49 protein-coding genes (1 of these 49 only partly in view) are annotated in these 56,616 nt (G+C 68.5%); 24 read left to right on the top strand and 25 right to left on the bottom strand.

What is annotated here, in order from left to right:
- Window positions 1-631 carry the 5' portion of a hypothetical protein gene (locus tag EJP67_RS31695; RefSeq protein WP_126025684.1) on the bottom strand. 26 nt of this gene lie to the left of the window's left edge, so 631 of the gene's 657 nt are visible here — the first part of the coding sequence; its start codon is at window positions 629-631; its stop codon lies beyond the left edge, outside the window.
- A 50-nt stretch (window positions 632-681) separates the two neighbouring features.
- Between EJP67_RS31695 and gspG the strand changes: the two genes are divergently transcribed.
- The 14 genes from gspG to EJP67_RS31625 all read left to right on the top strand — a co-directional run bounded on the left by gspG (window position 682) and on the right by EJP67_RS31625 (window position 15,986).
- Window positions 682-1,122 (top strand): type II secretion system major pseudopilin GspG, encoded by a 441-nt coding sequence (gene gspG / locus EJP67_RS31690; protein WP_126025683.1) that lies wholly within the window; start codon window positions 682-684, stop codon window positions 1,120-1,122.
- The gene (locus tag EJP67_RS31685; protein ID WP_126025682.1) at window positions 1,097-1,612 is read left to right on the top strand and encodes a prepilin-type N-terminal cleavage/methylation domain-containing protein; all 516 of its coding nucleotides are present in this window, start codon (window positions 1,097-1,099) and stop codon (window positions 1,610-1,612) included. The genes gspG and EJP67_RS31685 overlap by 26 nt, the downstream gene beginning before the upstream one ends.
- Window positions 1,609-1,998: a type II secretion system minor pseudopilin GspI gene (gene gspI / locus EJP67_RS31680; protein ID WP_126025681.1), complete on the top strand. Its 390-nt coding sequence runs from the start codon at window positions 1,609-1,611 to the stop codon at window positions 1,996-1,998. Before EJP67_RS31685 ends, gspI begins: the two co-directional genes overlap by 4 nt.
- A gap of 3 nt (window positions 1,999-2,001) precedes the next feature.
- Complete coding sequence (locus EJP67_RS31675) at window positions 2,002-2,697, top strand: PulJ/GspJ family protein (RefSeq protein WP_126025680.1); 696 nt, start codon at window positions 2,002-2,004, stop codon at window positions 2,695-2,697.
- Window positions 2,694-3,710 (top strand): type II secretion system minor pseudopilin GspK, encoded by a 1,017-nt coding sequence (gspK, locus tag EJP67_RS31670; RefSeq protein ID WP_126025679.1) that lies wholly within the window; start codon window positions 2,694-2,696, stop codon window positions 3,708-3,710. The genes EJP67_RS31675 and gspK overlap by 4 nt, the downstream gene beginning before the upstream one ends.
- A 126-nt stretch (window positions 3,711-3,836) precedes the next feature.
- Entirely contained in the window at window positions 3,837-5,048 is a 1,212-nt protein-coding gene (gene gspL, locus EJP67_RS31665; RefSeq protein ID WP_126025678.1) for a type II secretion system protein GspL, read from the top strand.
- On the top strand, window positions 5,045-5,593 hold the full coding sequence (gspM, locus tag EJP67_RS31660; RefSeq protein ID WP_126025677.1) for a type II secretion system protein GspM: 549 nt from the start codon (window positions 5,045-5,047) through the stop codon (window positions 5,591-5,593). The genes gspL and gspM overlap by 4 nt, the downstream gene beginning before the upstream one ends.
- Window positions 5,594-5,615: 22 nt before the next feature.
- Entirely contained in the window at window positions 5,616-6,416 is an 801-nt protein-coding gene (gene gspN, locus EJP67_RS31655; protein WP_126025676.1) for a type II secretion system protein N, read from the top strand.
- A gap of 5 nt (window positions 6,417-6,421) precedes the next feature.
- Window positions 6,422-8,758 (top strand): type II secretion system secretin GspD, encoded by a 2,337-nt coding sequence (gene gspD / locus EJP67_RS31650; RefSeq protein WP_126025675.1) that lies wholly within the window; start codon window positions 6,422-6,424, stop codon window positions 8,756-8,758.
- Between the two features lie 11 nt (window positions 8,759-8,769).
- Window positions 8,770-10,167 carry a GspE/PulE family protein gene (locus EJP67_RS31645; protein ID WP_126025674.1) on the top strand — a complete coding sequence of 466 codons (1,398 nt, stop codon included), beginning with the start codon at window positions 8,770-8,772 and terminating at the stop codon, window positions 10,165-10,167.
- A gap of 18 nt (window positions 10,168-10,185) precedes the next feature.
- Window positions 10,186-11,424: a type II secretion system inner membrane protein GspF gene (gene gspF / locus EJP67_RS31640; protein ID WP_126025673.1), complete on the top strand. Its 1,239-nt coding sequence runs from the start codon at window positions 10,186-10,188 to the stop codon at window positions 11,422-11,424.
- A gap of 34 nt (window positions 11,425-11,458) precedes the next feature.
- Entirely contained in the window at window positions 11,459-12,358 is a 900-nt protein-coding gene (locus EJP67_RS31635) for a 5'-nucleotidase (RefSeq protein WP_126025672.1), read from the top strand.
- A gap of 56 nt (window positions 12,359-12,414) precedes the next feature.
- Entirely contained in the window at window positions 12,415-13,806 is a 1,392-nt protein-coding gene (locus EJP67_RS31630) for an 8-oxoguanine deaminase (protein WP_126025671.1), read from the top strand.
- Window positions 13,807-13,976: 170 nt separating this feature from the next.
- The gene (locus EJP67_RS31625) at window positions 13,977-15,986 is read left to right on the top strand and encodes a lipoxygenase family protein (RefSeq protein WP_126025670.1); all 2,010 of its coding nucleotides are present in this window, start codon (window positions 13,977-13,979) and stop codon (window positions 15,984-15,986) included.
- 24 nt (window positions 15,987-16,010) lie between these two features.
- Here EJP67_RS31625 and EJP67_RS31620 read toward each other — a convergent pair whose 3' ends face one another.
- The 3 genes from EJP67_RS31620 to EJP67_RS31610 are packed head-to-tail and all read right to left on the bottom strand — an operon-like array spanning window position 16,011 to window position 18,218.
- On the bottom strand, window positions 16,011-17,300 hold the full coding sequence (locus EJP67_RS31620; RefSeq protein ID WP_126025669.1) for a c-type cytochrome: 1,290 nt from the start codon (window positions 17,298-17,300) through the stop codon (window positions 16,011-16,013).
- 13 nt (window positions 17,301-17,313) lie between these two features.
- Window positions 17,314-18,033 (bottom strand): c-type cytochrome, encoded by a 720-nt coding sequence (locus EJP67_RS31615; protein ID WP_126025668.1) that lies wholly within the window; start codon window positions 18,031-18,033, stop codon window positions 17,314-17,316.
- A complete protein-coding gene (locus EJP67_RS31610; RefSeq protein ID WP_126025667.1) occupies window positions 18,030-18,218 on the bottom strand; it encodes a DUF2970 domain-containing protein in 189 nt (62 codons plus the stop codon). Before EJP67_RS31610 ends, EJP67_RS31615 begins: the two co-directional genes overlap by 4 nt.
- A gap of 104 nt (window positions 18,219-18,322) precedes the next feature.
- Here EJP67_RS31610 and EJP67_RS31605 point away from each other — a divergent pair, with 104 nt between their 5' ends.
- A complete protein-coding gene (locus EJP67_RS31605) occupies window positions 18,323-19,741 on the top strand; it encodes an aminotransferase-like domain-containing protein (RefSeq protein ID WP_126025666.1) in 1,419 nt (472 codons plus the stop codon).
- Here the strand turns inward: EJP67_RS31605 and EJP67_RS31600 are convergent.
- From EJP67_RS31600 to EJP67_RS31575, 7 genes are all read right to left on the bottom strand, one after another.
- Entirely contained in the window at window positions 19,689-20,960 is a 1,272-nt protein-coding gene (locus EJP67_RS31600; protein WP_126025665.1) for an MFS transporter, read from the bottom strand. The two genes, EJP67_RS31605 and EJP67_RS31600, sit on opposite strands and share 53 nt — an antisense overlap.
- Window positions 20,961-21,055: 95 nt before the next feature.
- Window positions 21,056-21,193, bottom strand: a complete 138-nt coding sequence (locus EJP67_RS33770; RefSeq protein ID WP_165909762.1) for a hypothetical protein — start codon at window positions 21,191-21,193, stop codon at window positions 21,056-21,058.
- A gap of 64 nt (window positions 21,194-21,257) precedes the next feature.
- Window positions 21,258-22,100, bottom strand: coding sequence for a phosphonoacetaldehyde hydrolase (gene phnX, locus EJP67_RS31595; protein WP_126025664.1), 843 nt, complete (start codon window positions 22,098-22,100; stop codon window positions 21,258-21,260).
- 62 nt (window positions 22,101-22,162) lie between these two features.
- Window positions 22,163-23,308: a TIGR03364 family FAD-dependent oxidoreductase gene (locus EJP67_RS31590; protein ID WP_240650842.1), complete on the bottom strand. Its 1,146-nt coding sequence runs from the start codon at window positions 23,306-23,308 to the stop codon at window positions 22,163-22,165.
- A complete protein-coding gene (locus EJP67_RS31585; RefSeq protein ID WP_126025663.1) occupies window positions 23,305-25,020 on the bottom strand; it encodes a putative 2-aminoethylphosphonate ABC transporter permease subunit in 1,716 nt (571 codons plus the stop codon). Before EJP67_RS31585 ends, EJP67_RS31590 begins: the two co-directional genes overlap by 4 nt.
- A gap of 2 nt (window positions 25,021-25,022) precedes the next feature.
- A complete protein-coding gene (locus tag EJP67_RS31580; protein ID WP_126025662.1) occupies window positions 25,023-26,093 on the bottom strand; it encodes an ABC transporter ATP-binding protein in 1,071 nt (356 codons plus the stop codon).
- 163 nt (window positions 26,094-26,256) lie between these two features.
- Complete coding sequence (locus tag EJP67_RS31575; protein WP_126025661.1) at window positions 26,257-27,291, bottom strand: putative 2-aminoethylphosphonate ABC transporter substrate-binding protein; 1,035 nt, start codon at window positions 27,289-27,291, stop codon at window positions 26,257-26,259.
- Between the two features lie 302 nt (window positions 27,292-27,593).
- Between EJP67_RS31575 and EJP67_RS31570 the strand changes: the two genes are divergently transcribed.
- Together EJP67_RS31570 and EJP67_RS31565 are read left to right on the top strand one after the other, a co-directional pair.
- On the top strand, window positions 27,594-28,154 hold the full coding sequence (locus EJP67_RS31570; protein WP_126025660.1) for a phosphonate degradation HD-domain oxygenase: 561 nt from the start codon (window positions 27,594-27,596) through the stop codon (window positions 28,152-28,154).
- A 107-nt stretch (window positions 28,155-28,261) separates the two neighbouring features.
- Window positions 28,262-30,055 (top strand): ABC transporter ATP-binding protein/permease, encoded by a 1,794-nt coding sequence (locus tag EJP67_RS31565; protein ID WP_126025659.1) that lies wholly within the window; start codon window positions 28,262-28,264, stop codon window positions 30,053-30,055.
- On the opposite strand, the gene queC is transcribed toward EJP67_RS31565, so the two are convergent.
- The 3 genes from queC to EJP67_RS31550 all read right to left on the bottom strand — a co-directional run bounded on the left by queC (window position 30,004) and on the right by EJP67_RS31550 (window position 33,594).
- Window positions 30,004-30,741, bottom strand: a complete 738-nt coding sequence (queC, locus tag EJP67_RS31560) for a 7-cyano-7-deazaguanine synthase QueC (protein ID WP_126025658.1) — start codon at window positions 30,739-30,741, stop codon at window positions 30,004-30,006. The genes EJP67_RS31565 and queC overlap by 52 nt on opposite strands.
- An 85-nt stretch (window positions 30,742-30,826) precedes the next feature.
- Entirely contained in the window at window positions 30,827-31,306 is a 480-nt protein-coding gene (locus EJP67_RS31555; protein WP_126025657.1) for a cyanophycin metabolism-associated DUF1854 family protein, read from the bottom strand.
- A complete protein-coding gene (locus EJP67_RS31550) occupies window positions 31,303-33,594 on the bottom strand; it encodes a cyanophycin metabolism-associated ABC transporter (RefSeq protein WP_126025656.1) in 2,292 nt (763 codons plus the stop codon). Before EJP67_RS31550 ends, EJP67_RS31555 begins: the two co-directional genes overlap by 4 nt.
- Window positions 33,595-33,733: 139 nt before the next feature.
- On the opposite strand from EJP67_RS31550, the gene EJP67_RS31545 reads away from it, so the two are divergent.
- The 5 genes from EJP67_RS31545 to EJP67_RS31525 all read left to right on the top strand — a co-directional run bounded on the left by EJP67_RS31545 (window position 33,734) and on the right by EJP67_RS31525 (window position 40,128).
- Window positions 33,734-35,971 carry a cyanophycin synthetase gene (locus tag EJP67_RS31545; RefSeq protein WP_240650841.1) on the top strand — a complete coding sequence of 746 codons (2,238 nt, stop codon included), beginning with the start codon at window positions 33,734-33,736 and terminating at the stop codon, window positions 35,969-35,971.
- Window positions 35,972-36,011: 40 nt separating this feature from the next.
- Entirely contained in the window at window positions 36,012-38,579 is a 2,568-nt protein-coding gene (gene cphA / locus EJP67_RS31540; protein ID WP_126025654.1) for a cyanophycin synthetase, read from the top strand.
- Between the two features lie 153 nt (window positions 38,580-38,732).
- Complete coding sequence (locus EJP67_RS31535; protein ID WP_126025653.1) at window positions 38,733-39,143, top strand: hypothetical protein; 411 nt, start codon at window positions 38,733-38,735, stop codon at window positions 39,141-39,143.
- A gap of 72 nt (window positions 39,144-39,215) precedes the next feature.
- Window positions 39,216-39,701 carry a hypothetical protein gene (locus EJP67_RS31530; protein ID WP_126025652.1) on the top strand — a complete coding sequence of 162 codons (486 nt, stop codon included), beginning with the start codon at window positions 39,216-39,218 and terminating at the stop codon, window positions 39,699-39,701.
- A gap of 136 nt (window positions 39,702-39,837) precedes the next feature.
- Entirely contained in the window at window positions 39,838-40,128 is a 291-nt protein-coding gene (locus EJP67_RS31525) for a hypothetical protein (RefSeq protein ID WP_126025651.1), read from the top strand.
- A 40-nt stretch (window positions 40,129-40,168) separates the two neighbouring features.
- On the opposite strand, the gene EJP67_RS31520 is transcribed toward EJP67_RS31525, so the two are convergent.
- The 10 genes from EJP67_RS31520 to EJP67_RS31475 all read right to left on the bottom strand — a co-directional run bounded on the left by EJP67_RS31520 (window position 40,169) and on the right by EJP67_RS31475 (window position 53,102).
- Complete coding sequence (locus tag EJP67_RS31520; RefSeq protein WP_126025650.1) at window positions 40,169-41,086, bottom strand: dihydrodipicolinate synthase family protein; 918 nt, start codon at window positions 41,084-41,086, stop codon at window positions 40,169-40,171.
- A 9-nt stretch (window positions 41,087-41,095) separates the two neighbouring features.
- The gene (locus EJP67_RS31515) at window positions 41,096-42,844 is read right to left on the bottom strand and encodes an IlvD/Edd family dehydratase (RefSeq protein WP_126025649.1); all 1,749 of its coding nucleotides are present in this window, start codon (window positions 42,842-42,844) and stop codon (window positions 41,096-41,098) included.
- Between the two features lie 42 nt (window positions 42,845-42,886).
- Window positions 42,887-43,915: a galactofuranose ABC transporter, permease protein YjfF gene (yjfF, locus tag EJP67_RS31510; RefSeq protein ID WP_126025648.1), complete on the bottom strand. Its 1,029-nt coding sequence runs from the start codon at window positions 43,913-43,915 to the stop codon at window positions 42,887-42,889.
- A complete protein-coding gene (locus EJP67_RS31505; protein ID WP_126025647.1) occupies window positions 43,912-44,946 on the bottom strand; it encodes an ABC transporter permease in 1,035 nt (344 codons plus the stop codon). Before EJP67_RS31505 ends, yjfF begins: the two co-directional genes overlap by 4 nt.
- Window positions 44,947-45,085: 139 nt before the next feature.
- Window positions 45,086-46,609, bottom strand: coding sequence for a sugar ABC transporter ATP-binding protein (locus EJP67_RS31500; RefSeq protein ID WP_126025646.1), 1,524 nt, complete (start codon window positions 46,607-46,609; stop codon window positions 45,086-45,088).
- A 10-nt stretch (window positions 46,610-46,619) separates the two neighbouring features.
- Entirely contained in the window at window positions 46,620-47,837 is a 1,218-nt protein-coding gene (gene mmsB, locus EJP67_RS31495) for a multiple monosaccharide ABC transporter permease (RefSeq protein WP_126025645.1), read from the bottom strand.
- Window positions 47,824-49,392 (bottom strand): multiple monosaccharide ABC transporter ATP-binding protein, encoded by a 1,569-nt coding sequence (mmsA, locus tag EJP67_RS31490; RefSeq protein ID WP_126025706.1) that lies wholly within the window; start codon window positions 49,390-49,392, stop codon window positions 47,824-47,826. Before mmsA ends, mmsB begins: the two co-directional genes overlap by 14 nt.
- A 2-nt stretch (window positions 49,393-49,394) precedes the next feature.
- On the bottom strand, window positions 49,395-50,465 hold the full coding sequence (gene chvE, locus EJP67_RS31485) for a multiple monosaccharide ABC transporter substrate-binding protein (RefSeq protein ID WP_126025644.1): 1,071 nt from the start codon (window positions 50,463-50,465) through the stop codon (window positions 49,395-49,397).
- A gap of 135 nt (window positions 50,466-50,600) precedes the next feature.
- Window positions 50,601-51,566: an ABC transporter substrate-binding protein gene (locus tag EJP67_RS31480; protein WP_126025643.1), complete on the bottom strand. Its 966-nt coding sequence runs from the start codon at window positions 51,564-51,566 to the stop codon at window positions 50,601-50,603.
- An 81-nt stretch (window positions 51,567-51,647) separates the two neighbouring features.
- Window positions 51,648-53,102 (bottom strand): aldehyde dehydrogenase family protein, encoded by a 1,455-nt coding sequence (locus tag EJP67_RS31475; RefSeq protein WP_126025642.1) that lies wholly within the window; start codon window positions 53,100-53,102, stop codon window positions 51,648-51,650.
- A 148-nt stretch (window positions 53,103-53,250) separates the two neighbouring features.
- On the opposite strand from EJP67_RS31475, the gene EJP67_RS31470 reads away from it, so the two are divergent.
- On the top strand, window positions 53,251-54,216 hold the full coding sequence (locus EJP67_RS31470) for a LysR family transcriptional regulator (protein ID WP_126025641.1): 966 nt from the start codon (window positions 53,251-53,253) through the stop codon (window positions 54,214-54,216).
- A 140-nt stretch (window positions 54,217-54,356) separates the two neighbouring features.
- Here EJP67_RS31470 and EJP67_RS31465 read toward each other — a convergent pair whose 3' ends face one another.
- The gene (locus EJP67_RS31465; RefSeq protein ID WP_126025640.1) at window positions 54,357-55,157 is read right to left on the bottom strand and encodes an SDR family NAD(P)-dependent oxidoreductase; all 801 of its coding nucleotides are present in this window, start codon (window positions 55,155-55,157) and stop codon (window positions 54,357-54,359) included.
- A 116-nt stretch (window positions 55,158-55,273) separates the two neighbouring features.
- Between EJP67_RS31465 and EJP67_RS31460 the strand changes: the two genes are divergently transcribed.
- Complete coding sequence (locus EJP67_RS31460; RefSeq protein WP_126025639.1) at window positions 55,274-56,206, top strand: SMP-30/gluconolactonase/LRE family protein; 933 nt, start codon at window positions 55,274-55,276, stop codon at window positions 56,204-56,206.
- Window positions 56,207-56,616: the final 410 nt, after the last annotated feature.

Below are 56,616 nucleotides of genomic sequence, written 5' to 3'. Positions count from 1 at the left end.
GCGGTGGCGCTGCCATGGCGGCCGGTTGCTGCTGTTGCTGAAGCAGCGAGCCACCCGGCGGCGGCGGCGGAGGCTGCATCTGCTGCTGATGCATCTGCGGCGGAGCCGCCACGGCGGGCATGGCCGGGGGCGGCACAGCCACCATCGGTACCGCCGCCAGCGCGGGAGTGGAAACGCTGATCGGCGCACGCACCGGCAGCTGCAACGTGAATGCCGCCGGGCCATCGGCACGCAATCCGATCGTCGCCGAGCGCAGACCTACCGACTGCAGCACGTAGCTCTCGCCGACCGTCGAGCCGACGCGGAACGGCCGCGGCGGCTTGCCATCGATGGAAATCAGCGCCGCTCCCTGCCTGGAAGGATCGGCCACCACACCGGACAACGCGAAGCGGCTGGCGGCTTCCGGGGCCACAGGCGCCGTGCGGGACTCGGGCAGCACGCCCAGCAGACGCGCCACCGAGTCGGAGTCCGCCGCCACCGAGGGCCGGGGCATGGTCGCGGCAGCGGCGACGGCATCGGTCGGCGACGCCAGCCGCAGCGCCCAGAACACCGCGGCACCGGCCGCCAGCGCCCAAAGCCCCGTCGTTGCAAGTGGGGCATGCCAGCGGGCGGCGGAGTAAGGACTTGTCATGGCCGCGGATTATCATGCAGCGCGCCTTCCGAATCATGTCTGCCCAAGCTATGAACAAATTCATCCGTGCCGCTACCCGTGCCGCCCAACGCGGCTTCACGCTGATCGAGCTGATGGTCGTGCTGGTCATCATCGGCGTGCTGGCGGCACTCATCGTCCCGAACGTGATCGAGCGCGCCGACGACGCCCGCGTGACTGCCGCCCGGACCGACATCAACAACCTGATGCAGGCGCTCAAGCTCTACCGCCTGGACAACCAGCGCTACCCCACCGCCGAGCAGGGCTTGCAGGCGCTGCTCACCCGCCCGACCACCGGTCCGGCCGCCCCCAACTGGAAGCCCTACGTCGAGAAGCTGCCCAACGATCCCTGGGGCCACCCCTACCAGTACCTGAACCCGGGCATCAAGGGCGAGATCGACGTGCTCTCGTTCGGCGCCGACGGCCAGAGCGGCGGCGAGGGCAAGAATGCCGACATCGGCAGCTGGCAGTAGCGGCGGCGGCTCGGACGCGCCGCTCCGCACTCCCCATTCACGCCGCCTGCGCCGGCCAGGCGGCTTCACGCTGCTGGAGCTGATCGTGGTGATCGCCATCATCGCGATCGCCACCGCCGCCGTGAGCTTCGCCATCCGCGACACCAGCGCCGCCAACCTCGACCGCGAAGCCGACCGCCTGGCCGCCCTGCTCGAATCGGCTCGCGCCCAGTCGCGCGCCAGCGGCATCGTGGTGCGTTGGCGGCCGGTGGAGGGCAGTTTCAGGTTCGACGGCCTGCTGCCCGGCTCGCTGCCCGACGGCTGGGCCGCCGACGGCATCACCGCCCAGGTGTCGCTCGCCAACGGCACGCTGATTCCGGCACTGCAGCTCGGGCCCGACCCGATCATCGCGGCGCAGCAGGTCATGCTCTATTCCGCCGGCCCGCCCGCGCGCGCCCTGCGCATCTCGACCGACGGGGTGCGCCCCTTCACCGTCTCGGCGGTTCAATGAGAAATACGCGGCGCCCGCTTGCTTCGCGCTCCCGCATCGGCGGCTTCACGCTGATTGAGGTGCTGATCGCGCTCGGCATCGTCGCGATCGCGCTGGCCGCGGGCTCGCAGGCCACCATGTCGCTCACACGCAATGCGCAGCGCCAGTCCGACCTCGTGCTGGCCGACCTGTGCGCCGAGAACGAGCTGGCCAAGGCCCGCCTCTCGCGCCAGATGCCGGCGGTGGGCGATTCGGGGTCGATCTGCCTGCAGGCCGGCATTTCGTTCAACGTGACCACCTCGACCATCCCGACGCTGAACCCGAACTTCCGGCGCGTCGACGTGCAGGTGCGCGACCAGGCCGACTCGCCCATCCTGCGCATCTCCACCGTGGTGGGGAGGTACTGAGCGATGCAGCGACACCCTGGCGCTCGCACCGCGCGCGGCTTCACGCTGATCGAGCTGCTTGTCGCCATCGCGGTGATGGCACTGCTCTCGCTGGTGAGCTGGCGCGGGCTCGACAGCATGTCGCGCGCCACCACCCAGAACCAGCAGCGCGCCGACGCCGTGCTCACGCTGCAGGCCACGCTGGCGCAATGGGGAGCCGACCTCGACGCCGTGACCACGCTCGCCCAGACCCGCCCCATCGACTGGGACGGCCGGGTGCTGCGGCTCACGCGCCGCGGCAGCGACGACACCGCGCCGTCGGTGCAGGTGGTGGCGTGGACGCTGAAGTCCGGCCCCGACGGCGTGCGCTGGCGGCGCTGGCAATCGCTGCCCTTCACCACGCGCGGCGAATGGCAGCAGGCCTGGAACCTGGCGGCCGCCTGGGCGCAGGACGGCGGCGCCGGCTCGAACGGCGGCTACAGCGACGTGGCGCTGGTGCCGGCCAACAGCTGGCAGATCTTCTTCTTCCGCGACAACAGCTGGGTGCCGGCCAGCCAGCTGCCCGTCACCCAGCCCAACCCCAACAACCCCTCGGGCCCCGTCGTCGCCATGCCGGACGGCGTACGCCTCGTCATCACGCTGCCGCCCGGCGAAGGCCTCTCGGGCACGCTCGCGCGCGACTGGGTCAAGCCGACCGTCGGAGCGCCGAAAACCTCATGACGCAGACGCCCGCAAGGACCAACGAAAGCAGCAAGCAATCGCGCCAGCGCGGCGCCGCCCTGCTCGCCGCGATGCTGACCGTGATGCTGGTGGCGACCTTCGCCGCCGCGGCGCTGTGGCAGCAGTGGCGCTCGGCCGAGGTCGAAGGCGCCGAGCGGGCGCGCGTGCAGGCGGCCTGGGTGCTGATCGGCGCGCTCGACTGGTCGCGCCTCATCCTCGGCGAAGACGGCCGCGCCGGCGGCCCCGACCACCTGGGCGAGCCCTGGGCCGTTCCGCTGGAAGAGGCTCGGCTCACCAGTTTCCTCTCGGCCGAGAAGAACGTGGCGAGCGACAACCTCGAAGGGCTGCCCGACGCATTTCTCTCTGGCCGCATCGTCGATGCGCAGTCCAAGCTCAACGTGCTTTCGCTGGTCGACAACGGCAAGCCGGTGCCGGCGGCCGTCGCCACCTTCACGCGGCTGTTCAACCTGCTGGGCCTGCCCGTGTCGGAGCTCAGCCTGATGACCACTGGCCTCGCTGCCGCGCTTGCCACGGGCACTGCGACCGACGGCAGCAGCAGCGGTGTCGATTCCAGCGCCGCGCCGCTCATGCCGCAGCAGGTCTCGCAGTTGGTGTGGCTGGGTCTGTCGGCCTCGACGGCCGCGGCGCTCGAGCCCTACGTGACGATCCTGCCGGTGAAGACCACGCTCAACCTCAATACGGCGAGCGCCGAGGCGATCAGCGCCAGCATGGAATCGCTCAACATCGCCAGCGCGCGCCAGCTGGTGGACCGCCGCTCGCGCGCCTTCTTCAAGGACATCGCCGCCGCCAACGCCGCCCTGCCCAGCGGCAGCGCGCCCTTCAACGCGGCCCAGCACGGCGTGGGCACCCAGTTCTTCGAGGTCTACGGCAAGCTGCGGCTCGATCGCACCTACGTGGAGGAACGCTCGTTGCTACAGCGAAGCGGTGTCACGGTGACGACGATCTGGCGCACGCGCGGCGCCGGCGCAACGCTCACTCCGGTCAAACCCTGATTTCGATGCATTATTTGTAGCCAAAAAGCCTTCCAGAGCGCGTCACATCAGCGTGATACGCTATGAAAAACAGAGCGCCATCGTGTCGGACGCGCACCTACAATCACCGGCTTTTCCAAGATCCACATGACTCCCCTGCTGCTCATTGCCCCCCTCCCTCCGGCCGATGCCGCGGGCGAGTACGACTGGGCCCAGGCAGGCGACGACGGCATTGCATTGCGCAACCAGGGCCGGGCGTTGCTGGCGCTGCTGCCCTCGAGCCCGGAGGTCATGCTGGGCATTCCTTCCGCCGCGCTCTCCTGGCACCGCATCACGCTGCCCAAGGGCAGCATGGGCAGCGCCTCGAAGCTGCGCGCCGTGCTCGACGGCCTTCTCGAAGAACACCTGCTCGACGAACCCGAGGCCCTGCACTTCGCGCTCGAGCCCGACGCCAAGGCCGGCGCGCCCGTTTGGGTCGCGGCCTGCAACCGCATCTGGCTGCGCAGCATCGTGCACGGGCTCGAAGCGGCCGGCCGGCGCGTGGTGCGCATCGTTCCCGAATTCACGCCGCAGCCGGCCGACGGTCCGCCGCTGCTGCTGGTCACCGGCGAACCCGAGGCGCCGCGGCTCACGGTGTGCGACGCCGACGGCGTGGTCTCGCTGCCGCTGGCCGGCGCGGGGCTGGCGCTGTCGGACGGCCTGCCGCTGGACACCGCCGTCATCTCCACCGAGCCCGCCGTGGCCGAGGCCGCCGAATCGCTGCTGCAGCGCCGCGTGCCCATCGTGCAGTCGCCGCAGCGCTGGCTGCAGGCCGCGCGCACGCCCTGGGAGCTCGCTCAGTTCGACCTCGCGGTCACCGGCCGCGCACGTGCCGGCAAGAAGTTCGCCTCGGTGATTCAAACATTGCGCTATGCGCCCGAATGGCGCGCCGCGCGCTGGGGCGTGGTCGCGCTGCTGCTGACCCAGCTGATCGGCCTGAACGCCTGGGCCTGGAAGGAGCGCAACGCGCTCGAATCGAAGCGCCAGGCCGCCAAGGCGATGCTGACGCAGACCTTCCCCTCCGTGAAGATCGTGGTCGACGCGCCGGTGCAGATGCAACGCGAGGTCGCATCGCTGCAGCAGGCCGTGGGCGACGTGGCGAACAGCGACTTCGAACCCATGGTCGGCGCTCTTGCCGGCGTCCTGCCGCCCGGCAAGGTACCGAGCGCCGTCGACTACAGCGCCGGCCAGCTGCGCCTGCGCGGCCTCGGGCTGCAGCCGTCGGAGGTCTCGCAGATCACCAATGCGATGGCGCCGCGCGGCTACAACGTGCGCACCGAAGGCGACCTCCTGCTGGTACAGGCCGAGGCCAACCGATGAACTTCAGCGAACAGCTCAAGGCCCGCTGGGCCACCCTGGAAGTGCGCGAGCGCCGCATGGTCTATGCCGCCGCGGCCCTCGTGGCGCTGGCCCTGCTCTGGTGGATCGCGCTCGCTCCCGCGCTGCGCACACTGTCCGCGGCGCCGGCCGAACACGCTCAGCTCGATGCGCAGTTGCAGCAGATGGCCACCCTGCAGGCCCGCGCCAAGGCCCTGCAGTCGCAGCCCCGCCTGAACCGCGACGACGCGATGCGCGCGCTCGAAACCTCCGTGCGCGAGAGCCTGGGCACGAGCAACGCGCAGCTCATGGCATCGGGAGGTGACGGCGCCGCCACCGTCTCGCTGCGCGCGGCGCCCGCCGCCACCGTCGCCCAGTGGCTCGGCCAGGCCCGCGGCAATGCGCACGCGGTGCCGCGCGAAGTCCACCTGACCCGCGCGCCGGCCTCGACGCCGCCGCCATCTTCGCCCGCCGCCAAGGACGCTCCCAGGACACCGCAGGTCCGCTGGGACGGCACCGTCGTCATGGCGCTGCCCGCGGCGCGCTGAGAAAGAACGGCAGACGACCCGCATGCTGAGCCGCCCTCCGATCCCCGAACCCCGACCCCGCCGCGGCTGGCGCTGGGCCCTGCTCGGCGCCGTCACCGGCGTGCTGCTGGCGGTGGTGCTGTTCGCGCCGGCCCGCTGGCTGTCGGCGGCGCTGTCGAGCTGGAGCCAGGGCCGCCTCGTGCTGACCAACCCGCGCGGCACCGTATGGAACGGCACGGCCGCCGTGGTCCTCGCCAGCGGCGCGGGCGGCATGCAGGCGGTGTCGCTGCCCGGCCTGCTGCACTGGCGCATGCGCCCGAGCTGGAACGGCATCGCCGCCAGCCTCGATCTGCCGTGCTGCGCCGCGCAGCCGATCGAACTCAAGGCCAGTCCGCGCGCCGGCGGCATGCAACTCGCCTGGCAGGACAGCCGCTCGCGCTGGCCCGCCACCCTGCTCATGGGGCTGGGCGCGCCGTGGAACACGCTCAAGCTCGAAGGCGCGCTCGACCTGAACACCAAGGCGTTCTCGATGCAGTGGGACGGCCCCGCGCTGCGCATCGCCGGCCAGGCGACGCTCGACGCCACCGATGTTTCCTCCAGCCTGTCGACCCTGCGGCCGATGGGCAGCTACCGGCTCACGCTCGAAGGCGGCAGCCGCCCCACGCTGCTGCTGAGCACGCGCGAGGGCAGCCTCGAGCTCAACGGCAGCGGCAGCTGGACCGGCACTTCCTTTCGCTTCAACGGCGAAGCCAGTGCCGCGCCCGGCCGCGAAGACGCTCTTTCCAATTTGTTGAACATCATCGGACGGCGCGACAACGCGCGTTCGATCATCACCCTGGGTTGATCCTCATGATGAAGCCACTGTTTTCGACCGGCACCGTCGCGCTCGCCGTGCGCGTGCTGATCGCCGCCACGTTCCTGCAGGCCGCGCCCGCCGCGTTCGCGCAGACCGGCGACGCGCCGCGCCGCGGCGAGCCGATCACGCTGAACTTCTCCAACGCCGACATCGAGGCCGTGGCCCGCACCATGGCCGTGGTCACCGGCCGCGACGTGGTGGTCGACCCGCGCGTGAAGGGCACGATGAACCTGGTCACCGACCGCGCGATCCAGCCGGCCGCGGCCTTCAACCAGTTCGCCTCGGCGCTGCGCCTGCAGGGCTTCGCGGTGGTGGAAGCCGACGGCCTCTACAAAGTGGTGCCCGAGGCCGACGCCAAGCTGCAAAGCAGCACCGTCAACACCTCCATCAGCGCCACGGCGTCCAGCGGCAGCAACCAGATCGTCACGCAGATCTTCAGGCTCAACTACGAGTCGCCGAACAACCTGCTGCCGGTGCTGCGCCCGCTGATTCCGCCGAACAACACCATCAACGTGAACCCGGGCAACAACTCGCTCGTGATCACCGACTACGCCGACAACATGCGCCGCCTGGCGCGCATCATCGCGTCGCTGGACGTGCCGAACGCCTCCGACATCGAGATCATCCAGCTCAAGCACTCGGTGGCCACCGACATGGTGCCGCTGGTGCAGCGGCTGGTGGACGGCGGCGGCTCGGGCGCACCGGGTGCGCCGGCGGCTCCCGGCGCGGCCGACGCGTCGTTCCGCACCACGCTCATGGCCGATCCGCGCAGCAACTCGCTGATCATCCGCGCGGCCAACCCTGCGCGCGTGGCGCTGATCCGCACGCTGGTGGACAAGCTCGACCGCCCCGCCGTCGAGGGCAGCAACGGCGCGGCCGGCAACATCTACGTGGTGTACCTGAAGAACGCCGACGCGGTGCGCCTCGCGGCCACGCTGCGCGCGGCGATGGCCGCCAACCAGCTGAACACCACGCCGGGCACGCCGGGCGCCACTGCCAGCGCCGTGCCGCAGCAGAGCGCGCCGCAGGCCATGCAGGTCAACCTGAACAACAGCAGCCAGTCGGGGGCATCTGCGGCCGCCAGCGCGCCGCTCAACAACGCCAACCAGCCGTCCACCGGCGGCCAGATCCAGGCCGACCCGTCGACCAACTCGCTGATCATCACCGCGCCCGAGCCGCAATACAGGCAGATGCGCGCGGTGATCGACAGGCTGGACGGACGGCGAGCGCAGGTCATGATCGAGGCGCTGATCGTCGAGGTGAGCGACACGGCCGCCGCGAAGTTCGGCGTGCAGTGGCAGAGCGCGCTGGGCAACAACGCGGTGATCGGCACCAACTCCTCGGTGGCCGGAGCCAACCTGCTGACGCTGACCCAGGCGCTGGCCACGCGCAACGCCGCCGGCCTGGCCGGCGCGATCACGCCGGGCGCGAACCTCGGCATCGCCGGCAAGGTCGGCGGCCAGTACATCCTGGGCGCGATCGCCAGCTTCTTCGACAGCGACAAGGACGCCAACGTGCTGTCCAAGCCCAACCTGCTGACGCTGGACAACGAGGAAGCCAAGATCGTCATCGGCCAGAACGTGCCCTTCGTGACCGGCCAGTACGCCAGCACCTCGGGCTCGGTCGGCGTCAATCCGTTCACCACCGTCGAGCGCAAGGACGTGGGCCTCACGCTGCGCGTGCGCCCGACCATCAACGAGAACGGCACGGTGAAGCTGACGATCTTCCAGGAGACCTCCACGGTCGACGGAAACACCGTCAACAACCAGAACGGCCCCACCACCAACAAGCGCTCCATCGAATCGAGCGTGCTGGTGGAAGACGGCGGCCTCGTGATGCTCGGCGGCCTGTTGTCCGACAGCTACGGCAACACGGTCGAGAAGGTGCCGCTCGCAGGCGACATTCCCGTGCTCGGCAACCTGTTCAAGAGCCAGGCCCGCACGCGCGAGAAGATCAACCTCATGATGTTCCTGCGCCCGGCGGTGATGCGCGATGCCAGCGCCACCGAAGCCTTCGCGTACGACCGCTACGACGAGATCCGCGGCATGCAGCAGCGCACGCAGCCCGACACCTCCAACGTGATGCTGCGCGGCGTGAGCGGCTCGAACATCCTGCCCGAACTGGCGCCCCCCTCGCGTGCCCTGGCACCGACTTCGGCGGCTCCGGCGCCCTCGGCCTCCACCGCCGCGCGCGGCGGCTCGCGCCTCGAAGGCACCCAGCTGATCCCGCCATCGCAACCTGCCGCGGACAGCCGCAAACTGGCGCCCAGCCCCCTGCGTGGCGCACTGCCCCCCACCGGCGACCCGGTGAGCGCGCGGGAACTGCCCTGATACTGTTTCCGATGTCCAACCGCTATCCCCTGCCCTACGCCTTCGCACGCAGCCAGCAATTGCTGCTGGAGGAGACCGACGACGGCCGCTACACGCTGTGGATGTCGAGCACCCCGGCGCGCAGCGCGGTCGGCGAGGTCTCGCGCAAATACGGCGTGCAGGCATTCGAGGTGCTGGCCGACGGTCCGCTGGCGCAGCGCATCAGCGCGGCCTATGCACAGGGCGAATCGAGCGCCGCCGCGGTGGTCAGCGAGGTGCAGAGCGACGCCGACCTCTCGCGCATGATGCAGGAGCTGCCGGCGGTGGAAGACCTGCTGGAAAGCGCCGGCGACGCGCCCATCATCCGCATGCTGAACGCCCTGCTCACGCAGGCCGCGCGCGACGGCGCCAGCGACATCCACATCGAGCCCTACGAGCGCACGTCTTCCGTGCGCTTTCGCATCGACGGCACGCTGCGCGAGGTGGTGCAGCCCAACCGCGCGCTGCACGCGGCGCTGATCTCGCGCCTGAAGATCATGGCCGACCTCGACATCTCCGAGAAGCGGCTGCCGCAGGACGGGCGCATCTCGCTGCGCATCGGCACGCGCGCGGTCGACGTGCGGGTGTCGACGCTGCCCAGCGCGCACGGCGAGCGCGCGGTGCTGCGCCTGCTGGACAAGAGCGAATCGAAGCTCACGCTCGAATCGGTGGGCATGCAGGGCGACACGCTGGAGCGCTTCGAGAAGCTCATCGCGCAGCCGCACGGCATCATCCTCGTGACCGGCCCCACGGGCTCGGGCAAGACCACCACGCTGTACGCAGCGCTGGCCCGGCTCGACGCCACCCGCAGCAACATCATGACGGTGGAAGACCCCATCGAGTACGAGCTGCCGGGGGTGGGCCAGACGCAGATCAACGCAAAGATCGAACTCACCTTCGCCAAGGCCCTGCGCGCCATCCTTCGGCAGGACCCGGACGTGATCATGATCGGCGAGATCCGCGACTTCGAAACCGCGCAGATCGCCATCCAGGCCTCGCTGACCGGCCACCTCGTGCTGGCCACGCTGCACACCAACGACTCGGTCAGCGCCGTCACGCGCCTCACCGACATGGGCGTGGAGCCCTTCCTGCTGAGCTCGTCGCTGCTGGGCGTGCTCGCCCAGCGCCTCGTGCGCAAGGTCTGCACCTCGTGCGGCGGCGCGGGCTGCGAAGCCTGCGGCCAGACCGGCTACCAGGGCCGCACCGGCATCTTCGAGCTGCTGGTGGCGGACGACGAAGTGCAGGCGCTTATCCACGGCAAGGCGGCCGAGAGCCAGCTCTTCGAGGCCGGCGAACGCGGCGGCCTGCGCTCGATGCGCGAGGACGGCGAGCGGCTGGTGCAGGCCGGCATCACCTCGCGCGCCGAGTTGCTGCGCGTCACGCGCGAGTAGCGAGCAAGAAGAGAAGAGATGCCCGCCTACGCATTCGAAGCCATCGACGCCAGCGGCCAGTCGCGCGAAGGCGTTCTCGAGGCCGACACCGCCCGCAGCGCGCGCAGCCTGCTGCGGGCTCAGGCGCTCATTCCGCTGTCGGTCAAGCCGGTCGGCAGCGAGCATGCCGGCGGTGGTGGCCAGCGCAGCGGACTCGGGCGCTGGCTGGGCGGCGGCAAGCGCGTGTTCAACTCCACCGGGCTCGCCGTGTGGACGCGGCAGCTCGCGGGCCTCGTCTCGTCGGGCCTGCCGCTGGAACGCGCGCTCACGGCGCTGACCGACGAGGCCGAGTCCGACCAGCAACGCAATCTTGTCGCGTCGCTGCGCGCCGAGGTCAACGCGGGCTCGCCGTTCGCGCGGGCGCTGTCGGCGCATCCGCGCGAGTTCTCGCCCATCTACACGGCCGTGATCGGCGCCGGCGAGCAGAGCGGCAACCTCGGCCTCGTGCTCGACCGCCTCGCCGACGACCTCGAGGAGCGCCAGGCGCTGCAGCAGAAGCTGATCGGCGCGGCGCTGTACCCGGCCATCGTCACGCTGGTGGCGATCGTGATCGTGATCTTCCTCGTGAGCTACGTGGTGCCGCAGGTGGCGCAGGTGTTCGCAGGCACCAAGCGCTCGCTGCCGTTCCTCACCACGGTGATGCTCTCGCTGAGCTCCGGCGTGCGCAACTACGGCTGGTGGATGCTGGCGGGCGTGGTGCTCGCCGCCATCGGCACGCGGCTCGCGCTGGCGCAGGAAGCGCTGCGCCTGAAGTTCGATTCGGCCTGGCTCAAGCTGCCGCTGGTGGGCAAGCTCGCGCGCGGCTACAACGCGGCGCGCTTCGCGAGCACGCTCGCCATGCTGGCCACGGCCGGCGTGCCGATCCTGCGCGCGCTGCAGGCAGCTTCCGAGACTTTGAGCAACCGGGCGATGCGCGCCGACGCGCTCGACGCGCTGGTGCTGGTGCGCGAAGGCGCGCCGCTGGCCTCCGCGCTGGCGCAGAAGAAACGCTTTCCGGGCCTGGTGTCGATGTTCGCGCGACTGGGGGAGCAGACCGGCACCCTGCCGCTGATGCTGCAGCGCGCCGCCAACCAGCTCGGCGCCGAAGTGCAGCGCCGCGCGATGCACCTCGCCACCATCCTGGAGCCGCTGCTGATCGTGGCGATGGGCGGGGTGGTGATGCTGATCGTGCTGGCTGTGATGCTGCCGATCATCCAGCTGAATCAATTCGTCAAGTGACGACGGCCGGCCCGCAGCGCAGGACGCACGCAACATGCCCGTAACCCTCGAAGACAAGCTCGTGGTCGCGATCTCCTCGCGCGCCCTGTTCAACCTCGAAGAAGAAAACAAGGTCTTCGAGGCCGGCGACAACGAGGGCTACATGAAGCTGCAGCTCGACCGCATCGACGTGCCGGCCGCGCCTGGCATTGCCTATTCGCTCATCCGCAAGCTGCTGCGCTTCAACGACGACGGCGTGCAGCGCGTGGAAGTTGTGATCCTCTCGCGCAACGACCCGGTCTCGGGCATGCGCATCTTCAGGTCGAGCGCGGCGGCCGACATCAAGCTGCAGCGCGGCGTGTTCACCCAGGGTCGCCCGCCCTTCGGCTACCTGCGCCCGCTGCGCGCGCACCTGTTCCTGTCGGTCAATGCGCAGGACGTGCGCGAGGCGCTCAATGCCGGCTTTCCGGCCGCGCGCGTGCTGGTCGAATCGGTAAAGGCGAGCGACGCCTGGCCGAACGAAGTGCGCATCGCCTTCGACGGCGACGCCGTGCTGTTCTCCGACGAGGCCGAGCGCGTGTACCAGAAGGAAGGCCTCGACGCCTTCCAGGCCCACGAACTCAGCAAGGCCGACCTGCCCCTGCCCGAAGGGCCCTTCAAGCCGCTGCTGAGCGCACTGCACCGCCTGCAGCTGGCCGGCAACGCGAAGATGCGCATCCGCACCGCGCTGGTCACCGCGCGCAGCGCACCGGCACACGAACGCGCCATCCGCACGCTGATGAAGTGGAACATCCGCGTCGACGAGGCCATGTTCCTCGGCGGCCTGCCCAAGGGCGAGTTCCTGCGCGAGTTCGAGCCCGACTTCTTCTTCGACGACCAGACGGGGCATGTGGATGCGGCCTCGCGGCACGTGCCGGCGGGGCATGTGAGCAGCGGGATCAGCAACGAGTCCTGAGCGGCGGCCTCGCGGCGCGCTTGCCTCGCGCCCAGCCCGGGGGCAAGAATGCCGGCATGCTGATCCTCCGACATGCCGACACTCTCGTCACCATGGACGCCACCCGGCGCGAGATCGCCGACGGCGCCGTGGTGTGTGACGGCCCCGCGATCGCCTGGGCCGGCCCCACGGCCGAGCTGCCCATCGCCTACCTCGAAGCCCTGCGCGACGGCAAGGCCGAAGCCATCGACATGCGCGGTCACGTGGTGATGCCCGGCCTGGTCAACACGCACCACCACATGTACCAGAGCCTCACGCGCGCGGTGCCCGAGGCGCAGGACGCCGAGCTCTTCGGCTGGCTCACCAGCCTGTACCTGCTGTGGGCGCGCATCACGCCCGAGATGATCCGGGTGTCCACGCAGACGGCGATGGCCGAGCTGATGCTCTCGGGCTGCACCACCACCAGCGACCATCTCTACCTGTTTCCCAACGGCTCGCGGCTCGACGATTCGATCGAGGCGGCCGACGCGATGGGCATGCGCTTCCACGCGGCGCGCGGCAGCATGAGCGTGGGCCGCAGCGCCGGCGGACTGCCGCCCGACGAGGTGGTCGAGACCGAGGAAGCGATCCTGCGCGACAGCGAGCGGCTCATCGGCCGCTGGCACGATGCCTCGCGCCACTCGATGCGCCGCATCGTGCTCGCGCCCTGCTCGCCTTTCTCGGTGTCGCGCGACCTGATGCGCCTGTCGGCCGAACTGGCGCGCGAGCGCGGCGTATCGCTGCACACGCACCTGGCCGAGAACGACAACGACGTCGCCTACTCGCGCGAGAAGTTCGGCATGACGCCGGCCGAGTACGCCGAGGACCTGGGCTGGGTGGGCCGTGACGTGTGGCACGCGCACTGCGTGAAGCTCGACGAGGCCGGCATCGCGCTCTTCGGCCGCACCGGCACGGGCGTGGCGCACTGCCCGTGCTCCAACATGCGCCTGGCCTCGGGCATCGCGCCCATCGGTGCGATGCGCCGCGCGGGCGTGCCGGTAGGGCTGGGCGTGGACGGCAGCGCGTCGAACGATGGTGCGCACATGCTGGGCGAGGCGCGGCAGGCGATGCTGTTGCAGCGCGTGGGCTACGGACCGGCAGCGATGACGGCGCGCGAGGCGCTGGAGATCGCCACGCTCGGCGGCGCGCAGGTGCTGGGCCGCGACGACATCGGTGCCATCGCGCCCGGCATGTCGGCCGACATCGTGGCCTTCGACATGCGCGGCGTCGCGCACGCTGGCGCGGGGCACGACCCGGTGGCAGCGCTCGTGTTCTGCACGCCGGCATCGGTGTCGCTGAGCGTGATCGGCGGCGCGGTGCGGATCCGCGGCGGTGCATTCACCGGGCTCGAACTGGCGCCGCTGCTGGCCAGACATCGCGACCTGGCGCGCACGCTGTACGAAGCGGCACGGCACCCGCATACGGCCTGACGACGCCCTGACCAGACGTTGCAGGGAACGCGCCTCGGAGTAGGCAGCAACCCTGATTGCCAACGCCCAAGCCCCTCCGCAGAATCCGCCCACCAAATAGAACGAGCGTTCGATTTGGTGGCCGAGCCTTCCGTCGGCCTCCCGAGATTCACAACAACAGGGACTCCCCGATGAAGCGCAGAGACATCCTCAAATGGTCCGCCTCGGCGGGCGGCCTGAGCCTGCTGGCCGGCAAGACATCCACGGCATCGGCGGCCCTGCCGGTGCCGAAGCCCACGCTGCCGCAGAAGATCGACCCGATCAGCGCCACGCTGCGGCGGCTGGAACTGGTGGGACGGCAGGCGACCTATCTCTGGACCGAATCGCACATCAACCTGGCTGGCGTGCCGATGGCCGCGGTGGTGCCGGCCACCGAACTGCCGGCGCTGGAGCACCAGCTCAAGACGATCTCGAAAGCACTGGAGGCTGTCACCAACTTCGCGGCCTCGTTCGCCACCAGCGCACTGGCCTCGGGCAGCCTGCAGTCACTGGACAACCTGCGCACGCGGCTTGCGAGCCTGCAGGCCAGCTTCGACCAGTTGCTGGCCGCCAACAGCGGACTGACCACCTTGCCGGCCGCGGTGCTGACGCTGCTCGGCACGCTCACCGGCACGGCGGGCGACATCTCCACGCAGCTCAAGCAGATCCACCAGGACCTGCTCTCGCAAGGCCCGCTGGGCGCGCTGAACGGACCGAAGACGGTGGCGCAGTACGACGCACTGTTCATCACCATCGAGAAGCCCGCCATCGCGCAGCTGCTGCACGACAACGACCTGTTCGCCGCCATGCGCGTAGCCGGGCCCAACCCGATGCTGATCCAGCGCGCGACCGCGCTGCCGGCCAAGTTCCCGCTCGGCAATGCGCAGTACCAGCAGGTGATGGGCGCGGGCGACAGCCTTGCCGAGGCTGCCTCGTCGGGCCGGCTCTACATCCTCGACTACGAAGGCCTCGCAGACATGGCACCGGCCGGAGCGCAGGTCAAGCCGCTCACGGGCACCGGCTACATCCAGGCGCCCATTGCGCTGTTCGCGCGGCCGAAGACCGGCCGCTCGCTGGTGCCGGTCGCCATCCAGTGCGGCCAGGACCCGGCCGCGAGCGCCATCTTCCTGCGCGTGGACGACACCGCCAACGCCGAGGCCTACTGGGCCTGGCAGTCGGCCAAGACCGTGGTGCAGGTGGCCGACTTCAACTACCACGAGATGTTCGTGCACCTGGGCCGCACGCACCTGATGTCGGAAGCCTTCGCGATGGCCACGCAGCGCCAGCTCGCGACCGCGCATCCGCTGAGCCGGCTGCTGTCGCCGCACCTGGAAGGCGCGATGTTCATCAACGAGGCGGCCACGCTGATCATCATGGCGCCGCTGACCACGGGCGACGTGATCCTCGCCGCGCCCATCGAGACGCTGCAGCAGCAGTGCGGACGCGACCGGCTGGCCTACGACTTCTACGACCGCATGATGCTGCCCAGCGACCTGCGCACGCGCGGCGTGGACGACGCAGCGGCACTGCCCGACTACCCCTACCGCGACGACGCGCTGCTGGTGTGGAACGCGATCGCGCAGTGGGTGGGCGACTACGTGGCCACCTACTACCTGAGCGACGCCGACGTGACCGGCGACTACGAGCTCAAGGCCTGGGCCTCCGAGCTGGCGACCAGCGGCAAGGTGCACGGCTTCCGCGCGATCACCACGCGCGCGCAGCTGGCCGACGTGCTCACCGCCATCATCTTCAACGCCAGCGCGCAGCACGCGGCGGTGAACTTCCCGCAGTATTCGGTGATGACCTATGCGCCCTTCAGCGCGGGTGCCGAAGGGATGCCGGCGCCGACGAGCGGCGCTGGCCAGAACGAGGCGAGCTGGTCGCAGATGCTGCCCTCGCGGCTGGCGGCGCAGGAGCAGATCCTGCTGTTCCACATCCTCGGCGGCGTGTACTACCGGCCGCTGGGCGAATACAAGGACAACGTCTTTCCGCACCTGCCGGTGCTTCTGGACCCGGCCATCGTCGGGCAAGGCGGGCCGCTGGAGCGCTTCCGCAATGCGCTTGCGGGCATCGAAGCGACCATCGGCCAGCGCAACGCGACGCGCGCGCGGCCTTACGAATATCTGCTGCCGAGCCGGATTCCCTCCAGCACGAACATCTGACCGATCGGTCGATCGGTCGATCGATCAGCGCCGCATGGTGTCGAGCTGCGTGACCGGCGGGCTGTCGTTGCCCCACGAGCCGCGCACGTAGGTGAGCACCGCCGCGACCTCGGCCGCATCCAGCGTCTGGCCGAAGGGAGGCATGCCGTAGGGGCGCGGGTTGCCAGCCGTCGAGGGCAGGAAGCCGCCGTGCGCGATCACCTGGATCAGGTTGGTGGGCCGCGCCATGTTCACTGCGCGGTTGCCCGCCAGCGGCGGATAGGCGCCCGCCGCACCCTGGCCCTGGTCGCCGTGGCAGTAGGCGCAGCGCTGGTCGTAGATCTTCGCGCCGCGCGCCATGGTGCCGGCATCGCGGCGGATCGGGGCCTTGGCCGTGGCGGCGGCCGGGGCTTCGGCCTTGGGCGCATCGGGCAGGTCCTTGAGGTAGCTCGCCATGGCCGCCAGGTCGGCCTCGCTCAGGTACTGCGTGCTGCGGAACACCACGTCGGCCATCGGCCCCATCACCGAGCCGCGCGGCGCCACGCCGTTCTTGAGCAGTGCCACCACGTCGGCTGCGGACCAGTCGGCCACGCCCGCCTCGTGCGGATCGGTGAGCGAAGGCGCGTACCAGTTCTCGACGGCAATCAGGCCGCCCGAAAGCCCCAGCTTCGTCTCGGTGGCGCCCAGCGAATTGCGGCTGCCATGGCAGGCGATGCAATGGCCCAGGCCGTTGACGAGGTAGGCGCCCCGGTTCCATTCGGCGGGCTTGCCTGCATTGGCGACGAAGGGCTCGGGCTTGAACGAGAGCGCGCGCCACACGGCGAGCGCGGCCTGCGTGTCGTAGGGGAAGCGCAGGCGATGCTCGCGGTTGGGTACCGCCGAGGGCGGCACGCTGCGCAGGTAGGCGTAGATGGCGTCCGAATCCTCGCGCGTCACCTGCGTGAAGCTCGGGTACGGGAACGCGGGGTACAGCAGCCGGCCCTCCTTGCTGCGGCCGTTGTGCATCGCACGCCAGAAGTGCGCGCTGCTCCAGCCGCCGATGCCGGCCTTGTCGTCGGGCGTGAGGTTGCTCGAATAGACGGTGCCGAAGGGTGTCTCGATGGGCATTCCGCCCGCATAGGGCTCGCCGCCGCGCGTGGTGTGGCAGCCGGCGCAGTTGCCGGCCAGCGCGAGGTAGCGCCCGCGCTCGACGAGTTGCGGCGTGGACTGGAAGGCTTCGGCCTGCGCGGGCAGCGGGTCTTCGCCGCGCAGGTTCATCGCCACGATGGTGCCGGCGGCCACGGCGCCGAGCACGACGAGCGCAAGCAGCAGCCAGGCGAGGTGTCGCAGTTTCATGGGCGCTGCTCCCTCACTTCGCAGGCATGCCGCCGCACTTCACCGGCAGCGGTGCGGGCAGCGAGGCGGCGGGCTTCGTGTCGACGGGCATCGGCTGCACGGCGAGCCAACTCGCGACGGCATTGATGTCGGCGGTGCTCATGCGCCGGCCGATATCGGCCATGCAGTCGGGCGCCATCGCATGCCGCTCGTTGGTGAGCCAGGCGCCGAGCTGCGACGACACGTACAGCCGCGGGAGCCCCAGCAGCCCCGGAATGGCCGGCTGCACGCCCGTGAGCGCCGCGCCGTGGCACTGCACGCAGGCCGGAATGCCGCGCGCCGCATCGCCCTCGCGCACGAGTTGGCGGCCGCGCTGCAACTGCTCGGGCGTCGCATCGCTCACGGGGGAAACGGGCGGGTAAGGCAGCTGCAGCCCGGCGAAGTATTCGGCCATCTCGCGCAGGTAGGCGTCCGACAGGTGCTGCACCATGTAGGCCATGTCGGTGTTGAAGCGGCGCCCATCGCGAAAACTCACGAGCTGGTTGAACAGGTAGCCGGCCGGCTTGCCCGCCAGGCGCGGAAAGTAGCCGGCGTTGGTGGTCGCGCCCTCGCGACCGTGGCAGGCGATGCAGGCGGCTACGCGCTGCTCGATGGTGTCGGGCACGGTGGCCGGAGTGCTGGGCGTTGCCGCGCCCGCCATGCCCTGCACGGCGAGCAGCAGCCCGAGCGCGAGGAGCCTGAGCGCGCGCCTCATGTGCCGGCGGCGAGATGCGCCAGCGTGACCAGCCCCGCGATCAGCAGCAGCACCATCACCAGCGCCACGCCGATGAGCGGCAGGATGCCGACCTGCGAGGTGCGGCTTTCGGCGTCGGCGCGTCGGCCACCCAGCCCGATGAAACTCCAGAGAACGGCGCGCAACGCGCGCAAGAGATTCGACATGGGGTTGAGTGTGGACCAGCCCGGCCAGAAAAAACAGATGCAGATTCGCTCCAATTGACCGGTGCAGATAAAGTGCCCCGAACAACGAATCCTGCAATGAGCCGATGAAAAGGTACGAAGCCCTGGCCGCCGACATCGAGGCCTCGATCCGCAACGGCACCCTGAAAACCGGCGACCGCCTGCCCTCGGTGCGCCACACCGGCCAGAGCCGGGGGGTGAGTGCGTCGACCGTGTTCGAGGCCTATTACCTGCTCGAGGCGCGCGGCCTGGTGCGGGCGCGCGACCGCTCGGGCTACTACGTCGCCGGCGGCGGGCTGCGAGACGCACCGCCCGAATCCACCCTCACCTCGCGCCCCGCCGGCGGGCCGAAGTCGCTGGACGTGAGCGACCAGGTGTTCGACATCCTCGAGGCCAGCATGTCGCGCAAGGTCGTGCCCTTCGGCTCGGCCTTTCCGAGCCCGCTGCTGTTTCCGCTGGCGCGGCTGGGACAGTTCATGGCCGCCAGTGCCAGGTCGCTCGACCCGTGGAGCACGGTGGACGACCTCACGCCCGGCAGCGCGGCGCTGCGCCGGCAGATCGCGCTGCGCTACCTGGCCGACGGCATGCAGGTGCCGGCCGACGAGATCGTCATCACCAACGGCGCGCTGGAGGCGCTCAACCTCTGCCTCTCGGCGGTGACGCGGCCGGGCGATGCGGTGATCGTCGAATCGCCCACCTTCTACGCGGCATTGCAGGCGCTGGAACGCATGGGCCTGCGCGCCGTCGAGGTGCCGACGCATCCGGGCGACGGCATCGACCTGGAGGCGCTGGAGCAGGCCATCGCGGCACACAAGCCGGCCGCCTGCTGGCTCATGACCACCTTCCAGAACCCGCTGGGCAGCCTGATGCCCGACGCGAAGAAGAAGGCACTGGTGGAACTGCTCGCGCGTCATGGCCTGCCGCTGATCGAGGACGACGTGTACGCCGAGCTGTACTTCGGCGAACGCCGCCCACCGCCGGCCAAGGCCTTCGACACGCAGGGGCTGGTGCTGCACTGCTCGTCGTTCTCGAAATGCCTGGCTCCGGGCTATCGCATCGGCTGGACCTCGGCCGGACGCTTCGCACGCAAGGTCGCACGGCAGAAGCTGTCGAGCACGCTGAGCACCTCGGCGCCGGCACAGCTGGCGCTCGCGGGCTACCTGGAGAAAGGCGGGCTCGACAGGCACCTGCGCAAGCTGCGCCAGACGCTGGCGATGCAGCAGGCCACCTTCGCGCAGGCCGTGGGGCACTACTTTCCGGAAGGCACGCGCGCGACGCGGCCGCTGGGCGGGTACTTCCTCTGGGTAGAACTACCGGCGGGTGCGAACGCGCTGGAGATCCACCGCAAGGCGCTGGAACTCGGCATCAGCGTCGCGCCGGGTCCGATCTTCTCGGCCACGCGCGCCTTCGCCAACTGCCTGCGGCTCAACTACGGCCACCCGTGGGACACGGTCAGCGAGCAGGCAATGCGAACACTCGGCCGCCTGATCGCCGAAGCGTCCTGAACAGCAGGAAGCTCGCGATGCTCACGTTCACCAGGTTCCAGCCGATGCCGTTGATGAAGGCCGCGTGGTAGCTGCCGGTGAGGTCGAACACCTTGCCCGACATCCATCCGCCCAGCGCCATGCCGAAGAGCGTGAACATCAGCACCGTGCCCACCCGCCCGCCCGCTTCCTTCGGCGGAAAGTGCTCGCGCACGATGATCGCGTACGACGGCACGATGCCTCCCTGGAAGAGGCCGAAGAGCGCCGAGATCACGTAGAGCGGCATCAGCCCGTCGAAGGGCAGGAACAGCAGCAGCGCCACGCACTGCAGCACGCCGCCCAGCAGCAGCGTGCGCAGCCCGCCGATGCGGTCGCAGATGGCACCCGACACCAGCCGGCTCACGATGCCGAAGCCCAGCATCAGCGACAGCATGATCGCGCCCTGCGCGGGGCCGTAGCCCAGGTCGCCGCAGTAGGCCACGATGTGCACCTGCGGCATCGCCATCGCCACGCAGCAGGCCACGCCGGCAATGCACAGCAGGCTCTGCGCCGCGCCCATGCTCAGGCCGAAGGGGCGGGTCATGTCGCGCACCGGCGCCGTGATGCCCGAGGCGGAATTCACGGAAACGGCTTCTGCCAGCGCGGGCGGCCGCGCGCGGAAGAACATGGCCAGCAGCGCCATCGTCACGCCGCAGAAGATGCCCATGCCGATGTAGGTCTGGCGCCAGCCGACGGTTTCCACGAAGTGCTGCGCGATCGGCGGCCACACCGCGCCCGCCAGGTAATTGCCGCTGGCGCACACCGCCACCGCGATGCCGCGCCGCTTGACGAACCACAGCGAGGTGTCTGCCACCAGAGGCGCGAAGGCCACCGAGCTGCCGAGCAGGCCGACCAGCAGCGCCTGCGCCATCGTGAAGCTGACGATGCCACCGGAGAAACCCGTGGCGACGTAGCCCGCCCCCAGGAAGACCGCGCCCATCAGCAGCGGCTTCATCACGCCGATGCGGTCGGCCAGCTTGCCCATCAGCACGCCGCCGAAACCGAAGCCCAGCATCAGCAGCGTGTAGGGCAGAGAGGCGTCGGCGCGCGCGATGCCGAACTCGGCCTGCACGGCGGGCAGCATCACCGACACCACGTACATGCCGCTGCTGCCGACGGTCATGATCAGCAGCGTGAGGCCCAGGCGGACCATGGCGTAGCGGGAGTCGGGCTGGTGGATGTTTGTCTCGCTTGTCTTCATTCTTCTCTCCGCGGCGAGGATACCCCGCGGTGCGAAAACCCAAGACACGCGCGGAACCAGGTGGCGCAGTGAGCCACCTCGGGCGCGGCTTTACCTCAGTGCGCGTAGGCCGCCGGAGCGACAAGGCTCGCCAAAGCCTTCGGCGTGGGCACGCCCGGCTTCGTCGGCTTTTCGTCGCACGCGGCCGTCAGCAGGCCGAGGCAGAAGAGAAGGACAAAGGCTGTGCTTCGCATGCGGGCCATGCTAGGCCCGCGCCGCGGCGCGTCAAGTCGGACGCTGCCGCTTTCTCTCCAGCGCTCAGGCGGCAGTGGCCGCGGCGGCTGCTGGCCGCTCGCCGCGCTGCAGGCGGCGCTCGATGTCTTCCAGTACCTGCGGCAGGTCGGCCACGCTGTCGATCACATAGTGCGCACCGGTGGCTTCGAGGTCGGCAGTGGCGCGGGCGCGGCGCTCCTGCTGCTGCGCTTCGTCGAGCGCCTGCCATTCGGCCAGCGTGAGGCCGTTGGCGTTGCCGCTGACCGCGAGGCCCACGGCCCAGGTGCCGGCGTTGAGGCCTTCCTGCAGGCCGACGCCGGTGTCGTCGACCTTCACCACGGTGTGCGGCGGCCACACGCCGAGGTCGGCGAAGCAGCGGTACATCATGAGCGGCGACGGGCGGCCCTCTGCGAGGTCGCCGGCGCATACGAGGTTGTCGGGCGAGTAGCCACCGGCCGCGGCGATGGGCACGACCACCTCCATGATCGGGCGGTTGTAGCCCGTGGTGGAGCCGATCTTCAGGCCCCGGTCGCGCGCCGCCTTCACGGCTTCGAGCGCGCCGGGAATGAAATCGGCATGGTCGCGTGCGCTGGCCGCGTTCATCGGCGTGAACACTTCATAGAGCCTGTCGACATCTGCGTCGCTGAAGGCGTGGCCGTGCTTCGCTTCCCATTGCGCGGCGATGCGCGGCAGCGTGCCCAGCGCCTTGATGTGGTCCCACTTGGCCATGCCCATCGGGCCGCGCGCCTCGGCGATGGTGATGTCGACGCCGAACTGCTCGAACAGCTTCACGAAGGCGCCCATGGGCGCGCAGGAGCCGAAGTCGAGGATGGTGCCGGCCCAGTCGAAGACGACGGCCTTGAGTTGGGAGTGGTTGTGGGCGTTCATGGCGGCGGGTGTGTGTGTCTCTGGAAGAAGGATAGCGAACGGTGATGGCCTTTTTGCCGGTCTCACCAGGCGTTGAAGACGTCGTGCGCGATGCCGAAGCCCGTGCTCGCGCCGCTGCCGCTGGTGACCACCACCAGCCGCGTGGCGTCGTCGGGCGCGTCGATCACGCAGGGCGTGGTCTTCGACGACGGGTACACGCCGGTCCAGCGCTCGGTGATCTGCGCGGCCTCGAGGTTCAGCGTGCTGCGCAGGTGGCGCAGGATGAGCTGGTCGACCTCTTCCATCGCAAAGGGCTCCGGCGCGTCGGCGTAGTGGTGCGAGTCGCCGACCACCAGCGAGCCGTCGGCGCTCTGCACCACGATCAGGTGGATGCCGTGCGCGAGCGACGCGGCCTCTTCCTGCTGCAGGCGCTCGCGCAGCGCGGCGGCTTCGGACAGCGTGCTGTAGCCCTCGTAGCGCACGAGGCTGAGGTCCATCATCACCGAACCCGGCAGGCGGAAACCCGCCTCCGGCTTCACGCGCAGCATCTGCAGCCGGCACAGCGTGAGCTTCTGCTCGGCGATGCGTTCGGCGAAGAGGCCATGCAGATCTGTGTTGGTGCAGACCACCACGCGCTCGGCGTGCAGCGTGCCGCGCGAGGTGCGCACGCGCGGGGTTTCCACCTCGTGCACGGCTTCGCCGAAGCGGAAGGTCACGCCGTGCGCCTCGGCCAGCCACTTCGTGAGCAGGCCGATGGCGGTGCGCGATTCGACGCGCAGCTCGTGCGGGCTGAAGAGCACCGAGCGCGCATCGGCAAGACTCAGCGCAGGCGCCCTGGCCTGCGCGTCGGCGGCATCGAGCAGCTCACAGCCCTTGCCCATCGGCGTGCGCATGAAGGCTTCGAGCACGTCGTGCGCCTCGGGGCGATAGGCCGCGAGCCAGAGGTTGCGGTGCACGACATCGATGCCGGCCTGCGGTGCGACCTCGTTCCACACGCCACGGGCATGCATGGCGCGGCGCCACATGTCGCCCGGCGCCTGGCCGGTGATGGTGATGAAGCCGAAGTTGCGGATCGACGCGCCGATGGCGGCGGTGTCGCGCTCGATCACGCAGACCTTGAGGCCGCGCTGCACGGCGGTGTAGGCATGGGCCAGTCCGACGATGCCGGCGCCGACCACGATGAGGTCGAAGCTGTCGGGGTTCTTTGCTTGCGGGATTGCGCTTGTCAACGATGTCTCCAGGTCTGGGTGCGCTTGAGTGCCCATTGCCCCGCCAGCGCGAACAGGCCCCGGCCGATGGCGGCGGTGAGCATGATCAGCGAGGCCATGGCGGCGGCGGGCGCCACGTCGCCGGCGTCGTCCATGTTGAGCACGGCGATGGCGGCGAGCGTGGTTTGCGGCGAATAGAGGAACACGACGGCCGACACGGTGGTCATCGCGTTCACGAAGAAATAGCCGCCCACGTTGAGCACGGTGGGCAGCGCCACCGGCAGGTGCACGCGCCACAGCGTGCGCCAGAACGGCACGCCCATCGACTCCGACACCAGCTCGTATTCGCGGTCGAGCTGGCGCAGCGCGGTGAGCGAGGTGAGGTGCGCCACCGAGAAGAAATGCGCCACCGTGCAGACCACGAGGATGGTCATGCTGCCGTAGATGGCACGCAGCGGGTTCGACGGCGAGATGAAGAAGAAGATGTAGCCCACGCCCAGTACCAGCCCCGGCACCGCGAGCGGCAGGTTGGCCAGCAGGTTGAGCAGCTCGCGCAGCAGGCCGAAGTGGCGCGGCTTCTCGACGAAGTAGGCCGACACGAAGGTGACGAGCGCGCCCGCCACCGCCGCGCAGATGGCCATGCGCAGCGAGTTGAAGTAGCTGCCCCAGCCGCCGCCGTCCATGTTGCCGAAGTCGTAGTTTTTGAAAGACGGCACGAGGTTGTAGGGCCAGTAGGTGGCGAGCGACGCGAACACCGCCATGCCGATCATCACTAGGATGGCGCCGGCCGTGAGCACACAGAACGCCAGCAGCGCGCGGTCGCGCGACTTCACGGGCTCCGGCTGGTAGGGCGTGGCGCGCGCCGACAGCGCCGCGGCCTGCTTGCCGCGCACATGCCGCTCGACGAGGAAGGACAGCACCGCGGGAATCAGCAGCACCAGGCCGACCACCGCGCCCATCTGGAAGTTCTGCTGGCCGACCACCTGCTTGTAGATGTCGGTGGCGAGCACGCCCGTCTGGCCGCCCACCACCTTCGGCACGCCGAAGTCGGTGACGACCAGCACGAACACCACCATCGCGGCCACGATGAGGCCGTAGCGCGAGGAAGGTAGGGTCACCGTGCGGAAGATTCGCCAGCGCGAGGCGCCCAGCGTCTGCGCGGCCTCGTAGAGCCGGCCGTCGGAGGTGGCCATGGCGGTGGTGAGGATCAGCAGCGCGTGCGGGAGCGTCCAGAACACCGAGCCGAGCACGATGCCCAGCGGGCCGTAGATGGAGAGGTCGCCCAGCAGCCCCTTGAAGAGGCCCTGGTTGCCGAACAGGTAGACGAGGCTGATCGCGGGCAGCAGCGAAGGCGCGAGCAGCGGCATCAGCGCCACGGCGCGCAGCAAGCCCTTGGCCGGCATGCACGACAGCGTCAGCCCGTAGGCATACACGTAGGCGATGGCGGTGCAGATCACCGCGCTGATCGCCGCGAGCCCCACGCTGTTGAATGCCGACTGCACCAGCGCCGGGTTCTCGAAGTAGCGCGCGAAATTGGCGAGGCCGACGAAGGCTCCCTCGCGGTCGAAGAAGCTCTGGCCGACCAGCGCACCGACCGGCAGCGCGACGATCACCACCAGCAGCAGCACGACCAGCAGCACGGCAACGCCGGTCAGCCAGCGCTCGCGGTCGAACGCGCTGCGGCGCGTCGCCACCACCGGCGCGACGGCGATGGCGTCGGGAGAACTGCTCATGCTCAATGCGCCAGGACGGACAGCGCGTTCAATGGCAGCTGGATGTGCACCATGCTGCTGGGCACCAGCGGCTCATCGCCGCCGCTGCGGGCGTCGGCGGGCAGTTCGGCCTCGATCTCGATGCCCAGCGGCTCGCAGGCCAGGCGGGCGGAGGTGCGGTTGCCGAAGAACTCGGTGTCGAGCAGGCGCGCCGCGAAGCTGTTGGCGCCGAGCTCGGTGCCGAAGCGCTTCACCACCACGTGTTCGGGACGGATGCCCACGGTCGCCTGTGAACCGATGCTGAGGTTGCCGGGCGCGCACAGCAGTTCGCTGTCGCGCACACGCACCTTGCCGTCGGCCAGCACGGTGGCGGGCAGCATGTTCATGCGGCCCACGAAGCCGGCCACGAAGCAGGTGCGCGGTTGGCGATAGAGCTCGTCGGGCGTGCCGGCCTGCTCGATGCGGCCGTTGTGCATGAGCACCACCCGGTCGGCCATCGAGAGGGCTTCTTCCTGGTCGTGCGTGACCATGATGGTGACGATGCCCAGGCGCTTCTGCAGCGCGCGGATTTCGCTGCGCAGCGTGGCGCGCACCTGCGCGTCGAGCGCGGAGAGCGGCTCGTCGAGCAGCAGCAGGCGCGGGTTGGGCGCGAGCGCGCGTGCCAGCGCGATGCGCTGCTGCTGGCCGCCGGAGAGCTGCACCGGGTACCTGTCGGCATGCGCGGCCAGCCCGACCAGGTCGAGCATCTCGCGCGAGCGCTTGGCCATCTCGCGGGCCAGCGCGCCCGTGGGATGCAGGCCGTAGGCGATGTTCTGCGCGGCCGTCAGGTTGGGAAACAGCGCGTACGACTGGAACACCACGCCGAAGCCGCGCGCCGCGGGCGGCAGGCCCGCGATGTCCTGGCCGCCGAGCAGGATCTGGCCGCTGTCGGCACGCTCGATGCCGCAGACGATGCGCAGCAGTGTGGTCTTGCCGCAACCCGAAGGGCCGAGCAGGCACACGAACTCGCCGGGCTCGATGTCGAGGTCGATGCCGTCGAGCACGCGGGTCGCGCCGAAGGATTTCTGGATGCCGCGCAGGGAAAGGAAGCTCATATCAATGTCGAACGGGGTGGAATGCGGGTACAGAACGCAGAGGACGCGAAGGTTTCGCGAAGGTCACAGAAGTCTTCAAAAGGGAATAGCCAGCCAATGGGCTTCCTTCTGCGACCTTTGCGCTCTTTTGTCTTCCTTCTGCGTTCGGCTGTCCGTATTCAAGTCACATCGGCTTCTTTTCCGACTTCGATTCGTAGCGCTTCGACCACTCCGTCAGGATGCGCTCGCGGTTGGCGGCGGCCCAGTTGAAGTCGTTCTTGGCCAGCAGCTTCTCGACGTCGCCCGGCACGAATTCGAGCTTCTCCTGGATGCCCGGCAGCGCGAGCACGGCGAAGTTCTTGGCGTAGAGCTCGTTGGCCTGCTTCGTCACGGCCCAGTCGGCCAGCGCCTTGGCGGCTTCCTGCTTCTTGCTGGTCTTGATGATGCCGGTGGCTTCCATGTCCCAGCCCAGGCCTTCCTTGGGCAGCACGATGTCGATGGGTGCGCCGTCGCGCTTGGTCTTGTTGGCGCGGTATTCGAAGGACATGCCCAGCGCGAACTCGCCGGCGCCGGCCTGGCGGCAGGGCTTGCTGCCCGACTGGCTGTAGATGCCGATGTTCTGGTGCAGCGCGTCCATGTACTTCCACGCTTTTTCTTCACCCATCATCTGGATCCAGCCCGACACCATCAGGTAGCCCGTGCCAGAGGCGGCCGGGTTGGGCATGGTGATCTGGCCCTTGTAGACCGGATTGGTCAGGTCGGCCCAGCTGGTGGGCTTGGGCAGGTTCTTCTTCTGCGCTTCGGCGGTGTTGAAGCAGATGGCCGAGGACCACACGTCCATGCCGACCCACTTGGGCGGGTTGGCCGGATCGCGCATGTTGGACTTGACGGCGTCCAGGCCCTTGGGCGCGTAGGGCTGGAGCATGCCTTCCTTGTCGAGCAGCATCAGCGAGGTGGCGGCCAGGCCCCAGACCACGTCGGCCTGCGGGTTGGCCTTTTCGGCGAGCAGCTTGGCGGTGACGATGCCGGTGGAGTCGCGCACGAACTTCAGCTCGATGCTCGGGTTCTCCTTTTCGAAGGCGGCCTTGTAGGCCTGGACCTGGTCGGCCTCGAGCGCGGTGTAGACCAGCAGCTCGGTACGGCCCTGGGCCGAGGCGGCGAAGGCCAGCGAGAGCAGAGCGGCCGGCAGGGCAGCCCAGCGGATGGAACGATGCAGCATGGAGAGGTTCCTCGGGAGAAAGAAGTGGAGAACGGGAGAAAGAAGGGAGGCCAGGCGGAACCGCGAACGGGCAAGCGAAAGTACGCAAATTCCACCGGGCAACGAATGGGGGCGATGCTGGCAGCGGCATGTGACAGTGATTTGTCAGATGCCTCAAAAAAACCCAAATCCCCAAAATCACGCTGAAATTGGCGACTCCGGGCGGCCCTGCAACGGCTTCGTCATCCGCATGTCACCGTGGCGCGGCAGACTCGCGGACTTATTGCCCTGTGTTTTCGCGTCGCCCGCTGCGCTCCACTCCCATGACACTCGACCTCGCCGAGATCGCCCGCCTGTTCGCCGAACGCGGCGGAATCGCGTACGCGGGCGAGCCTGTGTCGCAGCTGGAGCATGCGCTGCAATGCGCCTGGCTCGCCGAGCAGGCCGGCGCGAGCGATTCGCTGGTCACGGCCGCGCTGCTTCACGACCTGGGCCACCTGCTGATCGCCGAGCACCAGACGCTTTCGCACTCTCCCACTCAGCTGGGCATCGACGATCGGCACCAGTACATCGCCCTGCCCCTGCTGCGCGGCGCCTTCGACGTCGAGGTGCGCGAGCCGATCCGGCTGCACGTGGATGCCAAGCGCTACCTCTGCGCCACCCAGCCCGACTATTTCTCCAGGCTTTCTCCTGATTCCGTGCGCAGCCTTGCCCTGCAGGGCGGCGTGATGGACGCCGAAGCCGCCCAGCGCTTCGCCACCCATCAGTGGGCCGGTGACGCGGTTCGGCTGCGGCAATGGGACGAGGAAGCGAAGGTCAAGGGCCTGCAGACACCACCGCTGGCCCATTTCCTGACGACGGCCGCACGCGTGCTTTTGCGCTGACGAACTCTTTTCGAGGGCCGACGCCGGTTTCAGGCCGGTTTAAGAAACATTTGTCTACGATGGTCTCCTCACCATGACCGGCGCGCGAGCGCCTGCGAGGAAACCGAATGTCTCTATCAGTCACAGCTCGCGCTGGCTCGTTCATCCAGGTGCTGCGCCGTGTTTTCAGGCTTGCGGCGCCTTATTTCCAGTCGGAGGAGAAATGGCGGGCGCGAAGCATGTTCGCCGCCATCGTGGCACTCAACCTGGCCTATGTGTATGCGCTGGTGCTTTTCAATCAGTGGTACGGCCGCTTCTACGACGGCCTCCAGAACAAGGATGTGACGGTGTTCTGGCGCGAGATCCGCGTGTTTCTCGTGCTGGCCTTCTTCAACATCGCGCTGCAGGTGCTCAAGTTCTACGTGACGCAGCTGCTGCAGCTGCGCTGGCGCGCATGGATCACGCGCAACTATCTCGGTCGCTGGATGGCGAACCGCACCTTCTACGAGATGGAACTGGCACGCTACGCCGGCAAGGAAGGCACGACGCCCGACAACCCCGACCAGCGCATCCAGGAAGACATGCAGCTGTTCACCAGCGCCACGATGACCCTGTCGATGGGCCTGCTGAACGCCGTGGTCACGCTGGTGAGCTTCGTCGGCATTCTCTGGGGCCTCTCGGGAACCACCGAGTTCTCGCTCAGCGGCACCACCTACCAGGTCGCGGGCGCGATGGTCTGGCTTGCGCTGGCCTACTGCGTGGTCGGCACCATCATCACCCACTACATCGGTCGGCCGCTGATCGGGCTGAACTTCCGCCAGCAGCGCTTCGAGGCCGACTTCCGCCACCACCTCGTGCGCGTGCGCGAGTACAGCGAGGCCATCGCTCTCGACCGCGGCGAGAAGGTGGAGCACGGCCAGCTCGACCTGCGCTTCGGCGCCGTGCTTCGCAACTACCTCCAGCTCATCAAGCAGCAGAAGAATCTCGTGACCTTCACCGCCTTCTTCGGCCAGGCTGCGGTGATCTTTCCCTTCGTGGTCGCGGCGCCGCGCTTCTTCAGCGGCGCGATCCAGCTCGGGCAGCTGATGCAGATTTCGTCCGCCTTCGGCAAGGTGCAGGATTCGCTGAGCTGGTTCGTCGACAACTACGACAGCGTGGCCGTATGGCGCGCAACCACCGACCGTCTCACGAGCTTCGACGATGCGATCCGGGCCCGCGCCGCGCAGGAACATCCCCTGGAGCGCAGCGAAGCTCCCGAGCTTCAAACCGACGGACTGTCGCTCAGCCTGCCGAACGGCACGCCGCTGCTCGTGAACGCGGCGCTCTCGGCGAAGGCCGGCGACAGCGTCCTCGTGCAAGGGCCGTCCGGCAGCGGCAAGTCGACCCTGTTCCGCGCTTTCGCCGGCATCTGGCCGTTCGCGCGGGGACGCGTGCAGGTGCCGTCCGATGCGATGTTCGTGCCCCAGCGCCCCTACATGCCCGACGGGCCCCTGCGCGTTGCGCTGGCCTATCCGGACGATGCAGCCAGGTACAGCGACGCGCAACTGCGCGAGGCGCTGCGCGATGCGCTGCTGCCCCAATTCGCAGATCGACTGGACGACAGCGACGCCTGGAGCCAGAAGCTCTCCGGCGGCGAACAGCAGCGGCTGGCCATCGCGCGCGTGCTGCTGAAGAAGCCACGCTGGGTCTTCGCCGACGAGATCAGCAGCGCGCTCGACGCGCCGGCGGAGCGCACGCTCTACCAACGGCTGTCCGAGATGGTGCGCGCGAGCGGTGGCGCGATGGTGTCCGTGGCCCATCGTGCTGCCGTGGGCGAGTTCCACAGCCAGCGGTGGACGCTGGTACCCGAGGCAGACGGAGCGGCCGCCCGCTATCGCGTGGAGGTCGTGCCCTCGTCGGCCGGCACGGCAGCGGCCACGTAGCGCTCCCAGCCCTTCCTGCGCAGCTCGCAGGCGGGGCATTCGCCGCAGCCGTAGCCCCAGTCCTGGCGGTGCACGCGATCGCCCAGGTAGCAGGTATGCGTCTCGTCGACGATCAGGTCGACCAGCGGCCTGCCGCCCAGGCGGTGCGCCAGTTGCCATGTCTCGGCCTTGTCGATCCACATGAGCGGCGTCTCGATGACCAGGCGGCGCTCCAGCCCGAGCGAGAGCGCGAGCTGCATCGCCTTCATGGTGTCGTCGCGGCAGTCGGGGTAGCCCGAGAAGTCGGTCTCGCAGACACCGGTGACGATCACCTGCAGCCCGCGCCGGTAGGCCAGCGCGCCGGCGAGCGTGAGAAAAAGCAGGTTGCGCCCGGGCACGAAGGTGTTGGGCAGGCCGTCGGCCTGCATGGCGAAGGCGACTTCTTCCGTGAGCGAGGAGCCGCCCAGCTGCGCCAGGGCCGCGAGCGTGAGCACGTGGTCTTCGCCCAGGCGCGGCGCCCAGTCGGGAAAGCGCTCGCGCATCTTCGCGAGGATGGTGCCGCGCACGTCGAGCTCGACGCGGTGGCGCTGCCCGTAGTCGAAGCCCAGGGTTTCGACGCGCTCGTACTTCGAGAGCGCATCGGCGAGGCAGGTGGTCGAATCCTGGCCGCCGGAGAACAGGACGAGGGCGGTGGTGTGCAGGGGCATATCCGTCGGCGGCGGTGCGTGCCGCCGCAATCCAAAGAGGCGATTTTCGCAGGCTGCTCACGGCGCCTGCCCATGGCGCCAGTATCTAGAGGAAACGCTCCAGCAGCTTGCGCGACGCCCGGTCCAGCGTCTTCACGTCGGGGATGCGGAACTGCACGCCATGCGCGCTTGCGATCAGCAGCGCGCCGCCTTCGAGCCGGCGGATGTCCTCCTCGGCCTTGAGCACGAAGCTGGTCTCGCCGCGGTCGGTGCTGATGGTCCAGGTGCTGGGAACGCCGAAGCTCGACACGCCGTGCAGCTTCAGCAGCGTGGGCGCGAAGTCGCGCACCGCGAGGTCTTCCTCGAGCAGCGCCTTGGCCTGCGCCGGCAGCTGCTCGACGCTGTCGATCCAGACCAGCTCGCGCCCTTCGCTGCCGACCAGCGAGATGCCGTGGCCGGGCGCGCTCAGCGGAAAGGCCCGCACGGGCACGATGCCGACGTGGCGCTCGCCCTGTGTATCGGTCAGCACGAGGCGGCCGAAGGCATCGCGTTCGAGTTCGAAAGATGGCGTGTTGTGGTCGGTCATGCGTCCCCCGCCGGATGAGCCGCGTGGCTGATAGCCAGCGGCGCCTGCGCGCTGGCGCGCTCGTCGGCGGCGCCTTCGCTCGCGTCGTCATCGCCCTGGCGCAGCTGCGCCTGGTAGAGCCGCCAGTAGGCGCCCTGCTTCGCCATCAGGGCGTCGTGCGGGCCGACCTCGACCACCTCGCCGCGGTCCATGACCACGAGGCGGTCGGCCTTGCGCAGCGTCGACAGGCGGTGCGCGATGGCGATGGTGGTGCGGCCCTGCACGAGGTTGTCGAGCGCCTTCTGGATTTCCTTCTCGGTCTCGGTGTCCACGGCCGAGGTTGCCTCGTCGAGGATCAGGATGCGCGGGTCGATCAGCAGCGCGCGCGCGATGCTGATGCGCTGGCGTTCTCCGCCCGACAGGCCCTGGCCGCGCTCGCCCACCAGCGAGTCGTAGCCGTGCGGCAGGCGCAGGATGAAGTCGTGCGCATGCGCGGCGCGCGCGGCGGCCACGATTTCCTCGCGCGTGGCATCGGGCTTGCCGTAGGCGATGTTCTGCGCGATGGTGCCGAAGAACAGGAACGGCTCCTGCAACACCAGCCCCACGTGCCGGCGGTAGTCGGCCACGGCGAAGCGGCGGATGTCGGTGCCGTCGACCTTGATGGCGCCGTCGGTCACGTCGTAGAAGCGGCAGATCAGGTTGACCAGCGTGCTCTTGCCCGAGCCGCTGTGCCCCACGAGGCCGATCATCTCGCCGGGCTCGATGGTCAGGTCGAGGTCGTGGATGACCGCGCGCGAGCCGTAGCGGAAGCCCAGTCCGCTCATGTCGATGCGGCCCTGCACCCGCTCCACCTTCACCGGGTTGGCCGGCTCGGGCACGTTGCTCACGTGGTCGAGGATGTCGAAGATGCGCTTGGCGCCCGCCGCGGCCTTCTGCGTGACCGAGACGATGCGGCTCATGGAGTCGAGCCGGGTATAGAAGCGCCCGATGTACGCGATGAAGGCGGTGAGCACACCCACCGTGATGCTTCCGCGCGCCACCTGCCAGATGCCGAAGGCCCAGACCACGAGCAGGCCGATTTCGGTGAGCAGCGACACGGTCGGCGTGAACAGCGACCAGGTGCGGTTGAGCTTGTCGTTGACCTGCAGGTTGTAGGCGTTGGCGACGCGGAAGCGCTCGGCCTCGCGGCGCTCCTGCGCGAAGGCCTTCACCACGCGGATGCCGGGAATGGTGTCGGCCAGCACGTTGGTCACTTCGGACCAGACGCGGTCGATCTTCTCGAAGCCGGTGCGCAGGCGGTCGCGCACGACGTGGATCATCCAGGCGATGAAGGGCAGCGGCACCAGCGTGACCACCGCCAGCAGCGGGTTGATGGAGATCAGGATGACCGCGGTCATCACGATCATCAGCACGTCGTTGGCGAAATCGAGCGCGTGCAGCGACAGGAAGACGTTGATGCGGTCGGTTTCGGAGCCGATGCGCGCCATCAGGTCGCCGGTGCGCTTGCCGCCGAAGTAGTCCAGCGGCAGGGTCAGCAGGTGCTCGTAGGTGGTGGTGCGCAGGTCGGCGCCGATGCGCTCGGACACCAGCGCCAGCAGGTAGGTGCGCGCCCAGCCCAGCCCCCAGCCGACCAGCGCCGCGATCAGCAGGCCGCCCAGGTACAGGCCCACGCGCATGGAATCGATCTTCTGCCCGTTCTGGAACGGAATCAGGATGTCGTCCATCAGCGGAATGGTCAGGTAGGGCGGCACCAGCGTCGCGGCGGTCGAGAACAGGGTCAGGAAGAACCCCGCGATCAGCTGCTTGCGGTAGGGCTTGGCGAAGCGGCCGAGGCGCAGCAGCACCCAGGTGGAGGGCGGGGTCTGGAGTTCGGCGTCGGTGGAATCCTCGCCCTCGGCAGTCTCCACGGCCTCGGGTGTCTCCTTGGCGACACCGCCCGCCATGCGCTGGCCGAACAGCTTCATCAGCCGCAGCGCCGCGACCTGTCCGGCCAGGGTATAGCGCCACCGTGCGAGCCGTCCGGCGGGACCCGCCAGGTCGAGGGTGCCGACGCCTGCGTGGTCGGAAACGCGCATTTCCAAGGCCGCATCGGTTAGCGGCCACTCACGCCAAGTCCCATCGGGATCGAGCGAAATCAGCTTCCGGTCAGTCAGGGCGACTAGGCCGGAAGCGAAGCGAAGTTGGTCGTCGAGGTCAACCGTCAGTGTTACCAGAACGTTTTCCGCGACTGCGAGGCGGTTTTTCAGTGCTTGCGCTGATGCCGCTTCTGTTTCGCCCTCCCGGGTGCCGACTGGATCGTGATGTTGCATTGTGTTTCTTTGACTCTTGCCCGTCGCGGGCCTCTTGGACCGCGTCATGGCGCCCCAGGTCGGGCGCCGATTCTGACCGATAGCCATGGGTGCGCTTGAAGGCGCCGTGGTGCTCGGCCAAAGCACATCGAACGTTTGCATGACCCGTTTCGACGACATCCGACTGCTGCGCATCAATTATTTGCGCGGCCCCAATCTCTGGACCTACCGTCCCGTACTCGAAGTCTGGCTCGACCTGGGCCAGCTCGAAGACTTCCCCTCCAACAAGATCGACGGTTTCACCGACCGCCTGACCGCCCTGCTGCCGGCGCTCATCGAGCACCACTGCGGCGTCGGCGAGCGCGGCGGCTTCATCCAGCGCCTGACCGAAGGCACCTGGTCGGGCCATGTGCTGGAGCACGTCGTCATCGAGTTGCTGAACCTGGCCGGCATGCCGACCGGCTTCGGCCAGACCCGCAGCACCTCGGAGCATGGCGTCTACCGCATGGTGTTCCGCGCGCGTGACGAGCAGGTCGCGCGCGTGGCGCTGGCCGAGGGCCACCGCCTGCTGATGGCGGCCATCAACAACGATCCGTTCACCGCCGCCGACGTGCAGAAGGCCGTCGACGCGGTCAAGGCCAAGGTCGAAGACTGCTACCTCGGCCCGAGCACCGCCGCCATCGTGGCCGCCGCCACCGACCGCGGCATTCCCCACATGCGCCTGAACAGCGGCAACCTCGTGCAGCTGGGCTACGGCGCCAACCAGCAGCGCATCTGGACCGCCGAGACCGACTACACCAGCGCCATCGGCGAATCCATCGCCAGCGACAAGGAACTGACCAAGTCGCTGCTCGCGAGCTGCGGCGTGCCCGTGCCCGAAGGCCAGGTGGTCGCCGACGCCGAGGAAGCCTGGGAAGCCGCCGAGGACATCGGCCTGCCCGTGGTCGTGAAGCCATCGGATGCCAACCACGGCCGCGGCGTGTCGCTCGAGCTGACGACCCGCGAGGAAGTCATGGCCGCCTTCGCGGTCGCCGAGCCCGAGGGCAGCGACGTGATGGTCGAGCGCTTCATCCGCGGCCACGAGCACCGCCTGCTGGTGGTGGGCGGCGAGGTGGTGGCGGCCGCGCGCGGCGAGATCATCACCGTGACCGGCGACGGCCAGGCCAGCGTGCGCGAGCTCATCGAAAAGCAGCTCAACAGCGACCCACGCCGCGGCGCCGAGGAAGAATTCCCGCTCGACGTGATCCTGATCGACACCGATGCCAAGCTGCAGCTCGAGCTCAAGCGCCAGGACCTGAGCGCCGACGCCGTGCCCGCCGCCGGCCGCGTGGTCACGATCCAGCGCAACGGCAACATGGCCAACGATTGCACCGACCTGGTGCATCCCGAGGTGGCGCACGCCGCCGTGCTGGCCGCCCGCGTGGTGGGCCTGGACATCGCCGGCATCGACCTCGTGGCGCAGGACATTTCCAGGCCGCTCGGCCCGCAGGGCGGCGCGATCGTCGAGGTCAACGCCGGCCCCGGCCTGCTGATGCACCTGAAGCCGGCCGTCGGCTCGCCGCGCCCGGTGGGCCGCGCGATCTGCGACCACCTGTTTCCCAACGACGCGCCCGGGCGCATTCCCGTGGTCGGCGTGGCCGGCTCGCGCGACACCGCCGTGCTGGCGCGCCTGGTGGCATGGCTCATCAACCTGGGCGGGCGCCACACCGGCCTGGCCTGCCGCGACGGGCTGTTCCTCGAGCGCCGCCGCGTCGACGCACGCGACAGCGCCAACTGGGAAGCGGGCCACCGCCTGCTGGTGAACCGCGCCGTGCAGGCCGTGGTGATCGAGAACGGCGCCGAGACCATCCTGCGCGACGGTCTCCCGTACGACCGCTGCGAAGTCGGCATCGTCACCGACCTCGAAGGCTGCGAGGCACTGGCGGACTACGACATCACCGAGAGCGACCAGATGGTCAAGGTGCTGCGCACGCAGGTCGACGTGGTGCTGCCCGAGGGCACGGCCGTGCTGAACGCCGCCGACCCGCGCGTCGCCGGTCTCGCGCCGCTGTGCGACGGCGCCGTCATCCTCTATTCGGCCGACGCGCAGGCTCCCGCGCTCACGGCGCACCAGACCGCCGGCGGCAAGGCCGTGCTGGTCCGGCAGGACCGCGTGGTGCTGGCCAACGGCAGCAGCGAATCGTTCCTGCCGGGCCTCGGCCGCCTGACCGTGTGGCGCGCCACGCATGCCGGCGTGAGCCTCGAAAGCCTGCTGGCCGCCGTGGCCGCGGCCTGGGCCATGGGCATTCCGCTGAACCTGATCGGCGCAGGCGTCGAAGCCTTCGAGGCCGACCTGCAGGCCGCGCTGGCCTCGCTGCAGCTCTCGCAGACCCAGCCTCTCCAACCCCAACTTGCCTGAGGCCGCAGGCCTGGCAGACCGTACGAGCTCCCGCAGCCCCATGAAAGTCACCCGCACCCGAGCCCTTCGCGGGCCCAATCTCTGGAGCCGCCATACCGCCATCGAGGCGGTCGTGGCCTGCCAGGGCGACGAGAACGCCATCAGCAAGCTGAGCGGCTTCGAAGACCGCCTGCGCGCGCGCTTCCCGACCATCGGCGAGCTGCACCCGATGGTGCTGGGCCAGCCGCTGGCGCTGGCCCACGTGCTGGAGAACGCCGCGGTCGCGCTGCAGGCGCAGGCCGGCTGCGCGGTCAACTTCGGCCACACCTCCCCCACCGTGGAAGAAGGCGTCTACCAGGTCGTGTTCCAGTACAGCGAGGAGGCCGTGGGCCGCCGCGCCGCCGAGCTCGCCGAGGAGCTGATCGTCGCCGCCCAGAACGACACGCCCTTCGATGCCGAAGCCGCCATCGCCGAACTGCGCGACCTCGACGAGTCGGAGCGCCTGGGCCCGAGCACCGGCTCCATCGTCGATGCGGCCGTGGCGCGCGGCATTCCGTACCGCCGCCTCACGCGCGGCAGCCTGGTGCAGTTCGGCTGGGGTTCCAAGCAGCGCCGCATCCAGGCCGCCGAAGTCGACAGCACCAGCGGCGTGGCCGAGTCGATCGCGCAGGACAAGGAACTGACGAAGCAGCTGCTCAACGCCGCCGGCGTGCCGGTGCCGCTGGGCCGCCCCGTGAGCAGCGCGGAAGACGGCTGGGCCGCCGCCAACGAGATCGGCCTGCCGGTCGTGGTGAAGCCGCAGGACGGCAACCAGGGCAAGGGCGTCACGGTCAACATCAACTCGCGCGAGGAACTGTTCGCGGCCTACGAGTCGGCCGCCGTCTACGGCGAGGTGATGGTCGAGAAGTTCCTGCCCGGCTTCGACTTCCGCCTGCTGGTGGTGGGCGACCGCCTCGTGGCCGCCGCGCGCCGCGATCCGCCGCAGGTCATCGGCGACGGCAGCTCCACCGTGCGCCAGCTGGTCGACACCGTGAACCTCGACCCGCGCCGCGGCGAGGGCCACGCCACCTCGCTCACCAAGATCCGCCTGGACGACATCGCCATCGGCCGGCTCGAATCGCAGGGCCTCACGCCCGACAGCGTGCCCGCGCGCGGCCAGCGCGTGGTGCTGCGCAACAACGCCAACCTGTCCACCGGCGGCACCGCCACCGACGTGACCGACACCGTGCACCCCGAAGTCGCGGCGCGCGCCATCGACGCGGCGCAGATGGTCGGCCTGCACATCTGCGGCGTCGACATGGTCTGCGAGAACGTGCTGCGCCCGCTCGAGGAGCAGCACGGCGGCGTGGTGGAGGTAAATGCCGCGCCCGGACTGCGCATGCACATCTCGCCGTCGTTCGGCCGCGGCCGCGCGGTCGGCGAGGCGGTCATGGACACCCTCTTCGCCCACGGCGACGACGGCCGCGTTCCCGTGGTGGCCGTCACGGGCACCAACGGCAAGACCACCACCGCGCGCCTGATCAACCACCTGCTCGCATCGAGCGGCCTGCGCACCGGCATGACCAACACCGACGGCGTGTACGTCGACGGCCGCCAGACCGACAGCGGCGACTGCAGCGGCCCCAAGAGCGCGCGCAACGTGCTGATGCACCCCGACGTCGACGCGGCAGTGTTCGAAGTGGCGCGCGGCGGCATCCTGCGCGAGGGCCTCGGCTTCGACCGCTGCCAGGTGGCGGTGGTCACCAACATCGGCAGCGGCGACCACCTGGGCCTGAACTACATCACCACCGTGGAAGACCTGGCGGTGCTCAAGCGCGTGATCGTGCGCAACGTGGCGCCCGACGGCTACGCGGTGCTCAACGCGGCCGACGTCAACGTCGCCGCCATGGCGGCAGGCTGCCCCGGCAACGTGATCTTCTTCACCGCCGACCGCATGCATCCTGTGATGGCCACGCACCGCGCGCAGGGCAAGCGCACGGTGTACGTCGACCAGGACACGCTGGTGGCCGCCGAAGGCTCGTGGCGCGAACGCATTCCGCTGCGCGACGTACCCATCACGCGCGGCGGCAGCATCGGCTTCCAGGTCGACAACGTGATGGCCGCCGTGGCCGCGGCCTGGGGCGTGGGCCTCGACTGGGACACCATCCGCAGCGGCCTCGCGAGCTTCATGAACGACGCGGCCGGCGTGCCCGGGCGCTTCAACGTCATGGACTACCGCGGCGCGACCGTGATCGCCGACTACGGCCACAACACCGACGCCATGCGCGCGCTGGTGTCGGCCGTGGACACCATGCCGGCGAAGAAGCGCTCGGTGGTCATCAGCGGCGCGGGCGACCGGCGCGACTCCGACATCCGCGACCAGACGGCCATCCTCGGCCAGGCCTTCGACGACGTGATCCTCTACCAGGACGCGGCGCAGCGCGGCCGCGCCGACGGCGAAGTCATGGCGCTGCTGCGCCAGGGCCTGCAGGGCGCGGCCCGCACGCGCTACATCGACGAGATCCGCGGCGAGTTCGTGGCCATCGACGCCGCGCTGGCGCGCCTGCAGCCGGGCGATCTCTCGCTGATCCTGGTCGACCAGGTCGAGGAAGCGCTCGCTCACCTGGCCCAACGGATCGCAGCAGGCTGAAGCCGCGCTTGCCGGACATGTCCCACACGCTGGGGCGCGTCCGGCCCGGTTGGCGGCGTGCGGCTGTCCCACAGACCGCCGGCCGCCTCCCACAGCACACTGGGGCTCCAGTCACGCACCTCCTGGAGGGCGTGCCTTCACAGAGGAGCCCGCATGAGAAAAACCCTTCGTTCCGCTCTTTCCGCCACGGCCGCCTTCGCCGCCGGTGGCTTCATCGTCTTCGGCGCGCAGACGGCCAGCGCGCAGGCGCCGGGCAGCGACGCCCGCCTGCAGAAGGAGCGCGCCACCTGTGACGGCGTCCAGCAAGACCGTGCCGCCTGCCTGCGCGAAGCCGGAGCCGCGCGCCAGGAAGCAGCCCGCGGCGGCCTGACCAGCCCCAGCCCCGCGCGCGAGCAGGTCAATTCGCTGGCCCGCTGCAGCGAACTGCCCGCAGCCGAGCAACCGGCCTGCGAAGCGCGCATCAAGGGCGGTCCGCGCACCACTACCGAAGGCAGCGTGATGGGCGGCGGCGTGATCCGCGAGACCGTGACGCCCCTGCCGCCGCAGACAGTGCCGGCGCGCTGAATCGAATGAACCCGCCCAGATACGGGCGGTCCAATCTCTCCTGGTTATCCAGCTCACCTCAAGGAGTCATCCATGAAAAGCAACCCGCGTTCGATGCTCTTCTCCATGTTCGCCGTCGGGGCACTCACGGTTTCCGCAGCCGCTTCGGCCGCACCGCCGCAGCGCGGTGAATCGTCCAGCACCTACCAACAGGAACTGGCCGTCTGCGGCCACAACCAGCAGGATCGTGCCGCCTGCATCCGCGAAGCCGGCGCCGCGCGCCAGGCCGCGGCACGCGGCGGCCTGACCAGCGCCCCCGACTACCGCGCCAACGCGCTCGCCCGCTGCGGCCTGCAGCAGCCTGCCGACCGCCCGGCCTGTGAAGCCCGCGTGCTCGGCAGCAGCGGCAACACCACGGCCAACGTCGACGGCAGCGTGATGGGCGGCGGCGTGATCCGCGAGTCGGTCACCACCACCATGGTTCCGGTGCCCCCGCCGGCCATGGCACCCCAGCCGATGCCGCAGCCCATGCCGCAACCGATGCCGATGCCCCGGCCCATGCCGGCGCCCATCCGTTGATCTAGCAGTCTTTCCACACAGGGGCATCGCCATTTCCCCCGGGAAGGCGATGCCCCTAATGTCATATTTCTGTCACAAAACGCCGCGGCGTGCTAGCTATAGTTCCCGGTCCCTGCCTACCGAGGAACTCTTTTTCATGAATGCCATCAAGGTCGCTCGCCGATTCATCGAAACGGACCCGGCCAACGATTCGGCCAAGATCCTGGCCCAGCTCGTGCTGGCTCTGGAGTCCGAACGAAGCTTCGAACTCATCACCCTCTACGAACTCGACTACAAGAGCTTCCAGCTCGCCATGGACATCCTGAAGGAGTGGCGCCTCGACCGCTACTACGCCAGCAAGTCCAAGCTGTTCGATCTGTCGCTGCAGGTCAGCGAACTCGAAAAGAGCAGCGAACCCAGGAAGAACGCACCCGAAGCCAAGGCCTGAGCGGCCCCGGCTTCCTTCCCACCCCTCTTCTCTTTTCTCTTCACTTCCCCCAACGCAGCACCATCGGATCGAGTCGCCTTGCGGTCTCGATCAGGCCGGCACGCGTGTCGGGGTGCATGGCCGGCAGGGGGTGGCGGGGCGCCTCGCAGGCGATCACACCGCCCTCCTTCATCAATGACTTGCAGGCCAGCAGCCCTGCCTGGCGGTTCTCGTAGTTGATGAGCGGCAGCCACTGCTGGTAGAGCGCGAAGGCCTTGTCGCGGTCGCCCGAGCGGTGCGCCTCGATGATCGGGCGGATGCCGTCCGGATAGCCGCCCCCCGTCATCGATCCGGTCGCACCGGCATCGAGGTCAGGCATCAGCGTGATGGCCTCCTCGCCATCCCACGGTCCCTCGATGGCGTCGCCGCCCAGGCGGATCAGCTCCCGCAGCTTCGATGCGGCGCCGGGCGTCTCGATCTTGAAGTACGCCACCTGCTCGATCTCCTTCGCCATGCGCGCGAGGAACGGCGCCGACAGCACCGTGCCGCTGGCCGGCGCGTCCTGGATCATGATCGGAATGCCCACAGCGTCCGACAGCCGCGCGTAGAACTCGTAGATCTGCGGCTCGGGCACGCGGAAGGTCGCGCCGTGATACGGCGGCATCACCATCAGCATCGCGGCGCCCATGTCCTGCGCACGGCGGCTGCGCTCGGCGCAGACCTTGGTGCTGTAGTGCGTGGTGGTCACGATCACCGGCACGCGGCCCTTCACGTGTTCGAGGATGGTGCGGGTCAGCACCTCGCGCTCCTCGTCGGACAGCACGAACTGCTCCGAGAAGTTCGCAAGGATGCAGAGCCCGTCCGAGCCCGCGTCGATCATGAAGTCGACGCAGCGCTTCTGGCTTTCGAGATCGAGCGCGCCCTGTTCGGTGAAGGTGGTGGGCACCACCGGGAAGATGCCGCGGTATCTGGGGTTCATGGTGATGGATCAGTGTGAATGGCGGGGAACGGCGGCGCCTCTGCAGCCGACGAGAAAATCGAAGTCGCAGCCCTCGTCGGCCTGCAGCACGTGGTTGACGTAGAGCTTCTGGTAGCCGCCGCCGCGCGTGCTCATCGGCTGCGCGTCCGAGGCCGACAGCGAAGCCAGGCGCGAAGCGAGCTCCTCGTCGCTGATGTCCAGGTGCAGGCGGCCTGCATCGCAGTCGAGCTCGATCCAGTCGCCGTCGCGCACCGCGGCCAGCGGCCCGCCGTCGGCCGCCTCGGGCGCGACGTGCAGCACCACGGTGCCGTAGGCCGTGCCGCTCATGCGCGCGTCGGAGATGCGCACCATGTCCTTCACTCCCTGGCGCAGCAGCTTCGGCGGCAGCCCCATGTTCCCGACCTCGGCCATGCCCGGGTAGCCCTTGGGCCCGCAGTTCTTCAGAACCATCACGCAGCTGGCGTCGATGTCCAGGTCTTCGTCGACGATGCGCTCCTTGTAATGCTCCAGGTTCTCGAACACCACCGCCCTGCCCCGATGCTTCAGCAGCTCCGGCGACGCGGCCGAGGGCTTGAGCACCGCGCCGCGCGGCGAGAGATTGCCGCGCAGGATGCGGATGCCGCCATCGGCGATCAGCGGCTTGTCGATCGGGCGGATCACCTCGTCGTCGAGGCTGGGCGCGTCGCGCACGTTGTCCCAGAGCGACTGGCCGTTCACCGTCAGCGCATCGGGATGCGGCAGCAGCCCGCTCTCGCCAAGCCGGCGCAGCACCGCCGGCAGGCCGCCCGCGTAATAGAACTCCTCCATCAGGAAGCGCCCCGAAGGCATCAGGTCGACGATGGTCGGCGTGTGGCTGCCGATCCGCGTCCAGTCCTCCAGCTCCAGCTCGACGCCGATGCGCCCCGCGATCGCCTTCAGGTGGATCACCGCGTTGGTCGATCCGCCGATGGCCGCGTTCACGCGGATCGCGTTCTCGAAGGCCTCGCGCGTGAGGATCTTCGACAGCGTGAGCCCCTCCTTCGCCATCTCCACCGCGCGCATGCCCGACATCTGGGCGAGCACGTAGCGCCGCGCGTCGACCGCCGGAATCGCCGCGTTGTGCGGCAGCGAGGTACCCAGCGCCTCCGCCATGCAGGCCATCGTCGAGGCCGTGCCCATGGTGTTGCAGGTGCCCGCCGAGCGCGACATGCCGCCTTCGGCCGAGAGGAACTGGTGCAGGTTGATCTCGCCCGCCTTCAGCGATTCGTGCAGCTGCCACACGGCCGTGCCGGAGCCGATGTTCTTTCCCTCGAGCTTGCCGTTGAGCATCGGCCCGCCCGTGACCACGATGGCCGGGATGTCGCAGCTCGCTGCGCCCATCAGCAGCGCGGGGGTGGTCTTGTCGCAGCCGGTGAGCAGCACCACCGCGTCGACCGGGTTGCCGCGGATGGCTTCTTCCACGTCCATGCTGGCGAGGTTGCGCGTGAGCATCGCGGTCGGCCGCAGGTTCGATTCGCCGTTGGAGAACACCGGGAACTCCACCGGGAAGCCGCCCGCCTCCGAGATGCCGCGCTTCACGTGCTCGGCGATCTTGCGGAAGTGCGCGTTGCAGGGCGTGAGCTCCGACCATGTGTTGCAGATGCCGATGATCGGGCGGCCGTCGAATTCGTGGTCCGGAATGCCCTGGTTCTTCATCCAGCTTCGGTACATGAAGCCGTTCTTGTCGGCCGAGCCGAACCATTCGGTCGAGCGCAGTTTCTTCGGAGGGGTGTCCGGCATGCGAGTTGTCCTGAGGGAGAGAAAAGGGAGAAAAAAAGAAGGTCAGCGCCGTGGCGTGCGCGACGTGAAGAAGCGCTGCAGCAGGCAGAACACGAACAGCAGCGCTCCGACGACGATGCGCGTCCACCACGAGCTCAGCGTGCCGTCGAAGGAAATGAGCGTCTGGATGATGCCCAGCATCAGCACGCCGAAGAGCGTGCCCGCCACGTAGCCCACGCCGCCGGTGAGCAGCGTGCCGCCGATCACCACCGCCGCGATGGCGTCGAGCTCCAGCCCCACCGCATGCAGGCCGTAGCCCGAGAGCATGTAGAAGGTGAAGATCACGCCCGCCAGCGCCGAGCAGAAGCCCGAGAGCGTGTACACGCCGATCAGCGTGCGGCGCACCGGCAGGCCCATGAGCACCGCCGACTGCTCGCTGCCACCGATGGCGTACACCGCGCGCCCGAACGGGGTGCAGTGCGCGATGAAGATGGCAGCCAGCAGCACCACGATCGCGATCACCGCGCTGATCGACACCGAGGCCTCGCCCCATACCGGAATGCGGATCTGCGAGACCTCGGAGTAGAACTCGTTGGTGATGCTGATCGAATCGATGCTGATGAGGTAGCAAAGCCCGCGCGCCAGGAACATGCCCGCGAGCGTGACGATGAAGGGCTGCAGCCTGAAGCGCTCGATGAGCACCCCCATGAAGGCGCCGAACGCCGTACCCATCGCGAGCACCAGCGGAATCACGACGCCGGGGCTCCAGCCGTGCTTCTCCACCAGCGAGGCCGACACCATGGTGGTGAGCGCGATCACCGAGCCCACCGACAGGTCGATGCCGCCCGAGAGGATCACGAAGGTCATGCCCACCGCCACGACGATGAGGAAGGCGTTGTCGATCAGCAGGTTGAGGAAAACCTGGGCCGAGAAGAAGCCGTCGTAGAAGACCGAACCCAGCGTCGCCACCAGCACGAACAGCGAGACGGTCGCCGCCAATGGCAGGTACTTGGGATTGAGCCCCCTCTTGCCCCCTCTCCCGCGCGCGGGAGAGGGTTGGGGTGAGGGTGCAGCCTCGATCACCGCGCTCATGCCCGTCCTCCTTCATGCACCGGCCGCTGCACCAGCGTGCGCACCTGCGACCTGAACTCCGGCGACTGCAGCAGCATCACCACGAACACCACACCCGCCTTCACCACGAGGTTGATCTCGGGCGGCACGCCCAGCGAATAGATCGCGTAGGTGAGCGTCTGGATGATGAGCGCGCCGATCACGCTGCCCACGAGGCTGAAGCGCCCGCCCGTGAGCGCGGTGCCGCCCAGCGTCACCGCGAGGATCGCGTCGAGTTCGATGAGCTGGCCCGCGTTGTTGCCGTCCGCGCTCTTCACGTTGGAGCTGATGAGAAGCCCCGCCACGCCCGCGCAGGCGCCGCAGAACGCATACGCGCCCACGATCAGCCGCCGGGCCTGCACGCCCGCCACGCGTGCCGCCGTCGGGTTGATGCCCACCGCCTGGATGAAGAGCCCCAGTGCCGTGCGCGTGATCGCCAAGTACAGCAACGCGAACACCGCTGCCACGATGAACAGCGAGAACGGCAGCCCCAGCAGGTAGCCGCTGCCGAGGAAGAAGAAGGGCTTGTAGTAGATGGTGATGATCTGCCCGTCGGCGATCAACTGCGCGATGCCGCGCCCCGCCACCATCAGGATCAGCGTTGCGATGATCGGCTGCATGCCCACCTTGGCCACCAGCAGGCCGTTCCACAGCCCGCACGCCAGCGCGATGCCGATGGCCGCGAGGATCGCGAGCGGCATCGGAAAGCGGCTCGTGTCGCTGGACACCGAGCCGCCGATCATCCAGGCCGCGAGCGCAGCTGCGATGGCCACCACGGCGCCCACCGAGATGTCGATGCCGCGGGTGGCGATCACGAGCGTCATGCCCAGAGACACAAGCACCAGCGGCGCTGCGCGGTTGAGGATGTCGACGAGGCTGCCGTAGAGATGGCCGTCGCGCCATTCGAGGTGCAGGAAGCTGGCGTTGAAGGCGGTGTTCACTGCGAGCAGGAGCAGCAGCGTGACGATGGGCCAGGCGAGGCGATGGCTCATGAGAGATGAAAGGCGTTTCATGTGTTCTGCCTTGCTCCTTCCCCCTCTGGGGGAAGGCCGGGATGGGGGCATGCGGCCTCGAACGCGGCGCGAAGGTGAAGGCCGTCTGCCCCCACCCCAGCCCTCCCCCGGAAGGGGAGGGAGAAGAACAGGAAGGACTTCATGCTGCGGCAATCATTTCGTACACCTCGTCCTCGGTCGAGCCGCCCGGCAGCTCGCCCACCTTCTTCCTGTCGCGCAGCACCACGATGCGATGCGCCACGCGCACCACCTCGCTCATCTCCGAGGAGATGAAGATCACCGCCATGCCCGCCTTCGCGAGCCGCAGGATCTCTTCCATGATCTCCTGCTTGGCCGCCACGTCGATGCCGCGCGTGGGCTCGTCGAGGATCAGCAGGCGCGGTTCGGTCGCGAGCCAGCGCGCGATCACGGCCTTCTGCTGGTTGCCGCCCGACAGCAGCCCGATGGGCGTCTCCACGCTCGCGGTCTTGATGCCCAGCGAGGCGACGAAGCGCTCCGCCATCGCCGTCTGCTCCGCGTGCGAGAGAAAGCGCTTCGTGCCCAACCGCGCCTGCAAGGCCAGCGCGATGTTCTCGCGCACCGACAGCTCGGCGACGATGCCGTCCGTCTTGCGTTCTTCCGGACACAACGCCAGGCCTTCGCGGATCGCGTCGGCCGGATTCGAGAAGCTCACGCTGCGGCCATCGACCTTGAGCACGCCGCGGTCCGGCATCTCCAGCCCGAACAGCAGCCGCGCGAGCTCCGTGCGGCCCGCGCCCAGCAGGCCCGCGATGCCGACGACCTCGCCCGCGCGCACGCGCAGGTCGGTCGCCTGCAGCTGGCCCGCCTGCCCGAGCCCCTCGATCTGCAGCAGCGCAGGCGCGGCCTCGTCGAACGAAGGCAGCGCGGCCGGCCGCGCCGACTGCGCCGCGAGCTCACGCCCGAGCATCGCCGCGATCAGCGCCTGCGGCCCGAGGTCGGCCGCCTTCCACTCGCCGATCCAGGCGCCGTTGCGCAGCACCGTGATGCGGTCCGACACCGCGTACATCTGGTTGAGGAAGTGCGTCACGAAGACGATGGCGAGCCCCTCGGCGCGCAGCCGCCGCAGCACGTCGAAGAGCTTCTCGACCTCGTCGTCGTCGAGGCTGGAGGTGGGCTCATCGAGGATCAGCACCTTCGACGACACGCCCAGCGCCCGTGCGATGGCCACCATCTGCTGCACAGCCACCGAGTAGCTCGACAGAAGCCGGGTCACGTCGATGTCGAGCCCGATGCGCGCCAGCAGTTCCTCGGCGCGCCGGTTCACCGCGGCCCAGTCGATGCGGAAGCCCTGCGCCGCGCCCTTGCGCGGATAGCGCCCGGCGAACACGTTCTCAGCCACCGAGAGGTTCGGGCACAGGTTCACTTCCTGGTAGACGGTGCTGATGCCGAGCTTCTGCGCCTCCAGCGGCGAATGCGCACGGATCGGCCTGCCCTCGAGCAGCATCTCGCCGCCGCTGGACGGCAGCACGCCCGTGAGCACCTTGATCAGCGTCGACTTGCCAGCGCCGTTCTGCCCCATGAGCGCGTGGATCTCGCCCGGATACAGGTCGAGCCGCACGTCGCGCAGCACCGGGATGCCACCGAACTGCTTGTGGATGCCCCGGAGCTGGAGAACGGGGCTGGTGGCGCTTGCGTCTGCCATGTGCTGCCCGTCACTTGTTCTTGTTGTAGACGTCGATGAACACCGCCGCCAGCAGCACCAGTCCCTTGATGACCTGCTGGTAGTCGATGCCGATGCCGAGGATCGACATGCCGTTGTTCATCACGCCCATGATGAAGGCGCCGATCACCGCGCCCATCACCTTGCCCACGCCGCCCGAAGCGGAGGCGCCGCCGATGAAGCAGGCCGCGATCACGTCGAGCTCGAAGCCCAGGCCGGCCTTGGGCGTGGCCGTGTTGAGCCGCGCCGCGAACACGAGGCCGGCCAGCGCCGCCAGCGCGCCCATGTTCACGAAGGTGAGGAAGGCCAGCCGCTGAGTCTTCACGCCCGACAGACGCGCCGCCTTCTCGTTGCCGCCCAGCGCGTAGATGCGCCGGCCGACGGTAGTGCGGTTGGTGACGAAGTCGTACACCACGATCAGCACCGCCATCACGATCAGCACGTTGGGCAGGCCCTTGTAGGTCGACAGCAGGTAGCTGAAGAACAGGATGATGGCCGCGAAGAACAGGTTCTTCACCAGGAAGAAGGCGTAGGGCTCCTGCTCCATGCCGTGCGCCGCCAGCTTGGCGCGCCCGCGCATCTTGAAGAACACCAGCGCCACGGCGGCCAGCGCACCCACGATCAGCGAGGTGGTGCGGAAGGCGTCGCCGCCCAGCGGATCGGGAATGAAGCCTGAGCTCAGCCGCTGGAACTCCACAGGAAACGGCCCCACCGACTGCCCCGCCAGCAGCGCCAGCGTCAGCCCCTTGAACACCAGCATGCCCGCGAGCGTGACGATGAAGGACGGGATCTTGCGGAAGGCCACGAACCAGCCCTGCGCAGCGCCGATGACCGCGCCCGCGAGGATGCTCACCAGCGCCGTCGGCACGAAGTGCCAGTCGTACTCCACCATCAGCACCGCCGCCAGCGCGCCGATGAAGCCGCACACCGAGCCCACCGACAGGTCGATGTGCCCCGCCACGATCACCAGCAGCATGCCCAGCGCCATGATGACCACGTAGCTGTTCTGCAGCAGCAGGTTGGTGAGGTTCAGCGGCCGCAGCAGCGTGCCGTCGGTCAGCACCTGGAATAGCACCATGATCGCGACCAGCGAGATCAGCATGCCGTATTCGCGCAGGTTGTTCTTCAGGAAGCCGGTGTGCAGCTTCGCCGCCGCGCCCTCCTGCACCGGCACGGCAGGCTTCACCGCGTTGACTTCAGGCTGGGACATGGACGGAACTCCCCGAACTCACGATGGCATGCATGATGCGCTCCTGAGAGGCTTCTGAAGCCGGAAACTCGGCGACGAATCGCCCCTCGTTCATCACGTAGATGCGGTCGCACATGCCGAGCAGCTCCGGCAGTTCGGAAGAAATCATGAGAATGCCCTTGCCCTCGCTGGCAAGCCTGTCGATGATGGTGTAGATCTCGTACTTGGCGCCCACGTCGATGCCGCGCGTGGGCTCGTCGAGGATCAGCAGCTCGGGCTTCGTGAAGAGCCACTTGCTCAACACCACCTTCTGCTGGTTGCCCCCTGAAAGGTTGACCACCAGCTGCTCGATGCCCGAGCAGCGGATGTTGAGCGCCTTGCGGTACTCGTTGGCCACCTTGAACTCGCGCCCGTGGTCGATCACCGACTTGTCGGCAATCGCATCCAGGTTCGCGAGGCTGATGTTCTTGCGGATGTCTTCCTCCAGCACCAGCCCGAGGCCCTTGCGGTCTTCGGTGACGTAGGCGATGCCCTGGTCGATGGCCTTGCGCACCGTGCTCACGTCCACCGGCTTGCCGTGCATGAACACCGAGCCGCTGATGCGCTGGCCGTAGGAGCGGCCGAAGATGCTCATGGCCAGCTCGGTGCGGCCCGCGCCCATGAGGCCCGCGATGCCGACGATCTCGCCCTGGCGCACGTTCAGGCTCACGCCCTTGATCTGCTCGCGGTCGGCGTGCAGCGCGTGGTGCACGCGCCAGTCGCGCACCTCGAACACGGTGCTGCCGATCTTCGGGTCGCGCTGCGGATAGCGGTGCGCCATGTCGCGCCCGACCATGCCGCGGATGATGCGGTCCTCGCTGATGGGCTGGCCGCGGCAGTCCATGGTCTCCACGGTGGCACCGTCGCGCAGCACGGTGATCGAGTCGGCCACCTTGGCGATCTCGTTGAGCTTGTGCGAGATGAGGATCGACGCGATGCCCTGGCGCTTGAGCTCCAGCAGCAGCATCAGCAGCGCGTCGCTGTCGTTCTCGTTGAGGCTGGCGGTGGGCTCGTCGAGGATCAGCAGCTTCACCTCCTTGGCCAGCGCCTTGGCGATCTCGACGAGCTGCTGCTTGCCCACGCCCAGGTCGGTCACCAGCGTGGTGGGCGGCTCCTTCAGGCCTACCTTGGCAAGCAGCTCGCGCGTCTTCGCATAGGCGGCGAACCAGTCGATCACGCCCGCGCCGCTGGCGATCTCGTTGCCGAGGAAGATGTTCTCTGCAATGGACAGCAGCGGCACCAGCGCCAGCTCCTGGTGGATGATGATGATGCCGAGCTTCTCGCTGTCGGCGATGCCCCTGAAGCGGCGCTCCTCGCCCTCGAAGAAGATCTCGCCGGTGTACGAGTCGCACGGGTAGACGCCGCTCAGCACCTTCATGAGCGTCGACTTGCCCGCGCCGTTCTCGCCGACCACCGCGTGGATCTCCCCGGCGCGCACGCTGAGGTTGACGTTGCTCAGCGCCTTCACGCCGGGGAACGTCTTGGTGATGCCGCGCATCTCGAGGATGGCGCCGGCACCGTCGCTGCTGCCCTGCATGCTCACTTGATCTGGCTTTCCTTGTAGTAGCCGCTGTCGACCAGCACCTGCTTCCAGTTCGACGCATCCACGCTCACCGGCTTGAGCAGGTACGAAGGCACGACCTTGATGCCGTTGTTGTAGGTCTTGGTGTCGTTCACCTCGGGCGTCTTGCCCGAGAGCATCGCGTCCACCATGGCGACCGTCACCTTGGCCAGTTCGCGCGTGTCCTTGAACACGGTGGAGGTCTGCTCCTTGCGCAGGATCGACTTCACCGAGGGGATCTCCGCGTCCTGCCCCGACACCACCGGCATCGGCTGCGAGGCCGAGCCGTAGCCCACGCCCTTGAGCGACGAGAGGATGCCGATGGAAAGGCCGTCGTACGGCGAGAGCACCGCGTCGACGCGGTCCTTCGTGTAGAAGGCCGACAGCAGGTTGTCCATGCGAGCCTGCGCCACCGCGCCGTCCCAGCGCAGCGTGCCGACCTTGTCCATGCCCATCTGCTTGCTGCGCACCACCAGCTTGCCGCTCTTGATGTAGGGGTCGAGCACCGACATCGCGCCGTTGTAGAAGAAGAAGGCGTTGTTGTCGTCGGGCGAGCCGCCGAAGAGCTCGATGTTGAACGGGCCCTTGCCGCTCTTCAGGCCCAGCGCCGCCTCGATCGACTGCGCCTGCAGCACGCCGACCTGGAAGTTGTCGAAGGTGGCGTAGTAGTCGACGTTCTTCGAGCCCTTGATGAGCCGGTCGTAGGCGATGACCTTCACGCCCTTGTCGGCCGCCTTCTGCAGCACGTCCGACAGCGTGGTGCCGTCGATGGCCGCGATGACCAGCACCTTCGAGCCCTTGGTCACCATGTTCTCGATCTGCGCGAGCTGGTTGGGAATGTCGTCTTCGGCGTACTGCAGGTCGGTCTTGTAGCCCTTGTCCTTGAAGTACTTGACCATGTTGGCGCCGTCGGCGATCCAGCGCGCCGACGATTTGGTGGGCATGGAAATGGCGATCAGGCCCTTGTCCTGCGCGTTGGCCAGCGGAGCGAAGCCGACGATGGCCAGTGCGACGCCTGCGAGCGATGCCTTGAGGAAGTTGCGTTTCATGTTCGATCCGTTTTTTCGATGGGTGCTGTATCTTTTCCAGGAACACCGCGGAACCGGCTTTGCCGGGCCGCAGGTGTTGCCCCCGGCGAGGGGGTTGGCGAAGCGACACGAAGTGCGCGAAGCCTGGGGGAGTACTCAATATTTCCGATTGGGGAATTCTTTTGCCGCGACTTCCATCGGGAAGATGCTCTCGACGGTCACGATGCGCTTGGGCAGCGTCTTGCCGTCCTTGATGTCCTTCACGGCCTGCATGAGCTGGGGCCCGAGCAGCGGGCTGCACTCGACGGACACGTTGAGCTTGCCGGCGATCATGGCTTCGAACGCGCCCTTCACGCCGTCGATGGAGATGATCACGATGTCCTTCGCGGGCTTCAGGCCGGCTTCCTCGATGGCCTGGATCGCGCCGATGGCCATGTCGTCGTTGTGCGCGTACAGCACATTGATCTTCTTGCCCTCGGCCTTCAGGAAGGCTTCCATCACCTCCTTGCCCTTGGCGCGCGTGAAGTCGCCGGTCTGCGAGCGGATGATCTTGAACTTCGGGTCGGCCTTGATGATTTCCTCGAAGCCCTTCTTGCGGTCGATGGCCGGTGCCGAGCCCACGGTGCCCTGCAGCTCGACGATGTTCACGTCGCCCTTCTGGTCCTTCATCTTCTCCACCAGCCAGCGGCCGGCCTTGCGGCCTTCCTCGGTGAAGTCGGAGCCCATGAAGGTCACGTAGAGCGAGTCGTCCTTGGTGTTGACGGAACGGTCGGTCAGCACCACCGGGATCTTCGCGGCCTTGGCTTCGCGCAGAACGGTCTCCCAGCCGGACTCGACCACCGGCGAGAAGGCGATCACGTCGACCTTCTGCGCGATATACGAGCGGATGGCCTTGATCTGGTTTTCCTGCTTCTGCTGCGCGTCGGAGAACTTGAGCTCGATGCCCGCCTCCTTGGCCGAGGACTTGATCGACTCGGTGTTGGCGGTACGCCATTCGCTCTCGGCGCCCACCTGTGCGAAGCCGAGCACGAGCTTCTTCTGCGCGAGCACGGAAGCGGGCAGAAGCCCGCCGAGCGCGGCGGCGGCCAGGGCGGTATTGAGGGTGCGGCGATTCATGGTCATGGGATGTCTCCTTCTTGATGATTCGAGGAATGCCGGTTGGCGTGGGTGATGAAAAACGAAACTGAAAGAACCCCGTCCGGTTCAGGCCAGCATGTAGCCGGTCTTCACCGTCGTGTAGAACTCCGCGGCGTGGCGCCCTTGTTCGCGCGGCCCGTAGCCCGACCCCTTGCGGCCGCCGAAGGGCACGTGGAAGTCCACCCCCGCGGTCGGCAGATTGACCATCGTCATGCCGACCACGGCATGGCGCCTGAAATGCATCGCGTGCTTCAGCGAATTGGTGCAGATGCCCGCGCACAGGCCGAAGGGCGTGTCGTTGCACAGGGCGAGCGCCTCGTCGTAGTCGTCGGCGCGCAGCACGCAGGCCAGCGGACCGAAGATCTCCTCGCGCGCGATGCGGTGCGAGGGCTTCGCCAGGAAGAGCGCAGGGCTCATGTAGTGGCCGGCGGTGGCGCGCTCCAGCGCCTCGCCGCCCCAGACGTGCTCGGCGCCCTCCTCGCGTGCGGTGTCGACCCAGGCGAGGTCCTGCGCGAGGCGGTCTTCGTCGGCCACCGGACCGATGTCCACGCCGCGTTCCAGCGCGTGGCCGATCTTCAGCGTCTTCAGGCGCTGGCGCAGCTTCGCCACGAAGGCGTCGTGCACCGCCGACTCGACGATGAGCCGGCTCGACGCGGTGCAGCGCTGGCCGGCGGAGAAATACGCGCCCTGCACCGCGCAATCGACCGCGCGGTCGAGGTCGGCATCGGCCAGCACCACCAGCGCGTTCTTGCCGCCCGTCTCCAACTGCACCTTGGCGCGCCGCGCAGCCGCCACCTGCAGGATGCGCTCGCCGTTGGCCATCGAACCCGTGAAGCTCAGCGCATCGACCAGCGGGCTGTCGACCAGCGCCTGCCCCGCTTCGCGGCCGCTACCCATCACGAGGTTGAAGGCACCCGCCGGCAATGCGGCGCGGCTGATGATCTCCGCCAGCGCCCAGCCGCAGCCAGACACCAGCTCGGCCGGCTTGAACACCACGCTGTTGCCATGGGCCAGCGCGGGCGCGATCTTCCATGCGGGCACCACGAAGGGCGAGTTCCACGGCGTGATGAGCCCCACCACGCCCACCGGCTCGCGCGTGACGTCGACCTGCACGCCCGCGCGCACCGAGGCCACGTTCTCGCCGCCACCGCCGCGCAGTGCCTCGCCCGCGAAGAACTTGAATATCTGGCCGGCCCGAGCCACTTCGGCCACCGCCTCGACCAGGGTCTTGCCCTCCTCGCGCGCCAGCAGCATGCCCAGGTCGTCCTTGCGCGCGAGCAGCTCGGTGCCGATGCGGTCGAGCACGTCGGCCCGCCGCTGCGGCGTGCTGTGGCTCCAGTGCGGAAAGGCTTCCGTGGCGGCGCGGATGGCCGCCTCGGCCTGGCGGCGATCGGCACGTGCGTACTCGGCCACCACTTCGCTGGTGTCCGAAGGATTGGCGCTCACACCGGTGGTCGCGCTGGTTTCCCAGCGGCCGTTGATGTACTGCCGCACGTTCTGATGGAGCTCGCCGTGGATCACCGGGGCCTGGACCTTGTCTCTGTTGTTCTTGGAATGCCCGGAGTCTAGAAACAGATTTGATATCAATCCAATCGTTTTTTAAGCAAAATGGATATCGATCGCCGGATTCTGGAAAACCCGATCAGTCCTTTGTTTAAAGCCCGGAGACATGACCAACTACAACCACTGGTTCATCCGCGCCCGCCTCAAGACCCGGCAGCTGCTGCTGCTCGTGGCGCTGTCCGAGGAGGGCAACATCCACCGCGCGGCGCAGGTGCTCAACATGACGCAGCCGGCCGCCTCCAAGCTGCTGAAGGACCTGGAAGACGTGCTGGAGGTGCCGCTGTTCGAGCGCCTGCCGCGCGGCATGCGCCCGACCTGGTACGGCGAGACCATGATCCGCCACGCCCGCGTCGCGCTCGCGAGCCTGAACCAGGCGCACGACGAGCTCACCGCGCTGAAGGCCGGCCGCTTCGGCCAGGTGAGCGTGGGCGCCATCACCGCTCCCGGCCTCACGCTGATGCCGCCTGCGGTGGCGATGGTGAAGCGCGAACACCCCGACCTGCGCGTGTCGCTGGAGATCGAGACCAGCCCGGTGCTGATCGAGCGGCTGGAGCAGGGCAAGCTCGACATGCTGGTGGCGCGCCTTTTCGCCGAGCACGACAAGTCGCAGCTGCGCTACGAGGCGCTCAGCGAGGAACCCGTGTGCGCGCTGGTACGACCCGGCCATCCGCTGCTGGGCGTGAGCAGCCTCACGCTGCGCGACGTGGTGGGCGCCGGCTGGATCGTGCCGCCCGCGGGCAGCGTGCTGCGCCACCGCTTCGAGCTGATGTTCCAGGAGGAAGGCCTTGCGCCGCCGACCAACACCATCGAGAGCTCGGCCCTGCTCTTCATCACGCGCATGCTGCAGCAGAGCGACATGGTGGCGGTGCTTGCGACCGACGTGGCGCGCTACTACGCGTCGCACGGCATCGTGTCGCTGCTGCCGCTGGACATGCCCTGCCACATGGACGCCTTCGGCATCATCACGCGCACCGACCGGCTGCCGTCGCCGGCGGCGAAGGTGATGATGAAGGCGCTGAAAACGGCGAGCGTCAGCGTCTATGGGCGCAAGCTGGAGATGGAGATCGACTGAGGAAATACGGGATCGGGCAGCCGGACGCAGAGGGCGCGAAGGTTTCGCAGAGGTCGCAGAAGGAAACCCCAAAAATGGTTTCGGTCTCTTCTGCGACTTCTGCGTAGTTTTTGTATTTCTTCTGCGTTCGGCTGTTGGATTCAGGTCCAACCGGCGTCGACCGTGAACTCCTGGGCCGTGCACATCTTCGCGTCGTCCGATGCCAGGAACAGCACCATGCGCGCGATGTCTTCCGGCATCAGCTTGTCGGGCAGGCACTGGTTGCGCTTGAGCGACTGCTCGCCCTCCTCGTCGAGCCACAGCTTCACTTGCCGCTCGGTCATCACCCAGCCGGGCGAGACGGTGTTGATGCGGATGCGGTCGCGGCCCAGATCCACCGCCAGGCCGCGCGTGAGACCGTTCACCGACGACTTCGCGATCGCGTAGCAGGGGTAGCCCGAGCCCTTGGTCTGCCAGCCGGTGGAGCCGAGGTTGACCACCGAGCCGAAGCCCAGGCGCTTCATGCCCGGAACGACCGACTGGATGGCGAAGAGCGCGGGCCGCTCGTTGATGGCCATGCGGTTGTCGTAGTAGTCGGGCGTGACCGATTCGAGCGTGTGGCGGTCGTCGCTCGCCACGTTGTTGACCAGCACCGCGAAGTCGCCGAGCTCGGCCGCCGCATCGGCAATGGCTTTCTGCAGCGCGGCGATGTCGCGCACGTCGCAGGCGCGCCACCACGGCGCGGCATGGCCGGCCTCTTCGATCTGCCGCGCGAGTGCTGCGCTGGCACTTTCGGCGATGTCGACGAAGGCCACGCGCGCGCCCTGTTCGGCGAACGCAGCGACGATGGCCGCGCCGATGCCGCTGCCTCCGCCGGTGACGAACACGGTGCGGCCCTTGAGGCTGGGATGGATGGAAAGCTGGGGGGAATTCAAGAAAAGTCTCCGGGGTGGGCATCTCATGACATTGCAATATGCATATCAATCGATGCCGTGATTTTCGATTTCGGTTATCAATATGCCTTGATACGATCCGCCGCGTCAAGAAGACAGACACGAACAGGAAAGAAGAAAGACCAATGAGCAAAGAGACAAGCAGCCCCGTTCCCTCTCCTTCCGTCATCGGCCAGGCCGAGTGCATCTGGCCGGCAGGCGCCAACCTCGGCGAAGGCACCATGTGGTCGCAGCGCGAGCAGGCGCTGTACTGGATCGACATCCTCACGCCGCGCCTCTTCCGCTACGACCCGGCCACCGGCGCGCAGCGCACCTGGAACTTCGACGAGGAGATCACCGCCATCGCCGAGCGCGCATCGGCACCCGGCCTCTTCATCACGCTGCGCCGCGGCTTCGCGCTCTTCGACACCACCACGCCCGGCGACGAAGCCAAACCGCAGTACCTGCACCAGCCCGAGCCCGAACGCACCGGCAACCGCTTCAACGACGGCAAGTGCGACGCGCGCGGCCGATTCTGGGCCGGCAGCATGGACTTCGACTGCAAGGCGCCCACCGGCGCGCTCTACCGCTACGACGCGGGCGGCCGCTGCACCAAGCACGACGACGGCTTCGAGGTGACCAACGGCCCGACCTGGTCGGGCGACGGCCGCACCATGTACTTCAACAACACGGTGCTGAACAACCTGTACGCCTACGACTTCGACATGGAAGCAGGCACCGTGTCGAACCGCCGCGTGTGGCATCGCTTTCCCAAACCCGACGGGCTGCCCGACGGCATGACCACCGACGCGGCCGGGCGCCTGTGGATCGCGCACTGGGGCGGCTCCTGCGTCACCTGCCACGATCCGGTGAGCGCGGCCGAGCTGTGCCGCATCGCCATACCCGCGAGCCACGTCACCGACTGCGCCTTCGGCGACGCCGACATGCGCACGCTCTACATCACGACCGCCCGCGCCAGCCTCACGCCCGAGCAGGAGGCGGCCGAACCGCTGGCAGGCGGGCTCTTCAGGGTCCGCATCGACAGCCCGGGCGTGCCGGCCGCGCTGTTCGCGGGCTGAGCCCGATCGCTCTCATGCACGAAAGAATGATCGCGCACTAGTTCACGCAAGACGCGCGCGCCTCGCACGGCGTCACCGGCATTGGCTCCCGGGCACACAGAATCCCGCCCGAACAAGATCTTCGTCCTCGGCACGAGAGACGATCTGTCCAGGGAGTCTTATGTCCAATACCAACGGCGCGGCCCATGCGGGCCCGTGCCTTTCTGCCATGAAGCGGCGGGTCAGCGTCCGCGCGCCCGCGGGCGATGCCACTCAGTCTTATCGCCCGACCGGCCGTGAAGAGCTTGACCAGCATCACAACCTCGATCTAGACCCGTCCGGCGCCGGAGGGAGCGCGTGATGGCAGTACAGGGAGAAGACGAGGACCACTGGACGGATTTCTCGCTGGGCATCGGCGGCTTCGCCGAGGT

The organism is Variovorax guangxiensis (assembly GCF_003952165.1).
GTDB lineage: Bacteria > Pseudomonadota > Gammaproteobacteria > Burkholderiales > Burkholderiaceae_C > Variovorax > Variovorax guangxiensis.
This window is presented reverse-complemented; position numbering and strand designations above follow the sequence as displayed.

Bases quoted from the DNA above. Each gene is read 5' to 3' on its own strand.
- EJP67_RS31625 (WP_126025670.1), top strand. From the start codon at position 13,977: ATGAAGCGCAGAGACATCCTCAAATGGTCCGCCTCGGCGGGCGGCCTG.
- EJP67_RS31535 (WP_126025653.1), top strand. From the start codon at position 38,733: ATGAGAAAAACCCTTCGTTCCGCTCTTTCCGCCACGGCCGCCTTCGCC.
- gspD (WP_126025675.1), top strand. From the start codon at position 6,422: ATGATGAAGCCACTGTTTTCGACCGGCACCGTCGCGCTCGCCGTGCGC.
- EJP67_RS31465 (WP_126025640.1), bottom strand. From the start codon at position 55,157: ATGAGATGCCCACCCCGGAGACTTTTCTTGAATTCCCCCCAGCTTTCC.
- EJP67_RS31505 (WP_126025647.1), bottom strand. From the start codon at position 44,946: ATGAAACGCCTTTCATCTCTCATGAGCCATCGCCTCGCCTGGCCCATC.
- EJP67_RS31675 (WP_126025680.1), top strand. From the start codon at position 2,002: ATGCAGCGACACCCTGGCGCTCGCACCGCGCGCGGCTTCACGCTGATC.
- gspK (WP_126025679.1), top strand. From the start codon at position 2,694: ATGACGCAGACGCCCGCAAGGACCAACGAAAGCAGCAAGCAATCGCGC.
- EJP67_RS31630 (WP_126025671.1), top strand. From the start codon at position 12,415: ATGCTGATCCTCCGACATGCCGACACTCTCGTCACCATGGACGCCACC.
- EJP67_RS31530 (WP_126025652.1), top strand. From the start codon at position 39,216: ATGAAAAGCAACCCGCGTTCGATGCTCTTCTCCATGTTCGCCGTCGGG.
- EJP67_RS31565 (WP_126025659.1), top strand. From the start codon at position 28,262: ATGTCTCTATCAGTCACAGCTCGCGCTGGCTCGTTCATCCAGGTGCTG.
- EJP67_RS31605 (WP_126025666.1), top strand. From the start codon at position 18,323: ATGAAAAGGTACGAAGCCCTGGCCGCCGACATCGAGGCCTCGATCCGC.
- EJP67_RS31470 (WP_126025641.1), top strand. From the start codon at position 53,251: ATGACCAACTACAACCACTGGTTCATCCGCGCCCGCCTCAAGACCCGG.
- EJP67_RS31600 (WP_126025665.1), bottom strand. From the start codon at position 20,960: ATGAAGACAAGCGAGACAAACATCCACCAGCCCGACTCCCGCTACGCC.
- EJP67_RS31550 (WP_126025656.1), bottom strand. From the start codon at position 33,594: ATGCAACATCACGATCCAGTCGGCACCCGGGAGGGCGAAACAGAAGCG.
- EJP67_RS31545 (WP_240650841.1), top strand. From the start codon at position 33,734: ATGACCCGTTTCGACGACATCCGACTGCTGCGCATCAATTATTTGCGC.
- EJP67_RS31580 (WP_126025662.1), bottom strand. From the start codon at position 26,093: ATGAGCTTCCTTTCCCTGCGCGGCATCCAGAAATCCTTCGGCGCGACC.
- gspN (WP_126025676.1), top strand. From the start codon at position 5,616: ATGCTGAGCCGCCCTCCGATCCCCGAACCCCGACCCCGCCGCGGCTGG.
- gspG (WP_126025683.1), top strand. From the start codon at position 682: ATGAACAAATTCATCCGTGCCGCTACCCGTGCCGCCCAACGCGGCTTC.
- EJP67_RS31525 (WP_126025651.1), top strand. From the start codon at position 39,838: ATGAATGCCATCAAGGTCGCTCGCCGATTCATCGAAACGGACCCGGCC.
- EJP67_RS31645 (WP_126025674.1), top strand. From the start codon at position 8,770: ATGTCCAACCGCTATCCCCTGCCCTACGCCTTCGCACGCAGCCAGCAA.
- gspM (WP_126025677.1), top strand. From the start codon at position 5,045: ATGAACTTCAGCGAACAGCTCAAGGCCCGCTGGGCCACCCTGGAAGTG.
- gspL (WP_126025678.1), top strand. From the start codon at position 3,837: ATGACTCCCCTGCTGCTCATTGCCCCCCTCCCTCCGGCCGATGCCGCG.
- EJP67_RS31685 (WP_126025682.1), top strand. From the start codon at position 1,097: ATGCCGACATCGGCAGCTGGCAGTAGCGGCGGCGGCTCGGACGCGCCG.
- EJP67_RS31515 (WP_126025649.1), bottom strand. From the start codon at position 42,844: ATGCCGGACACCCCTCCGAAGAAACTGCGCTCGACCGAATGGTTCGGC.
- EJP67_RS31555 (WP_126025657.1), bottom strand. From the start codon at position 31,306: ATGACCGACCACAACACGCCATCTTTCGAACTCGAACGCGATGCCTTC.
- yjfF (WP_126025648.1), bottom strand. From the start codon at position 43,915: ATGAGCGCGGTGATCGAGGCTGCACCCTCACCCCAACCCTCTCCCGCG.
- mmsB (WP_126025645.1), bottom strand. From the start codon at position 47,837: ATGTCCCAGCCTGAAGTCAACGCGGTGAAGCCTGCCGTGCCGGTGCAG.
- phnX (WP_126025664.1), bottom strand. From the start codon at position 22,100: ATGAACGCCCACAACCACTCCCAACTCAAGGCCGTCGTCTTCGACTGG.
- EJP67_RS31575 (WP_126025661.1), bottom strand. From the start codon at position 27,291: ATGCTGCATCGTTCCATCCGCTGGGCTGCCCTGCCGGCCGCTCTGCTC.
- gspI (WP_126025681.1), top strand. From the start codon at position 1,609: ATGAGAAATACGCGGCGCCCGCTTGCTTCGCGCTCCCGCATCGGCGGC.
- queC (WP_126025658.1), bottom strand. From the start codon at position 30,741: ATGCCCCTGCACACCACCGCCCTCGTCCTGTTCTCCGGCGGCCAGGAT.
- mmsA (WP_126025706.1), bottom strand. From the start codon at position 49,392: ATGCAGGGCAGCAGCGACGGTGCCGGCGCCATCCTCGAGATGCGCGGC.
- EJP67_RS31615 (WP_126025668.1), bottom strand. From the start codon at position 18,033: ATGAGGCGCGCGCTCAGGCTCCTCGCGCTCGGGCTGCTGCTCGCCGTG.
- gspF (WP_126025673.1), top strand. From the start codon at position 10,186: ATGCCCGCCTACGCATTCGAAGCCATCGACGCCAGCGGCCAGTCGCGC.
- EJP67_RS31610 (WP_126025667.1), bottom strand. From the start codon at position 18,218: ATGTCGAATCTCTTGCGCGCGTTGCGCGCCGTTCTCTGGAGTTTCATC.
- EJP67_RS31460 (WP_126025639.1), top strand. From the start codon at position 55,274: ATGAGCAAAGAGACAAGCAGCCCCGTTCCCTCTCCTTCCGTCATCGGC.
- EJP67_RS31480 (WP_126025643.1), bottom strand. From the start codon at position 51,566: ATGACCATGAATCGCCGCACCCTCAATACCGCCCTGGCCGCCGCCGCG.
- EJP67_RS33770 (WP_165909762.1), bottom strand. From the start codon at position 21,193: ATGCGAAGCACAGCCTTTGTCCTTCTCTTCTGCCTCGGCCTGCTGACG.
- EJP67_RS31520 (WP_126025650.1), bottom strand. From the start codon at position 41,086: ATGAACCCCAGATACCGCGGCATCTTCCCGGTGGTGCCCACCACCTTC.
- chvE (WP_126025644.1), bottom strand. From the start codon at position 50,465: ATGAAACGCAACTTCCTCAAGGCATCGCTCGCAGGCGTCGCACTGGCC.
- EJP67_RS31635 (WP_126025672.1), top strand. From the start codon at position 11,459: ATGCCCGTAACCCTCGAAGACAAGCTCGTGGTCGCGATCTCCTCGCGC.
- EJP67_RS31570 (WP_126025660.1), top strand. From the start codon at position 27,594: ATGACACTCGACCTCGCCGAGATCGCCCGCCTGTTCGCCGAACGCGGC.
- EJP67_RS31620 (WP_126025669.1), bottom strand. From the start codon at position 17,300: ATGAAACTGCGACACCTCGCCTGGCTGCTGCTTGCGCTCGTCGTGCTC.
- EJP67_RS31585 (WP_126025663.1), bottom strand. From the start codon at position 25,020: ATGAGCAGTTCTCCCGACGCCATCGCCGTCGCGCCGGTGGTGGCGACG.
- cphA (WP_126025654.1), top strand. From the start codon at position 36,012: ATGAAAGTCACCCGCACCCGAGCCCTTCGCGGGCCCAATCTCTGGAGC.
- EJP67_RS31500 (WP_126025646.1), bottom strand. From the start codon at position 46,609: ATGGCAGACGCAAGCGCCACCAGCCCCGTTCTCCAGCTCCGGGGCATC.